Below are 55,278 nucleotides of genomic sequence, written 5' to 3' on the forward strand. Positions count from 1 at the left end.
GAGATTATGCAATTGTCAACCGCTTTTGCCTACTGTTGCGTTGAAGGTAGTAAGTTGCGTCACATCTGCTGCCCATGCCTCCCCGTTTCTACTTCTCACTGCTTCTACTGGCCTTCTCGACGGGCTGTGTACGCGAGAATTTCTTCCAACCGGACGCTCGTCTTGCTACCACTTCCGCTCCCGCCGCCACCGATAGCGTGCTTGTAACCGCTGGCCGGCATTATCAGCGCGGCCCTGTGCACAACCTGCTGCTGGGCAAGCACTACCGCCCGGTGTGGGCTACGCCGGTGTGGGTGCCGGTATTTAACCCCGCCACCGCCGTGCCGGGGGGCCTGACGCCCGGCAAGCTGGGGGGCGGTTTTCAAAGCACCAGCATGACGGTGCTTGGCACCGATGGCCGCGAATACGCCCTGCGCGGCATTGATAAAGATCCGTACAAAACGCTGCCCAAGATATTTCGCAAAACCTTTGCCCTGAACTTAGTGCGTGATGCCACCTCGGCCGCTATGCCATACGGCTCCTTTGTGGTAGCGCCCTTGGCTGAAGCAGCCGGCTTATTGCATACCACGCCCCGCCCTTTTTACGTGCGCGCCGATGAAAACGGCCTGGGCGAAGAATCGGAGCTTTTTCGGGGAAGGCTGGTGCTGCTGGAAGAGAAATTTGAGGACAAAGCCAGCCTGACGCCCGCGTTTGGCAAAGCCACCGACTTGCTGGAGAGCGACAATGTATTGCGCGACCGTTTTGCCGACCCCGCTCACCGCGTCGATCAGATTGCTTTCGCCCGCGCCCGCCTGTTCGACTTATGGATTGGCGACTGGGACCGCCACGAGGGCCAGTGGAGCTGGGCTTCGTATCCTCCTAATGCCAAAGGGGTTATCACGTATCAGCCCGTTCCCCAAGACCGCGACCAGGCGTTTTTTCGCTTCAAGGATGGTATCATTCCCTGGATCGTGAGCCGGCCTTTCCTTGTGGGGAAGTTTCGCACCTTTCGGCCCAAATATGAGAGCATTGAAGGCATGACGCAGAACTCCCGCTTTATTGATGAGCGCTTCCTGAACGAAGTAACTGCCGCCGACTTCCAGCGCCTGGCCACCGACCTGCAAAAGCGCCTCGATGACGACGTTATTGCTGATGCCCTCAAGCGTTTACCGGCTCCGGTGTTCGCGCAGGAAGGCGAGTATATCGGCCAGGCGTTAGAAACCCGCCGCGCTAAGCTGCCGTGGGCGGCCAATGAGTTTTACCGTTTGCTGGCCCGCCACGTCACGGTAGTCGGCACCGACCAGGATGAGCGATTTGTCGTGCGCCGCCTCACCGACTCCACTACGGCCGTCACGGTGTACACGCTGGGGGGCAAATCGGACCGGGATTCCGTGTTTTACCAACGCGTGTTTCGCACCAGTGAAACCCAGGAAATCACCCTGCACGGCCTCGAAGGCAAGGACGTATTTGAGCTAAGCGGCGAGGTGCGCCGCGGCCCGCGCATCAACATTTACGGCGGCCCCAACTCCGATAAGGTCACCGACTCGACCCAGGTGCAGGGCCTCAGCAAGAAAACCCGCTACTACGACACCCACTCCGATAATGAGTTAATTAAGAGCAAGGAAACCCGCGACAAAACGGAGAAAGGCGTAAAAATGCACGCCTACGACCGGGAAGGAACGTGAGACGCTGTTGATATTGGTAGTGTAGAATTTGTAATAATACTTTTAGAACGTCATGCAGCGCGAAGGCGAAGCATCTCGCGTGTTTAGTTGGATTACCACTGCAACATCAGCACGCGAGATGCTTCGCCTTCGCGCTGCATGACGTTCTAAAAAAACAAAAAAGCCCCCGTACCATGTCCGGGGGGCTTTTTTATTCACTAGCAAGCTTCTGAAAATTATCGATTTACAACGTCGGTTCCGGGGCCGTTTGGTCTTTTTCCTTTTCCACTTCAATGGCCGGAATAGCTTCTGTGTACAACAAACCGATTTTGGCGGCGTGCTCAGCGGCCTGCACCGTGTCTTTTACCAGCAGCATTTCTACCTTATCCTGACGTATTTCTTCGGCCACGCGCTCCACAAGGGCTGCCCGGCCGGGGTGCTGCACATCGCGGATATAGATGGCCAGAATGCGGCCGGGGTAGCGGCGGACCACTTCGCGGTAGATGTTGGCGTCTTCCTGCCCACTGTCGCCGATGAGCACGAAGGGCAGCTCAGGATACGTAAGCAGCAGGTTATCAATCTCGCGCAGCTTATGGCCGTGATGAGCCGAGGCTTCGGGCTTCGTTGCTTTGCGGGCCAATGACATATCGCGCAGCAGCAGTGGGCCGGGCGGCACCTCGTTCAGCTCCAGAAAATCGTCCAGCAAATCGTAGAGATTCCAGGGGCTGCTGCTCACGTAGAAAAACGGGTTGTTGCGCTTGCCATTGCGCCCCAGCTGCAAGGCCCGATAAAACTCGGCCACGCCCTCAAAAGGCAGGCGCGAGTGCGCGTTGCGCACCAGCACCGTGCGCGCCATGCGCAACAGGTTGGTGGCGGAGGTTTGAATGACGGTATCGTCCAGGTCGCTGATAATGCCGTATTCAGCGTCGGGGGGCGGAATGAGGACGTGGGCTGCCTCCTTCACGTCGGCGGGCATCTGGAGGCGCTGGGGGGCTTTTTTCAGCTCCACTTCCACCGGATACCACATAAAGTCGATGGGCGCCGGCAAGCTTTTGGGCTCGATATTCAAGGTAAAGTAACCTTCCTCGTCGGTGGTCACGGTATGCTCGCTGCCGTCGCCTGGCCGGATAACCAGCTCGGCGCCCGGAATCTCGTTGCTCTCGAAGCGCCGATACATATTCAGAAGGTTTTGCCAGCGCGAGTCGCTCTCGCCGGGCTCGCCAATGCCTTTATCGGTCAGCAAACGGCCTTTTACGTACAGGCGGCCGGCAGTACCATAGCTGCGATACGTAACCAGCTGGAGCGGGTGCAACAAACCCAGGCGGGCGCGGGTGCTCGTGACCAGATCATCGGCCCGCTCGGCCAGGTTACTGAGTTTGTTTAGGAATGATGCCATAGGGAAAATAAAAGAGTAGGAAGCAAGGTACGAGCGAAACCCGCTGGTGAGTTGTGTCAGCGTATCGGGGCTTACAGGCAGAAGAGGTGGTACTACGACTTTTTTCGTCGTAGTACCACTATCGTTGCTGATGATTGTATGCGCTTAGGTCGTTCAACGATAGTGGTACTACGACGAAAAAAGTCGTAGTACCACCCCATCATACGGTTTTCGGCCGGGCCGCCGCAAAACATAAAAACCAGCCTTGTATAGGCTGGTTTCCTGTAAATAAGCACGAATTCGAAGTTTACAAAAGCCTTTGCAGCTCCACGAAACCAGCGTTGCTGGTAGTGCGGCCCGCGCAATTAAGCTCCTTGGCTTTGGCCTGAATGGCGTCCACGCGGGAGCCGGGGTTGGGGTGAGTATTCAGAAACTCGGGGGTGCTGGCGGTAGACTGCGCGGCGGCGGCGGCCGCTTTAATAAAGAAGCCGGCCGCGCCGTCGCAGGCGTAGGAAGTGCCATTCAGGTAGCGCACCGAATAGTCATCGGCCTCCATCTCATACTCGCGGCTAAAGCGCAGCTGGCCCAGGCTGGTCGCGATTTGCGCCAGCTGATTGGGGTTTTCACCTAGCAACAGGCTCAGCAGGAAGGAGATACCAAACTCTTTTTGCAAAGAGCGGGACGTGTGGCGGCGGTCGGCGTGGGCAATCTCGTGGCCCAGCACCCCGGCGAGCTGGTCTTCGGTTTCCAAGAACTTAATCAGGCCCGAGAACACATAAATATGCCCCCCAGGCGTGGCGAAGGCATTTTGAATCTCATCGTTCTTGATAATTTTAACGTCCCAGGGAAACTCGTTGCGGTACTGAAGCTCACTGGAGCTAAGCACCTTATTCACTACCGCATCCAGCAGGACGTAGGCCCGTTGGTTGGCTGCTACGTTGCGCTCCAGCAGCTGGCGGCTGGCCCGGTACGTGGAGTCGGTTTGGGCGGCTACTTTTTGGCCGAGCGCTTTATCATCTTCCACAGAAAACAGCACTACGCCATCACCATCGCCAGTGCAGGCCGTAGTGCCCAATGACGTCAGGAGGGCAAGAAAAATCCAGGATTTAAGCCTAGTATAACGCATACTGCAAAATAGGAGTGTAGGAAGAACAGAGGAGCAGAACTGACCGTCTAAAAACGGTGCCAAATCCGGCGGCTACCCATACGGCAGCCGGCCGGAAGGCGTTGCTCATACGCAGATACTAATGCTATAGATCAGACGCTCAACCTGTAATTTTATTTTCCTGAGCAGAGCATTATTCTTCACTCCTCCACTCCACTGCTTCGTCCTTGATTTGGAAGCGCTAATTTCTTTGCTCCTGACGAGCGGCACATCACTACTTTTTCTTGGCTTCTGCGTACAGAAATGCCCCCTAGCTGCTTATAGCCGGGAGCATTCTTAGCTCTTTATGCCCACCACCTCCACCCTCCGACCCAAAACCAAAAAGAAACATCTGCCACCCTTGGAAGAGGCGCATGAGTTGTATAAAGACCCGGCCCGTCAGGCGGAGCTGGCTGGCCTGCGCTACCAGGCGGATACCAAGCCCGGCATCAGCCGCCAGCCGGGGCCCGATGGCACCTTCACTTTCCTCACGGCCAAAGGCGAAAAAATCACCGACGAAAAGACGCTGGCCCGGCTTCAGGGCTTCGTCATCCCACCGGCCTGGACCGATGTCTGGATTGCGCCTTCGGCCTCCGCTCATCTTCAGGTGACGGGCCGCGATGCTAAGGGGCGCAAGCAATACATCTACCACCCCGCCTGGGACCAGGCCCGCAGCCTGACCAAGTTCAGCCGCCTGCTGGCTTTTGGCGAAGCCTTACCTGCGTTGCGCCAGCGTCTGCAACAAGATTTGAAGCGCGCCGGGCTAGACAAGCAGAAAGTTATTGCCTTGGTATTGACCCTGATGGACCAGTCATTTATACGTATTGGCAACAAGGAATACGCCAAGAAGAACAAAAGCTACGGCCTTACCACCCTGCGCGACCGGCACGTGCAGATATCAGGTGACGAGGTGCGCTTTTCGTTTGTGGGCAAAAAAGGTGTGGCCCACGATGTAGCCCTCCAAGACCGTCGGTTGGCGCGCATGGTACGCAAGTGCAAGGAAATACCTGGTCAGCACCTGTTTCAGTACTACGCCGCCGATGGCCACCGTCAGGAGCTGGAGTCGGGCGACGTAAACCAGTACTTGCAGGATGTAACGGGCATAAGCCTGTCGGCCAAGGATTTCCGGACCTGGGGCGGCACCGTCAAAATGGTGGAGTGCCTCGAAAGCGTGCTCCACGAAGAGCCGGATTTGCCGAAAGACAAAGTACTGAAACGAGCCGTGAAAGACGTAGCCTCGGGCTTGGGCAACACGCCCACCGTGTGCAGCAAATACTACATTCACCCGCAGGTAGTCGACCTTTTTCACTCCGACAAGCTCATTAACTACCTCCGCCAACACGACATCGACCCAACCGAAAACGACATCCTCTCTCCTACCGAGCACATGGTGCTGCATATGCTCCGCACCGCTGCTTAAGGGTAATTTAAAAGGCAGTCCGGCAGAGTGGTAGCGTAGCATCGCGCGTGCAATCGTCGCACTAAAAAAGGCGGTCATGCTGAGGTCACGAAGCATCTCGCGTGCTAACGGTTGGATACTAATCCAGCTAAACACGCGAGATGCTTCGTGACCTCAGCATGACCGCCTTTTTGCTTGCTAGGATTACTTTCTTCTCTTAGCTGGAATGATCGGCAACGATAACCCAGCGGCCGGCAATGCGGCGAAAAACCAACAGAAAATGCCCCCCAAGATCACCGGCAGCGGGGCGGGCGAGCTGCCAGCGGCCTACTACATGGGCCGCGTCGGGGCTGATGGGCGTTATGCGCAAATTGGAAAACGTAAGCTGCCCCATCGCGGCGGCATTGGGGTAGCTGCGGCGGTAGTTGTCGAGGGTAGGCTGCCAGCCGTAGGTCAGGCCGCTTTTACCAATAAACACGAGCGAGTCGGACTGCCAATAGCCTTGCATAAAGCCGGTTACATCGCCCCGGTTCCAGGCGGCAGTCTGGGTTGTCAGTACCTGGCTGATATCCTGCCGCTGACTGCCGGGGCGCATGGCCGCGCAGCTACACAACAGGGCCGCGCTCAGCACTAAGCCGATGATTTGCTTCATGTTAATTTTTTAAGAAAAGTAAAAACAGCTTTACGACGGCCTGAATATAGGCGTCGGCGGCTCTACTGCATTTCTGCTTACTCTTCCAGCAGCTCCCGCACGTAGGCCGTGCCGCCCAAGCGGCGCATATTACGCTGCACCCGCCGCTGCTTAGCCCGCGCCACCGGCCCCGGATTGCTAGCCCGAAACCGCAGCGGATTCGGCAGCACGCCCGCCAGCAGCGCCGCTTCCGAAGCAGTAAGCTTAGCCGCCGATTTGTGAAAATAGCGCTGGGAGGCAGCTTCTACCCCGAAGGTGCAGTCGCCCATTTCGGCCACGCTCAGGTACATTTCCATGATGCGACGCTTGCTCCAGAGCGTTTCAATCAGGATGGTAAAATATGCCTCCGCTGCCTTGCGCAAATAGCTCCTCCCCGACCATAAAAACACGTTTTTGGCTACCTGCTGACTGATCGTGCTGCCGCCAACCAACTGTTTGCCGCCCTCAAAATTGCGCTTGGCGGCCTGCTGAATTGCTTTCACATCGAAGCCCCGATGCTGCAAAAAGCGCTGATCTTCGGCCGCCACCAGCGCCAGCGGCACCTGGGGCGATACTTCGTCCAGGGTTTTAAAATCGTAGTTGATGCGGCGGTCGTCCTCGCGGATGCCGTAGTAGCCACGGCCAATGGGCGCGTGGGCGCGGCGGTCAAGCATGAGCCAGGTAGCGGGCGGGGCCAGCCACCGATAAATAAGCACCCAGGCCACCGTAGTAAGAAACAGAGCGGCCACTATTTGCAGCAATACCCGCCACACCCGCCGCCCAAGTTGCCGGAATTTTGTTTTCATGAAATAAAGCGCTTTTACTCTTCCAGCCCCATCGGCTGAGGCTTGGGGGGCAAAAGTAACGCATTTGGGTGCGCGCTTCCTCTCACTAAATCGCTTACTGCTGCCCGGAATGAGTAATTAGCTTTCCATTCTTCGTATAGTTGATAGTAGTTGAGTTATTTGAATAGTAAGGATTGCTGATGCTTTTGCCTTTGTCCAGTATTCGGGAGGTGGATGTAACAAGATCAGCCTCAACCAACTGAAACCTTCGCGGTTTTAGATATCCGTCGATACTGTGCACGAATAAGAGCGTATTGTTTTCGGATAAAGCCATATGCTCTTTATAATCGAGTTGCACCGAACAGTGCTTAAAATTAAAGACTGTCTTCACAGGTGTTTGCTGGAGCAAAGGCGCAGCATATACCTGCCCACAGGAGCCAATGCCAATTATATAACTGTCAGTTAGGGCGATTAATAAGGGAAAGCTGTGGGTGGCTTTTACAAAGACAGTATCCAGGCTTGCTCCATTCTCTCCTACCGTCAAAAACCCATCTTTGTAGCGTAGCTTTTTCTCCATGCTTTGTGAAAAGACGCTCTTGCTCAATAATAAAAACAAGAAAAGGGCATAAAAAACAGGTCTAGATGATCTCATGGCGCTAAATATAATGCGCAGAAGCAGGTAGGCTTAGTTTTGTCAAGTATTGACAATCGGCTACGAGCTTAAAAACAAGCCTTGAAGAGTAGAGGTTGATAGCTATAAGTATCTTCATGCCGCTGTAGATTCTAAGGTTGCAATAGCTATCGGTTATCACAGCTAAGGCATATGCCTTTATTAATAGCGTGTGTCCATTTTGAGTAGCCTTAACCAAGCTCAATTCATTGATACATGCCACCTTTTGCTCTTGCTCCAACACCCCAAAATGCCCAATTCCAGAATTCTACCCCTCTTTCCATTGAACCTCGTCGTATTTCCCGGCGAGAAGCTCAACCTGCACATCTTCGAGCCGCGCTACCGCCAGCTCGTGCGCGACTGCATCGAGTCGGACCTGACTTTCGGCATACCGCCCTACCTTAACGATGGCGTGAGTGAGCTGGGCACCGAAGTGCGCTTGCTAAGTGTAGAAAAGGCCTACGACAGCGGTGAGCTGGACATAAAGACTAAGGGCGTCGGGGTATTTCGCATCCGCGAGTTCTACCGCGAGGCCCCCGGCAAGCTCTACGCCGCCGGTCAGGTAGATACCATCGAGGACGACCCCGAAGAGGACCCCAATCTGAAGGTGCGCATCAACGAGTACGTGCGCCAGCTCTACGATACGCTGGGCCTGCGCAAGATCTTTCTGGATTTGCCCCCCAACTACCGCATCTACGATATTGCCCACAACCTGGGCTTCAGCACCGAGCAGGAGTACCAGCTATTGCAGGCCACCAGCGAGCTGGAACGCCAATCCATGGTACTGGAGCACCTCGAAAACGTGCTGCCCATTATTCTGGAAACCGAGCGCCTGAAGGAGCGTGCCCGCCTCAACGGGCATTTCAAGAACTTGACGCCCCCAAATTTTTAGAGCTACAATAGCCCACTGCTTTTTTCCCTATGCTGCCTGCCCTCCTGGATGTCCTTGCCCAAACGGTTACCCTGAGTCAGGCGGATATTGAGCTATGCGCGCAGTTTTTTCAACCCATTGTCTTTAAGAAAAATGCCGTCGTGGAAGTGGCCAGTGCCGTCCCGCAGCACCTTTATTTTATTGCCTCTGGCTACATGCGGCTGTATTACACGGACGAGCGCGGCGCGGAAGCAACAACGTATCTGGGCGCTCCCAACGACTTTCTGACGCCCTTTCTGAGCTTCATTCACCAGCACAAAGCTCCGGAAAACCTGGCCTGTATTACTGCCTGTGAAGTGCTGCGGATCTCCAGGCCTAACCTAGTAGCGCTCATCGAGGCGAGCGAAGCTTTCAAAGCATTCAGCGTCCTGATTTTTGAGCAGGCCATTGCCGCCACCGCGCGGCGGGCAGATGGCCTTGCCACCCTCAGCGCGGAGCAGCGCTACCGGCAGCTGCTGGCCACCCGCCCCGATATCCCTCTCCACGTGCCGGTACAGCACATTGCCTCCTTTCTGGGAATCAAGCCCGAAAGCCTGAGTCGTATCCGACGCCAAGCAATTCTCTAACAATTGTCAAGTAGTACCCGGCGTCCGGCCCGGCCCTTTGCATTCATCCTTAACCCTTGAATGTACCTGTGCCATGCTTCCTGAATCCGCCGTCCAATTATTGGGTATCTTTTCGCAAAGCTTTTTACCGGCTTGTTCCTCAATGGCCTTTTGCTCACCGCCGCCTACCTGCTTTTCTGGAAGCTGCTAAAGACGCGGCTACAAAACTGGAAGATTCAACTCAAAACCCGGGTCGACACGCGTCAAATTAAGCGAGAACTGAAAAACTCGCTTTATACATTGGCAGTAGGTGCTTCTATGGCTTGTCTGGTGCTTTGTTTGAGCACAAAAGGCTACACAAAAATCTACCAGAACTCATCGGAGCACAGCCTCTTGTTTAGCCTAAGCGGATTCTTTGTACTTCTGCTCATCGATGATACTTGGTTTTATTGGTGCCACCGGCTGCTGCACCACCCCGCCATTTTTCGCTATGTACATGCCGAGCACCACAAAAGTGTGGATGTGAACCCCTACTCCTCCTTATCGTTTCACTTCCTGGAGCCGTTTCTACTTTCTTTCTGGATATTCCCGGTGGCCTTTGTTTTTCCCGTGTACGCGCCCGTGCTAGGCTTCGTGCAGCTCTGGGGCTTGCTGGACAACCTCAAATCTCATTTGGGCTACGAGTTATATCCCAGAGGCTTTAACCGTAGCTGGTTGCGGTTTCTGACGTCCAGCACCCACCACAACCTGCATCACAGCCGTTTTCACGGTAATTATGGAGTACATTTTCGACTCTGGGACCGGCTCTTAGGCACTGAGTTTCCCGACTATGAGAAGGAGTTTGATAAAATTCAAGTCCGAAAAAAGCAGCCCCGCCCCGATTCGAATGCCGCTTTGCTAGCGTAGAGCGTTGCTATAACTTGCGCGCAGCCTTGCTCTACAACCTCAGGCTACACTACTTACCAGTTAGTGCGCCGTAGCTTTTCCGGCTGCTGCACCTGAATATATTTGTTGGTCAGCTCGATAATTCCGTCATACCGAAACTCGCTCAGCGTGCGGCTCAGCGACTCGGGTGCCGTGCCAATCAACGCCGCCATATCATCGCGCGACAGATGAATCCGGGGGTTGGTGGGGTTGAGCGTGCGCTGCTCATGCAGGCGCAGCAGCTTATCGGCCACACGCTTACGCGGCGAGTTGTAGGCCATATCAAAGTAACAGCTCTTCCTGCTCGCGCACCCGGCCCGCCAGCAGGCGCACAAACTGCTGACTTACTTCCGGGTTGCGCATTATTAGCTGAGTGAAGTCGTCGGCCGGAATGTAGCCCTCTTCGATACGGCCCACCGACAGAAACTCCTCCAGAATATCGTTGAGGTGATTGACGGATTGCCGGATGCGCTCAAGGTGGGGCAGACGCTTATCCTACTGCTCCGTGGCCGGGTATTTTTCTACCAGGGAAGCGGAGGTGAGTACCGCCGTGAGCGGCGTCCGAAACTCGTGCGAGGCCATGGATACGAAGCGTGACTTCGGCTCTCCCAGCTCCTGCGGCAAGGAAGAGTCGGACTCGATTACGCCTTTGATCGGCGGTACTGGGGCACCGTTGGGAAAGAAACCGATACCCACACCAGCTTCTGGGCAGCCAGGAAAGTGCATTGCTTCTGAAACCGCTCTAAAACACTTATTCAGGTTAGATGCTTCTATACTACGCTTCCAATAGTGCGTATAAGCTTTTGTACGTCTGATTATTCGCTTTGCCGACTCCTACCCTTCTTTTATACATTCTACTGGCTATCAATGTGGTGGTAATCACTTGGCTGCTGTGGCGCTATGTGCAGGAGCGCCGCTACCGGCGCTTGCCCTATGTGGCCCCAGCCGTGCGCGATTGGGAGCAGCACCAGCCCGACCCAGCCTCTCCGTTGCGCCACCGCATAGCCCTGGTTGGCGACTTGGGCGCCGTAGCCACCGACGGCCGCGACCCGGTATTGAACCTGCTGCATGGCTGGCTGGAAGAAGCCGGCGCGAACAGCACCGTGGTCATTCTCGGTGATAATGTGTACCCGACTGGTCTGCCCGCCGAAACAGCTATCGGCCGGGCGGCGGCCGAGCGCCGCCTGGATATTCAGCTCGATGCCTTGCGCTACCCCGGCCGGGTGGTGTTTTTGAGTGGTAACCACGATTGGAACAAGGGCCGTAGCGACGGTTTTCAGTACCTGCTGCGCCAGGAAGCCTATGTGCGCGAACATTTGCCCGCTGCCCACTATTTGCCCCCCGGCGGCTGTCCCGATCCCGTAACCGTGCAGCTGGCCGACAAGCTGCTGCTCATAGTGCTGAATACGCAGTGGTGGGTGCAGCACGGCACACGCCCGCTGGGGGCGGCCTACGGCTGCAAGGCCACGGACAGCCGCATGCCTTTTCAACACTTGCAGCTGCTGCTGGAAGCCAACCGCCATCAGCAGATTGTAGTGGCCGGGCACCACCCGCTGTACTCCAACGCGCTGCATGGGGGGCAATTCACAACCAAGCAGCACGTATTTCCCCTCACGGCCGTGCATAAGCGGGCGTATGTGCCGCTGCCGGGCATTGGTTCACTGTTCCCGATATATCGGCGCATCGTGGGCGCGGAAGAGGACATGGCCCACCCACGCTACCGCAAAATGCGCCGCCGCCTGTTGCGCGTGCTGCATCAGTTCCCGAACATCATCTACGCGGCCGGCCACGACCACAACCTGCAATACTTTGCTTACAAGAATGGTCACTACCTGGTCAGTGGCTCGGGCAGCAAAACGGCGTACGTAGGCAAAGGCGGCAAAGCGACCTTCACCCATGAGCACAAAGGCTTCTTTACGCTGGACTTCTATGAGAATGGTGAAGCCTGGCTACGCACGCTGGAGCCCGGCAACGCCGACGGCACCGAGCGCGCCCCCGAACCATTTCGGCGCCGCTTGCTGGCCGGGCTGGGGGGCATTTTGGGCGCGGCGGCTACTCCGGCGCGGGCGTCAGCACCTGCAAGCTCCGCGGATTAATGCTTACCTCAACCGGCGTATCCAGCTCCAGCGGCTCCCCATCGACCTGCACGAGTACGCGCGGCTGCCCCAGTACCTGAATACTGGCACGACGGCAGCGCAGGCGCCGCGTATATATCGAGGTATCGAAGGCATCGGTATACAGATGATACAGAATACCGAGGGCGGCGGTGGCGGGGAATGGCTCAATCAGGCACAGCTCAAACTCGCCGTCGTCGAGGTGACTATCGGGATTGATAACGACGTTGCTGCCGAACGTGCTGGCGTTGGCGATGGTGAGCATAAAAGCCGGCCCTTCAAACTGCTCACGGTCGGTTTCGATGCGGTAAGTAACGGGCTCGTAGCTCAGGTATTCCTGCAAGGCAATGCGGATATAAGCGCCCGGCCCGCGCGTGTCGCCGCTGCAAAAACGCTCCACTACCAGCGCATTAAACCCCAGATCGGCGAGGTGAGCCGAAAAATTCCCTCCTACGTGCAGCGTATCGAGGGCGCGCAGCTGGTGCTGCCAAATCACAGCCAAAGCGCCGTCCATATCCTGCGGAATGCTCAGGTCTTTGGATAAGCCATTTCCGGAACCTAAAGGCAGTATTCCTAACGGAATTTTGCCCCCCAGCAGCGCCTCGCCCACTAAGTTCACGGTGCCATCGCCCCCGGCGGCAAACACGGCATCGTAGGCGTTGGCTGCTAAGTGAGCCCGAAGTTTGTCGAGGTCGTTTTCGCCGGAGGTATGAAAAAATCAGCCCGACGTCCGCGCTGCGTGCAGAAGTCAGTGATGGTAGCCTCCACATTCTGCTTATCGATGTCGCCGGAAATCGGATTGAGCACAAACAGCAGCGAATGCAAGTTGGGAGTTGATTCAGCAGCCATTGCTTATAGGGTTTAAGAACAAAAAGGAGGAGACGCAAGGCAGCAAATGAGTTTTCTGAGTTCCGCCTTACGTCTCCTCCCTTCCTGTTCAGGATGAGGTAATTATTGCTTTAGTCCGCTGGGCACGCCACCGGGAAAGCGCTCTGTGATTTCCTGTTCCAGCACGCCAACTCGGTTGCCCGGATTGGGGTGGGTGCTCATAAACTCAGGGCCCCGGCTCTGGCCACCGGCCTGCTCCAGAATCTGCATTACCTGAATCATGGCGCGCGGGTCGTAGCCGGCATCGGTGGTGTATTGCACGGCCAGGCGGTCCGATTCCAGCTCGTCTTCGCGCCCAAAGCGCAACGACACCACTTTCGCAATAGCCGCCGCCACGGCTGCTTTCCCGATGGAACTGCCGGGGCTGTTAGGGTCGTAGGCGGCGATGGTGGCGGCACCGGCCAAGCCTTGCGTCAGCTGCGATTTGGCTAACTGCTCGGCGGAGTGACGGCCAATGACGTGGCCAATCTCGTGGGCCAGCACACCGGCCACCTGTCCCTCCGACTTCATGTTTTTCAGCAAGCCCGCCGTAATAAATACTTGCCCACCGGGCAAGGCAAAGGCATTGATGGTCTGCTCATCGGCCAGCAAATGGAAATCGAATTGGTAGGGCGACTGGTCGGCTTTGGAAGATTGCACCAGCGCGGCGCCAATGCGCTTTACCGCGGCGCTGGCCTGCTGATCGGGGTGCAGACCACCGTATTGCTGGGCCATTTGGGGTGCGGCCTGCAATCCGAGCGCGATTTCCTGCTCGGTGGTCATGTTTACGTGCTGCACCTCGCCGGTCACGGGGTTCGTCTGGCGGTTGCAATAGTAAGTCACAAAGGAAAAGGCAGCGACGGCCAGAGCAATGATAAATCGAAGGCTTCCTCTCATAGCGGTAAGGAGAATTAGGGGAGGGAAAATGCGGCTTTAATGAAGGCCGCCGGGCTTCTAACGCGCACTCCGCGGCAGGGTTGCTTGCAAAGAGGCACCCTATTTGATCTGATTAGCGTATCAGGCGCAAAACTGGTCCGCAGCCGGTTCCAGTTGTTCTCCTGCACTCCCTAATCTCCCTCTCTCATGAATCAAAAACGTACCTTCGGCGCCATACTCACCATCCTGGGTATCATCGGTATTATTTACGCCGCCCTGGGCTTCCTGGGAATAGCTGGCATAAACCTCAGCAAGATGAATAGCCTGGTGCCCTTCATCGTGGGCCTCATTTTCTTCTTCGCGGGCATCAACCTGGTCAAAACTACCAGCGACCGGGCCTAACCGACAGGCTACCCGCTAAACTGTAAAGCCAATAAAAAGCCCCCCAGACGTAGGTTTGGGGGGCTTTTTTAATGACTTGACCAACCAGCTAGTTCAACCCTTTCACCTGGGCAAAAGCCTGTAGCGCCGGATCTAGCTCGAGCCAGTCGGAATCGTAGCGGACACCGGAGGGCGGATGCGCGAAGAGCACGGTGCCATCCTTTATGGTGCGAATAATAGCGCTGCTTTCTTTCACTGGCAGCGCGGGGCAGCCCTGGCTGCGTCCGAGCCGGCCGTGCCGCTGCACAAACTCCTCACACACATATTCCGCCCCGTGTACCACCACGGCCCGGCTGGCCGCATTCGTATTATAGCTTGGATCGACACCGCGCAACCGCAAGGATAAGCCGTGCTTGCCAGTGTAGGTGTGGCTTGTTACGTAAAAGCCCAGGCTGCTCATCTCCGAGCCAACCCGATTAGAAAAAGCCTGCGCGAATTCCTCGCCCGTATTAATCCCATGCGCTACCAACGTATGATGCACAACCCGCGACTTCTGCAAATCGATAACCCACAGCCGCTTCAGACGACTGGAGCGGTTAAAATCGATGATAGTGAGGGTATTTTTGGCAGGATTAGCCAGGCCGCGTTTCTGGAGCTGATAATATCCCATTAAAGCCTGCCGATACACGTCGATGGGCAAGCCGGAAGTAGTCAGGCCGGCCAGGGCGTAGGTATGCAGGGTATACTGCTCGAAAGCCGCCAGGTAAACAGCCCGCCGACTCTCACTTAAAACCGACTCCGGAGCATTATCGGCGGCTGCACTGGCTTTAGCAGCTGGAATAGCTTCTGGGGGGCAAAAAAGAGATAAAAGACTTAAGGAGAGGCAAGCGAAGGCAGTCGGTTGGCGCATTATCGGCTGGAACTGTTGTTGCGGAAATAGGGTAAAACAAGGCCTACGCAAAAGTCAGGCCTTTCAAAAATAACCGAATAATGTGCTAATTATTGTTCAGCGCAATTAAAAATCATATAGTTTGTCCTGATCAGCAACGACTTAGATTGTAAAAAAGTATGTTTTTAACTCATTGATTGCTTTGAATAGTTCCCTGACACCATAAACCCATATCGATAGTAGTGCTAATTACTACCACAAAATTCATTGAAATGCAACGTAACTTTCTACTATTTTCTCTGTATTATACAATATATTTAGTTCTCCGTTATAGAATTCTCTTACCCGCCCCTTCTACTACCTATTGCATCGGATTCGCTTGAGGAAGCGGATTCATCGTTCACTCTTGTCATACAACCTTTCTATGACAACGTTTAGCGCCTTATCCAAACAGCTGTACTACGAGTTGCGGCCGTTGATGCATACTGCCGACATCCCGCCCCATATTCAGCAGCAGTTACTCGCTCGCCTGACCCTGTTTTTGCTGTTTACCTCAAGGCAGCCGCCGGCTACCTTAAGCGTGCGTGTACCCCAACCTCTGGAAGGAGCGGAACTGACGCTTTACTATACTGATGGGAAGCAGATAACTTTACTTACACGTCATATTCGCGCTTTTGCTCCAGCAACCGACAAATTATATGATACGATGATCACATTAGAGCAGTGTGGTCGGAAATTAATGCAAAAAGCTTGTTACAGCTGGGAAATAGGCCGAGTGTTTCATTCCCATCGGGATCATAGTGCCTAGCCGAATGTATTCAAGCTCAATGACACTGTCAATAACTGCATTTGCCCACTTTTGTGCATTTATCCTTCCAATTGCTTTTCTAGATTCATCCTTCTTTTTCAGAGCATCTATTGAACAGCCTCAAACGCTAGCTGTAAAATAATTATATTTTACAGCTACAAAGGTTATAAAATGGCCTGCTTGTTGTTTATGTGGAAATTATCCTTATTTTTGTTCTTTAAATTGACTTTTATAAAGTATACTTAACATAGGGGATTATTGATATATTCGCCTATATTTACGCATACAGCTGTCTTTTTGGCTTGTACAGGCAGCTTTTTGCAGAATTAAGGTGTACTTTCAGCAGGTTGTAGTTCTGTCAGCTTATTCTTAAATTTTCAGCTTCCCTATATTATAGGTTTAGATGTTTTGAAATTGCGCTTACGCTTAGCTTATTCCGTACGCTTACCAGTACCCCGCCCCGCTCCCTGCTTCCGCCTTTGCATTTCTCTTATCCATGTCTTCCTTGCCGCACTTAATCGCGCGTGCTACGGCTGCCTATTACCGACAGGCCCGTGAGCTTTATCCTACTGAAACCGATTTCAGCCACTGGCTCGACACCCTGGACGCTGATAGCCGTTACCGGTATCGTCAGCAGGGCCTCGATATGACGTGTTTGTTGCCGCAGTTTCAGCTTTTTTGCCTGGAGCGTCGGGGCATCTATTTGCGGGAGTTTATGGCCGCCCGCCTCACCCCCGATCAGTTTGAGTACTGGGAGCAGGAGAAAGCTATTTCCGATTTTAAGCCATCGGTACCGCCCACTGATTTGTACTAGCCAACTTATCGCCCCTGGTTCGGTTCCAAACAAGTAGCTTAGCAGTGTAGCATCGAGTCGTCACGGCTGACTTACTGCCTTATCTTTGTGCTTGTCAACCTATGTATTTATTTCGATTTTTTGCGGCCGGAGCGGCCACTCTACTTTTAACTGCTTGTGGGCATTCATTGCCTGAAATAAAGGGTTTTGATGATAAGGCATGGCGTAGTGATCCTTACGCCTGTCAGGACAAGCGAGCCGCGCAGCTACCCGCTTTAAACCGTTACCGAGAACAGCTTTACGGTGCCCGCATTGCCAGCATTGATGACCTATTAGGCCGCCCCGATGAGGAAGAGCTTAGCGCGCAGACCGAGAAGACCTATTATTATTATGTGGAGCCCGGCACGCAGTGTAAGCCCAGCCATCAGCGCTCTAGAGCCAATAAGCTGACCCTGCGCTTTGGTCCCTTAGGGGTGGTAACTGAGGTTTTATATGAGCGCCCCTTAGCAGCGCCTTCATCCTAAGAATCGCTAGTACTTGTTCGCAGAATCAATAAGAAAAAGCCCTCAGAGATGCTCTGGGGGCTTTTTGTGTCAGCGAATATACATTCAAATGAAACCGGAGCTGGTTAGCCCAGTCCACCTTCGTTTGCATCACTCTTATTTGGCTGGTCGGCTGGTTGGTTTTGCTCGGCGCGGAACACACTTAATTGCGTGGGAGTCAGGATGCGGCTGCACTCGGCTTCATACTGGGCTTGTAGCTCAGCGGCTTTCTGGCGGCGCTGCTCAACGTCCATATATTCGTACTCAATCTCATCCAGGCGGGCGAGTTTGATCTGATTAACGGAGCGCAACCGAATGTACTGAGCCTCATTCAAATGAAGCTGGCTGCTCATGTATCGGGTGAGGCCATCCACACGAGCCAGCGACGGAGCCAAAGTACCGGGGCGCTCAGCATAACAGTCACGCTTTTGAGCAGAAGCAGAACCGCAAAAACAACCGATGAACAGTACGAGTAGAAATAGTGATTTCATAGAAAAGCAGAGGAAAGTCTAGCCGTGAAATTTAGCGCTGTAACGAGTGGACAATAAGAAGGTTTTGTTTGTTCCATATTAAATATAGTGCAAATATATATGACATTAGTATAACAAACAAGGGATGTAATATATTTTCCATTTTATATCCAATATGAAGAAGCCTAAGTGGCTATTCAGTTAATGCCAGCTTATCTTACCCACCTAAAAAAGCCCCCCAGAGTGCGTCCGGGGGGCTTTTTTAGATGGGTAATGAAACAGCAAACTTCTACTCGATTCCTTGCATGGGCTTATGATCCGGGCTCTTGAAATACTGCATTGCAATCAACGAGACGATCATACCACCCATTGCACCTTGCAGCACGATAGCCAGGAAGGCGATGGTTACGGAAAGGTCGAAGCCAAACAGATCCTGTGCTTGCGTCTGCTCCATAAAGTCTCGTTTGATGGAAGAGTAGACGATGAAGAACAAGCCAAACGCAACTGAAGCCACGAGCGCCGTTACGATGCCCGTGCCGAAGCCTTGCAGATACGCGAGCTTATCGCCTTTCTGACGCTTAAGGCGCGCAATAGCCAAGCAAGAACCAATAGCCAGAATGCCGGCATTCAGAAAGCTGTATTCGATGCGAATAAAGCCCAGCAGATTAGCAATCAGAAAATAAGCCATCATCGCAACGCCTGTGATCAGGCCTACGCGAACTCCATTGTTTTCAGCAGTTAAACGAAGGGCACCCATACGGATAAGGGGAAAATGTGAAAAAGTGAATCAGTGAGGTAGCGGAACTGCCAGGGCGGCCACAACTGTTAGTTAGTCGCCAAAGGCTAGCATTTCTACTTGCTTTTTATACTCTTTTATCCAATGGGATGTTGTGCAAGCCATCTATTTTTTTGGGTTCCGACACTTTAGGGGGCTTTTTTACAAGTCAAATTGCTGAGTATGAGCATTCCGCTGTCCTTACCTGATTATCTAATTTGACGCTCAAGCTAATCAGGACAGCGTGTGCGCGGGGCATTTTGCGTACTTTTGCGCGCCGAATTGTCCTTATTCCAAGGTTGGCACCAACGGTTTTTCGTTTTCAGCATCTACACCTCTATGATTAGTACCTCCAATGTAAGTCTGCGCTACGGTAAGCGTATATTGTTTGAAGATGTTACCATTAAGTTCATGCCCGGCAACGTGTATGGCCTCATTGGAGCTAATGGCGCTGGTAAATCCACGTTTCTAAAAATATTATCCGGCGAGATTGAGCCCAACACCGGCTCAGTGAACATGCCCGCTGGCGCCCGCCTATCGGTGCTGCGCCAGGATCAGTTTGCTTACGATCAGCATGCCGTGCTCCAAACCGTGATTATGGGCCACACGCGCCTGTGGAAGGTAATGGAGGAGAAAGACACACTCTATGCCAAGGCTGACTTCTCGGACGCCGACGGCGAACGGGCCGCGCAGCTGGAAGGTGAGTTTGCTGACCTCGAAGGCTGGAATGCCGAATACGAAGCGGCTGAGCTGCTATCGGGTCTGGGTATTGGCGAAGACAAGCACTACACGATGATGGCTGACCTTGGCGGCTCCGACAAAGTGCGGGTGCTGTTGGCGCAAGCCTTATTCGGCAACCCCGACGTGTTGCTGCTCGACGAGCCAACTAACGGCTTGGACGCCGAAACGGTGCTGTGGCTGGAAAACTTCCTCGACTCGTTTCAGAACACGGTGATTGTGGTCAGCCACGACCGCCACTTCCTCGATGCCGTGTGTAACTACATGGCCGACCTGGACTTCTCGAAACTCACGATGTTTCCCGGCAATTACTCCTTTTGGTACGAAAGCTCCCAGCTGGTGATGAAGCAGAAGCAGGACGCCAACAAGAAGACCGACGACAAGCGCAAGGAACTGGAAGAGTTCGTGCGCCGCTTCTCGGCCAATGCCAGCAAGAGTAAGCAGGCTACGTCGCGCCAGAAGCTGCTGCAAAAGCTGACGCTGGAAGATATCAAGCCCAGCTCGCGTCGCTATCCGTATATCGCTTTCAAAGCCGACCGTGAGGCTGGCAACCAGCTGCTGACGGTAGAAAACCTGAGCAAGAAGGTGGACGGCCAAACGGTATTCCGCAACGTTACCTTCTCGCTGGATAAAAAGGATAAAGTAGCCATCATCAGCCGCGACGACCGGGCTCCTTCCCTCCTGTTTGATATCCTGTTCGAGCAGATTCGGCCGGACACGGGCAACTTCAAGTGGGGCACTACCATCACCCCGTCCTACTTCCCGCGCGAAAACCACGAGTTCTTCGATACTGACCTGAACCTGGTAGATTGGCTGCGTCAGTACTCAACGGAGAAGGATGAAAGCTTTATTCGGGGCTTCCTGGGCCGTATGCTGTTCTCGGGTGAAGAGTCGCTGAAGAAGTCGAACGTGCTGAGCGGGGGCGAAAAGGTGCGCTGCATGCTCTCCAAAATGATGCTAGAAAGTGGCAATGTGCTGGTGATGGACGACCCGACGAACCACCTCGATCTGGAAAGCATCACGGCGCTCAACAATAGCCTGCGTGATTACGCCGGCTCGCTGCTGTTCGTATCTCACGATTTACAGTTTATTGAAACGATTGCCAATCGCATCATCGAGCTTACGCCCGACGGCATCATTGACCGGCGCATGAGCTACGAAGAATACCTGGCCGATGGGACCATTAAGGCTCAGCGCCAACGCATGTACCAACTTGTGTCTTAAGCTCGTTGTAGCTACCTATGAAACGCACCTTGCTCCCATGGGCCCTGGTTGGGGCCGCCCTTTTTCTGGCTCCGGCCGCTGCTTTAGCCCAAACTGACACTACGGCGCGGCCCGCCACGGCCAAGCCACAGTTGAATACCGCTCCTCCAGCCGCACCAGTACCCGCCACGCCGCCTCCCGCCCAGCAGCGGGAGTACGAGGCGCGGCCAGCCGTGCCGGTACCCCCGCCGCCACCCGTCGATGAGCCCCTGCCTACCCAGACTAGTCCTAATAGAGATAGCCCATCGGGGCTAGAGTTTCCGATGGGCAGCCGCGCCTCAGAGCAGCCAAAGCCGTTGCGCAAGTATTTCCTGTACGCCAACTTTGGCTTGGGCTATAACGGCAACTCTTACTACGGCAGTCAGTTTAGCGCCAGCATTGCGCCCGCTATTGGCTATCGCATCAACGAGCGGCTAGCAGTAGGTCCGGGCTTGTCCTATGCTTTTAATAATTACTCGCTGCCCGATCAGCTGCGGGCACCGGGCACTCCTTCGAGCTATCAGACCAGTAATATTGGGATAAAGGGTTTCGCTCAGTTCATCTTTTACAAAGACTTTTTTGTGCACGGTGAATATGAGGTAACTCGGGCGGAGGTGCTTTTTCAGGATCAGAACACGGGTGCTATTTCCACCGGCAAAATTACGGTAAACACACCCCTCGCTGGTGTGGGCTACCGCAGCCGCTTCAGCGACCGGGCCGCCGCCGATATTGTGGTGCTGTACAACTTCAACGATGGCCTCAATGATATTTATGGGCAACCGGTAATTCGCTTCAGCTTTCTGTTTGATTTGAAGTAGAAACACAGCTTGCTCTTAGGCTTTACATACAAAAGAGCCGCTGCTCCCATGTGGAACAGCGGCTCTTTCGTGTTTTTTAGATTCTTATGGTAGCTTGAGCAGCAACCTAACAGCGGCTCAGGCGGGGCATTTAGACCGTGCCGCCCCGAACAAGGCGCAGTACTACAGCAATGATAGCAATGACGAGCAAAATGTGAATCAAGTTGCCTAAGCCAAAGCTATTGAAGCCCAGGAAGCCGAGCAGCCAAATAATAACGAGGATGACGGCAATGATGTACAGGAGATTTCCCATGGTATTAGGGTTGAGGTGTAGGGTGAGGGAAAAACAAATTCGTCGGGAGCTAGTTGATTGTGGTTAGGGAACCAATTAGCAAGCGATTTGCGGATTTGTACGCGGCGCTTTTCAAAAAAGATATATCTCAATAGCGCAATTAATTTATCTGAGCTCCTAAATATTACCAAAAAGCCCCCGACAAGCTTAAACGAGCCTTTTTCGGTTGAGCTTATTTTTTTCAGATTGTACTTAATTGATCATTTTAGCTAGCTAATTGTATCATCCGGACAGGCTGTGGGAGGGTGCAGTTGGGGCTGGCTGCATTTCAGATTAGTTTTGCGCGCCGGTCCGCTGGCCCTCAACCTCATCTTCCCACCCATTTTTCTTTCCTATGCTCCACGTTGCCGTTATTGGCTCGGGTACTATGGGCAATGGCATTGCCCACGTTTTTGCCCAGCACGGATTTCCTGTCACACTTATCGATATTTCGCAGCCAGCCCTTGATAAAGCCTTGAGTACCATTGGCAAAAACCTGGACCGCCAGGTGGCCAAAGGTGGCCTCAGCGAAGAAGATAAAGCTGCTACTCTGGGCCGCATCACGACGCGCACCAGCATTGCTGAAGGCGTCGCCAATGCCCAGCTCGTAGTAGAAGCCGCCACTGAAAACGTGGATCTGAAGCTGCAAATCTTCCGCGACTTAGACCTGTACGCGCCTGAGGGAGCAATTTTGGCTTCCAATACATCTTCTATCTCCATCACTCGCATTGCCGCCGTCACTAAGCGCGCTGAGCAAGTGATTGGGATGCACTTTATGAATCCAGTGCCGGTGATGAAGCTCGTGGAAGTTATTCGCGGCTACGCCACTTCCGATGCCGTGACCCAGCAGGTAATGGACATTTCGCGCCAGTTGTGCAAAACCCCTACCGAGGTCAACGACTACCCCGGTTTCGTGGCCAACCGCATTCTGATGCCTATGATCAATGAGGCTATTTATAGCCTGTTTGAGGGCGTGGCCGGCGTGGAGGAAATCGACACCGTGATGAGACTAGGCATGGCCCACCCGATGGGCCCCTTGCAGCTGGCCGATTTCATTGGTTTGGATGTATGCCTGGCCATTTTGCGGGTGCTGCACGAAGGCCTCGGCAACCCCAAATACGCGCCGTGCCCGCTGCTGGTGAACATGGTGACGGCCGGCCGCCTGGGCGTAAAGTCGGGCGAAGGCTTCTATACGCACACGCCGGGCAGCAAAGACCTGGTGGTAGCCGCCCGGTTTCAGAAGTAATTTCTTTTCAAGAAAAAGCCCCCCAGAACATTCCTCGGGGGCTTTTTTATGCCTGAACACTGCGAACCTCTGCGTTACCCTCCGCGGTCCTCTGCGGGAACCTCTCATTGACAGCTCCCGCAGAGGACCGCGGAGGGTAACGCAGAGGTTCGCGGAGGTTGTTTGGCGCGAAAGTCGGGTTTTAAACTTTTCGGCTCCGAATTCCCTTTTTAGCGTAGAACAAATCTGCTAGCGGCTACTGGGCTTTCACTCGCCCTATAACCGTCGGTACCTAACCTAGACTAACCTTTGACAATGGAACAAGCAACATTTGGCGCCGGCTGCTTCTGGTGCGTAGAGGCCGTTTTTCAGAACCTGGAAGGCGTGGAGAAAGTCGTGTCGGGCTACACCGGCGGGCGCATCGCCAACCCCACCTACAAGGAAGTGTGCAGTGGCCTCACCGGCCACAATGAGGTAACGCAAATCACCTTCGATCCGCAGAAAATAACCTTCGAGGAGTTGCTGGAAGTGTTCTGGAAAACCCATGACCCGACAACCCTCAACCGCCAAGGCAACGACGTAGGTGACCAGTACCGCTCCGGCATCTATTACCACAATGAGGAGCAGAAGCGCCTGGCCGAGGAGTACAAGCAAAAGCTCAATGACGCCAATGCGTTTCCCAAGCCCATCGTAACCGAAATTCTGCCCCTGGGCACGTTTTATCGGGCCGAAGATTATCACCAGAATTACTTTAACCTGAATGGCAGCCAACCTTACTGCCAGTTTGTGGTGAAGCCGAAAGTAGATAAGGTGAAAGCTGTATTCGGCGAGAAGCTGAAGAAAGCGACTGCTTAAGACAAGCGCTGTTTCGTTGCTAATACAACCCAAAAAAGCCCCCCAGATACGTTTGGGGGGGCTTTTTTGGGTCTATGTATATGGCGGAATTAGCTTTATTTCAACTAGCTATACAGCTACGTTGTGCTCGCGCAAGGCCTCATTCAGCGAGGTTTTCAAATCCGTGCTGGGCTTGCGCTGACCAATAATCAGGGCGCAGGGCACATGAAACTCGCCGGCCGGAAACTGCTTGGCGTAAGAGCCGGGAATAACCACCGAGCGGGCCGGCACGTGCCCGCGGTACTCTTTCGGCTCAGAGCCAGTTACGTCGATGATCTTGGTGCTGCCCGTGATGGTAACGCCCGCCCCTATCACGGCTTCTTTCCCAATGTGGCAGCCTTCCACCAGAATGCTGCGCGAGCCGATGAAAGCGCCGTCTTCAATAATAACCGGCGCGGCCTGCACGGGCTCCAAAACGCCCCCCAGCCCCACACCGCCGCTCAAATGCACATGCGCCCCCACCTGTGCGCAGGAGCCTACCGTAGCCCACGTATCCACCATCGTGCCCTCACCTACCCAAGCCCCAATATTTACGTAGCTGGGCATCAGGATAACGCCGGGGGCCAAAAAGCTGCCGTAGCGGGCCGTAGCGGGTGGCACTACGCGCACGCCCTGGGCTTCGTAGCCGGTTTTGAGGCGCATTTTGTCGCGGTACTCGAAGGGCTTCAGCTCCAGGGTTTCCATCTGCTGAATGGGGAAATACAGGATGACGGCTTTTTTCACCCAGTCGTTTACCTGCCACTCGCCGCTGGCGGTGGGCTGGGCCACGCGCAGGCGACCTTTATCCAGGTCTTCGATTACGGCGTGAATGGCTTCGATGGTGGTGGTGTCGCGCAGCAGGTCGCGGTTGTCCCAGGCAGCTTCAATGGTGGTTTGCAGGTCGGTCATGAAGGGAGAAGAAGTAAGTTTCTAGCCGGCAAAACTACGTAATTGGGGTGTGTTGCCGGACATTGTAAAACAAGCCCGCGGCTGACTATGTCCGGCGGCTTCAACGGGCATGGCCAGGTTGGAGTGGTTTTGGAGCCGGCAGACAGCATGTAGCGCGAAGCTTCCGCTTCGCGTATCGTTGTTTAGTTGTTAAAAAAGCCCCCCAACGTCATCGTTCAACGATACGCGAAGCGGAAGCTTCGCGCTACCTCCACCAGCCAGGCTGTACAGCGACTCCGAAACGGCTCTAAGTAAAACCAATAGCACCTTTTGGGCTAGAAACCGCCAAACGCCGCGGCGCGGGCAGTGGCCGGGCACAACCTAGTGCGGTAAAGAAATGGTGAACTCGGAGCCGTGGCCTTCCTGGCTCTCCACGACCAGCCCACCGCCGTGACCCTGGGCGATGATGTCGTAACTCAAGGACAAGCCCAGGCCGGTGCCTTCGCCGGGCGGCTTTGTTGTAAAGAAGGGCTGGAAGATCTTCTCGCGCACCGCTGGGCTCATGCCCGTGCCGTTGTCCTGTACCCGAAGGTGCACCTGCCCGTTCACCTGCTGGGTCGAGACCCGCACCGTGGGCTGGTAGCCGGCCTCGCCTTGTTGCTGGCGCTGGCGCACGGCGTAGAAGGCGTTGGTGAACAGGTTGAGCAGCACCCGGCCCACGTCCGGGCCTACCATGGTTACGGGCGTTAAGCCGGCTGCGAAATCCGTAGTCAGCTCCACGTTGAAGGCTTTGTCTTTGGCCCGCAGGCCCTGGTAGGCCAGGCGCAGGTACTCCTCGGTTAAGGCGTTCAGGTTGGTGGGGCGACGCTCCCCGGCGCTGGTTTGGCTGTGCTCGAGCATGCCCTTGACGATGCCCGCGGCCCGCCGCCCGTGGTGACCGATTTTATCCAGGTTCTGGGTCAAGTCCTCGAATAGCTCCTCCTGTAAGGCCGCATCCGCGGCTCCTCCTTGGCCTGTTCCTCGCGCAGCTCCGCTACCAGCTCGCTGCTCAGGTCCGAGAAATTGGTGACGAAGTTCAAGGGGTTCTGAATCTCATGGGCAATACCGGCCGTCAGCTCGCCCAGGCTGGCCATCTTCTCCTTCTGAATGAGCTGAGCCTGCGTGGCGCGCAAGTCCGTCAGGGAGCGTTGCAGCTCGCTGGTGCGCTGTGTCACCTGCTGCTCCAGGGTCTCGTTCTGCTGGGCTAGCAGGACTTGTTTTTCCTGCTCCTGCGCCAGGGTCTGGGCCGAGAGACGTTCCACCTCGCTAAGCTTTACTTGCAAAAGCTGGCTATCCAGGGCAAACTCCCGGGCCAAGAACAGCGAGATGCCTAGGGCTGGTAGCGCGAACACCAATATCTCCAGGACACTTATAATTGTCGAGAATTCCGGCGCGGACCTCGCTAGCACGAAACCTGAGCTCAAATAGGCCAGTGCCGCCACCAGCCCGCCGATAAAACCTGCCGCAACAATTAAGGCCCCGCGCTGGCGCTGGCGCACGGCTCGCACGGTCAGGCGCAGCTGCTCGGCGATGGGTAGCAGCAGCAGCAGCACAAACGGAATAAGTCTCATCGGATGCGTGAACGACACGGCCAAGAGCAGCAGCAGCACCCCATAGGCCACCCACAGGGCTGCATAGACCCGGCCGGGGCGCACGCGAAACAACTCATATAAGGCCCGCACCGTCCATAGCCCAATCATGCCCGCCAGGGCCGCGGCCATGATATTCGCTCCTGCATACAAGGTAAAGGTGGCGAAGGGGTGCGTTTTCATATAGTACGATGCCACGCAAGCCAGGGCGGCCGTCAGGGCGTACCGAGCGAAGTAGCGGTTGGCGCGCTGGGCCGGGTTGTAGTGAAAGAAGGCCAGGTGCAGCAGCGTCAGCAGGGCACAAAAGCCTAGCATCACCAAGTAGACCCGGGCTTGGTCTCTTTGTCCAGCAACTCCTTCCCAAAACTGCTGCGGCGTGAACATGAATATGCCAAATAGCTCCGCCTGTTCGTTGCGGAGTGACAACGGGGGCTGCCAAGGCGCTAAGCGCACGGCCAGCACCTGCTCCGCTGGCCCACCGGCGGGCATTACGCCGGGCTGCGGATAGCGGCCTCGGGGTTGCACCTGCTCGGGGTCGGCATGGAGCCGGCCTTGGCGCTGCACCAACCGGCCGTTGAGGTATACCTCGCAGGCCCCCAGTTGCGCCGCATTGAGCAGCAACTCGCGCTGCCGGAGGCTGTCGCTGAAACGGAAGCGCAGGCGCAGCCAGCTGATACCGGTGCTTAGGGCCGCCGGCAACTCCCGCCGGGGTCTTCGCGGGGTGAGCGTGTCCCAGGCCGAGGCGTCGAAGTCGGGCCGCGCCCAGGCTGAGTTGTCGCCCACGTGGTAGCGCCAGCCCTTGGTGAGTAGCAGGCCATTGCCTGGTAAGCGCGTGACCTGAACAACGGCCGTGTCGGCGGGCAGCGAGGCGGCTGCGGCAGAGAGAAACAGCAGCCCGCAGGCCACCAGCAATAGAAGAAAGCGCATAGCAGGAGGAAAACCACGCAGCAAGTGATGTCTCGTGGTTGGAATTAATCCAAGTTATAGTTGGGCCTTAAGCGAGCAAGCTAGCTATTTACCCGCTGCTTATCAGCAGGATAAACAACTATTTGTAGCCTTAAGATGCGGTCGAAGGAAGATCGTATAAGTGAGCCCAAAGCGGGCAAAGCGGCTCACAATCTCCATATTTGGGCGAGCGTTTGGTAGCTTGGCCTTTTCCCGTTTGCCGCTTATAGAAATGCCCCCCATATTGATCATGAAAAAAATCAGCCTGTTCCTTTTCGGTATTAGTGCTCTACTAGCTGGTTGTCAGCCCAAAGCGGACACCTTTGCCGGCCGCATGTCGGTAGCCGAGACGCCGCAGGCGTTCCGGTACCGGCCGGGCCTGCCGCCGCGCGTGAGTGCTCACCGGGGCGGCGGCAACTACCCTGGCTACCCCGAAAATGCCGTGGAGTCGTTTGCTTACCTCGTTGGCCAGACGCCCACCATCATTGAGTGCGACATCGACCTGACCCGCGACAGTGTGCTGGTACTCATGCACGACAAAACCCTGGACCGCACCACCACCGGCACCGGCCCGCTCATTGCCAAAACCTGGGCTGAATGCCAACAGTATTTCCTGGAAGACAACTTCGGCACCGCCACCACCTACCGCATCCCGACCCTGGAGCAGGCCCTGCGCTGGGGCAACGGCAAATGCCTCTTTACCCTGGATGTGAAGCGCGGGGTGCCCTTTGCGAAAGTGGTAGACATGATTCACCGCACGGATGCGGCCGACTACGCCGCCGTTATTACCTACAATGCCCCCGATGCGGCTACCGTATATCGGCTTGATCCCCAATTAATGATTTCCGTGTCCATTGGAGGTCAGGAAGACTACGAGCGACTACGCGCCACCGGTGTTCCCGACCAGAATATGTTAGCCTTCGTGGGCACTACCGAGCCTGATCCGGCTCTGTACCAGTTTTTGCATACCAAAGGCATTGCCTGCATCCTAGGCACGCTCGGCAACCTCGACAAGCAAGCAGAAGCCCGCGGCGACGAGCAGTACCGCACCTTCCTGCAGAACGGCGCCGATATCCTGGCTACTGACCGCCCGCTGGAAGCGGCCCAAACCATTCGTTGATGCCCAACTCGTCGTCGGCTGGCCGCGTGGTGCTGCTGGCTTCCGTGCTCAAGCCCCTGAACGACACCCGTATGTGGGGCAAATTTGCCCGCACCCTCGCCGCCCGTCCCGGCCTGAGCGTGCACGTAGCCGGCCGCCGCGCCCCAGCTCCTAAAAAAGCCCCCCACAACCTGCACACGCATGAGCTGCTGGCCGGCTCACGCCTGAGCGGGCGGCGCCTGCTGGCCCAGTGGCGCTACTGGCATCTCCTGCGCCGGCTGCGGCCTAGTATCGTTATTGTGCACGCCCCGGAGCTGTTGCCGCTGACGGTACTATGGCAAAAACTGACTTCTGGGGGGCATTTTATCTATGATGTGCGGGAGAATTATGCGCTCAACATTCAAACCCAGGCCGTGTACCCGGCTTGGGTGCGGCGCACCTTGGCTAGCTTGGTGCGAGGGGTAGAAACCTGGGCAGCGCAGCAGGCGGCCACTATTGTGCTGGCTGAGCGCAGCTACGCCGATGAACTGCCTTTTGGCCAATCGAAACGCACGGTTGTTCTGGAAAACAAATATCAGCCTGTCCACAGCGAAACGCCCCAATTTGCCCCCCAGCCGCTCCCCCAGCCCGGCCAGGAGCTACGCCTTCTGTACTCGGGTACTATCTCCGAGCTGAATGGTGTGTTTGAAGCCCTGGAGCTGACGCGCCAGCTGCGAGTCATCTGGCCCCAAACCCGACTTACTGTTATTGGGTTTTGTCAGCAGCCGGAGCTGCTTCGGCGCCTGCAGGAAGCCATTGCTTCCTACAGCGATGGGGTAAAACTAATTGGTGGAGATACCCTGGTGCCCCACGAGCAGATTGTGGATGCCATCCGCCAAAGCCACATTGGGCTGCTCCCTTATCGGCCTCATGCCAGCACCTGGCGCTGCCGCCCAACCAAGCTATTTGAGTACCTGGCGCACGGTCTACCGGTGCTGATTCCGCCCAATCCGCTCTGGGAAGAGCTTGTTAATAAGCATGGGGCGGGTGTAGTCCTGAATTTTAATCACCTTACCGCTGCTACAGTAGCGGAAGCAGCCAGTACATTAGCGGGCCGTCAGTTTTATGCGAATGGTATTCCGTCGGAAGTATTTTGGGATACCGAAGGCCAAAAACTAACTCAGGTAGTAGATTCTATTTGGTAACTGCTAACCTTTGTGCCCCGTTTATGAAACCGGGATCTATTTTTTTAACTTCGGCCCCTTTTTCTCCGTTCCTCGCCCAAAATCCCCCTTCCTATGAGCACCCTCCGCCAAACCGAAATTGCCGGCGTCGGCCACTACGTACCCGATCGTGTGGTGAAGAACGCTGACCTCGAACAACTCATGGAAACCACCGACGCCTGGATTCAGGAGCGCACGGGGATAAAGGAGCGGCGCTGGTTCGAGGAAGGCAAAGATACGACCGCCAACATGGGTGCCCAGGCCGCCCGCCGCGCCCTGGAGCAGGCCGGTCTCCAGCCCGACGACGTGCAGCTCATCGTTTTCGCCACGCTCTCGCCCGATTATATCTTCCCTGGCTCAGGCGTGCTGTTGCAGCGCGAACTCGGTATCAAGGAAAATATTCCGGCTCTGGACGTGCGCAATCAGTGCTCCGGCTTCATCTATGCGCTGTCCGTGGGCGACCAATTCATTCGCACCGGCATGTATGACACCGTGCTGGTGGTAGGCTCCGAAATTCATTCTTCGGGTTTAGATAAAAGTACCCGTGGTCGGGCCGTATCCGTCATTTTCGGCGATGGTGCCGGTGCCGTTGTATTGCGACCCTGCATGCGCGAAGGCCAGGGCATTCTGAGCACCCACCTGCACGCCCAGGGCGAATTTGCGGAGGAGCTGATCGTGAAAGAGCCCGGCTCAAACCGTGAGGACCGCGTGCGGGTAGCGATGGAAAACCAGGAGGAAATGTATCCTTACATGAACGGCACCAACGTGTTTAAGCATGCTGTGGTACGCTTCCCCCAGGTTATTAGCGAAGCATTGGCCCAGAATGGCTACCAGCCCCAGGATATCGACATGCTGATTCCGCATCAGGCCAACCTGCGCATCACGCAGTTTGTGCAGCAGAAAATGCAGCTGCCCGACGACAAAGTGTACAGCAATATTCAGCGCTACGGCAACACTACCGCCGCTTCAGTGCCTATTGCCCTGAGCGAAGCTGTGGGCGAAGGCAAAATCAAGCGCGGCGACCTGGTGTGCCTGGCCGCTTTCGGGAGTGGCTTCACCTGGGCCTCAGCGCTCATCCGTTGGTAAGGAACGCTGCGCTTAATGAAGAATGAAGAATGAAGAATTATTTAACGACGCTCAACTCCTCATTCTTCATTCCTCATTCTTCATTCAATCAAAATGCCTAGTTACACCGAGGAAAATTATTTAAAGGCTATTTACAAGCTGGCGGAAGCACAGCCCGGCGTGGAGGTAAGCACCAACCGCATTGCCGAAGTACTTCAGACGCGCCCCGCCTCGGTAACGGATATGCTGCGCCGCCTCGGCGACAAAGGACTGTTGCACTACGAGCGCTACCGCGGCGTATCACTCACCCATGATGGGCGGCGCGTGGCGCTGCTCACCATTCGGAAGCACCGGCTCTGGGAGGTATTCCTGGTGAATAAGCTCGGCTTCAATTGGGACGAGGTGCACGACGTGGCCGAGGAAATGGAACACTTGCAGTCACCGCTACTGATGCGCCGCCTCGACGAGTTTCTGGGCTTCCCTCAACTCGATCCGCACGGTGACCCTATTCCCGCCGAAGACGGCGCAATAGTTCGGCCCCAGCATCGGCTTGTGTCGGATATGCAGCCCGGCGAGGAAGGCACCGTTATGGCCGTCAAGAATACCTCCGTACCCTTTCTTCAGTACCTCGACAAAGCCGGATTGAGCTTAGGCGTCAGAATTGAGGTATTAGATAAAGTACCCTTCGATAACTCGCTGGAAATCAGAATAAACAATAACAGAGTTACGCTTATTTCGAAAGAGGTGAGCTGCAATTTATTTGTAGCTGATTAAGCGCACGCTTGCTCAAACCTGGCACTTCGTGCAGCCTGTAGTAGGTTAGAAAACATACCCTAGTCAACGGTGATGCCCCCTGCACTATCTGGCACCAGGCTGCTGAAAGCAGCGCTATAATTTGCCCCCCAGTACTCCCATTTATGTTGCTGCCCCCTGCCCTTTCCGATACTATCATCGCCCTGTCTACTTCTCCGGGTGCTGGTGCTATAGCAGTGATTCGCCTCTCGGGTCCTGCGGCATTTTCCCTTACCGACGGCTTATTTCGCGGCAAAAATCTCGCTGATCAGCCTAGTCATACTTTGCATTACGGCACCCTGCGCGAGACCGATGGCCACATTCTCGATGAGGTAGTCGTGTGCTTATTTCGGGGGCCAAATTCGTACACTCGTGAGGATGTGGTTGAAATAAGCTGCCACGGCTCCGACTACATTGTGCAGCAGGTGCTGGCCGCCTTCACACGGCGCGGCGCCCGCTTAGCCGAGGCTGGTGAGTTCACCAAGCGCGCCTTCCTGCACGGCGCCTTCGACTTAGCTCAGGCAGAGGCCGTTGCTGATTTGATTGCGGCCGACTCGGCTTTGTCGCATCAGGTGGCCATGCAGCAAATGCGGGGGGGCTTTTCCAGGGAGCTGCGCGACTTACGCGCCCGGCTGGTTCAGTTTGCGGCCCTCCTGGAGCTGGAGCTGGACTTCGGCGAGGAAGACGTAGAATTTGCCGACCGCACTGGTTTGGTAGCTCTATTGGAAGAAGTGCAGGCATTGGTGCACCGCCTGCTTCGCTCATTTGAGCTCGGCAACGTTATTAAGAATGGGGTTATTACCGTTATTGCCGGCCGCCCTAATGCGGGCAAATCTACCTTGCTCAATGCCTTGCTGAATGAGGAGCGGGCCATCGTGTCGGCGGTAGCCGGCACTACCCGCGACTTGATTGAAGATGAAGTCAGCATCGAAGGAATTCGTTTCCGATTCGTGGATACGGCCGGCCTGCGCGAAACCACTGACGAGGTAGAATCCATCGGAGTAGAGCGCACTCGCCAGCGCGTACGTCAGGCGGCGCTACTGCTTTACTTGTTTGATTTAACGACCAGTACGCCCGCTGAAGTTCAAGCAGAGGTTGAAGAATTAAACCCTGGGGGCAAATTCCGATGCTGGCCGTTGGCAATAAGCGCGACGTAGCTTCCAGGGCTCAACTGCATGCCTTCAGCACTCAGCCCAATACCGTTCTGATTGCGGCTAACCCTGGAGAAGGCCTTGACGAGCTACGTGCTGAGTTGCTGGCCCGAGCCCGTGGCACCGGCCTCGACCAAACGGGGGCCGCAACCATTGTCACTAATCTGCGCCATGCCCGCAGCCTCGAAAAAACCAACGCGGCGCTGGACGCCGTTTTGGTAGGGCTGGCTACCGGCGCGGGCACCGAATTAGTGGCCGCTGATCTGCGCCAGGCCCTGGCGGCGCTGGGTGAGATTACGGGCGAAATATCCTCGGATGATTTATTGACCAGTATTTTCACGCAATTCTGCATTGGGAAATAGCCTAACTGTTTCTGCGCTTTTTGATTCCCGGATCATGAATCAAATAAAACTGCATCTGGAGCTCAAATTCCCCATTTTGACCTGAACAACATAAGTCGCCAAGTTGTAGTATAGTGTTCAAACATCGATTATCCTTTCCGGCCTGCTAGTTATTCTTTAGTTTCGCCCCGCAACCACCCTCTAACCCACGCTTATGGCAGAGTCTGCTGAACTTATCCTCGACGGTAAATCCATTTCATTACCCGTCATTGAAGGCACCGAGAACGAAAAAGCATTTGATATTGGCAAGCTGCGTGATCAGACGGGTTACGTAACCCTCGATTCGGGCTACAAGAACACCGGTGCCACAAAGAGCGCCATCACCTTCCTCGATGGCGAAGAAGGTATCCTGCGCTACCGCGGCTATCCTATCGAGCAGCTCGCCGAACGGTCAAACTTCCTGGAAGTGGCGTATTTGCTGATTTACGGCTCCTTGCCTACTCAAACGGAGCTGGACAAGTTTGCCCACCAAATCACGACGCATACGCTGGTGCACGAAGATGTGCGCAAGATATTCGACGGTTTTCCCTCGACTGCCCACCCCATGGGCATCCTGTCCAGCCTGATTTGCTCATTGACCGCTTTTTACCCAAAAAGCCTTGATCCGAATCAGAGCCCTGAGGAAACCAACCTGAATATCATTCGTCTCATCGCTAAAATCTCGACGATTGCGGCCTGGTCGTATAAGAATTCGGTAGGCCATCCGCTTAACTACCCCCGCAACGACCTCGACTATTGCTCGAACTTCCTGTACATGATGTTCGCCTTCCCCACGGAGAAGTACGAAATCAACCCGGTGGTCGTAAGTGCCCTGAACAAGCTGCTCATCCTGCACGCCGACCACGAGCAAAACTGCTCTACCTCTACCGTGCGTCTGGTGGGCTCGGCCAACGCTAGCTTGTATGGCTCTGTTTCGGCTGGGGTAAACGCTCTGTGGGGCCCTCTGCACGGCGGAGCTAACCAGGAGGTGATGGAGATGCTGGAAGCCATTCAGCAGGACGGCGGCAACACCCAGAAGTGGGTGGATAAAGCCAAGGACAAGAACGATTCTTTCCGCCTGATGGGCTTTGGTCACCGCGTGTACAAGAACTTCGACCCACGCGCCAAAATTATCAAGAAAGCCGCCGATGAAGTGCTCAAGGCTTTAGGTATTGATGATCCGCTGCTCAAAATTGCCCAAGAGCTGGAGCAGGCCGCCCTCACCGATCCATATTTCGTAGAGCGCAAGCTGTATCCGAACGTTGACTTCTATTCCGGTATCATCTACCGCGCCATCGGCATCCCGACGGAAATGTTCACGGTCCTCTTCGCTATGGGCCGCCTGCCCGGCTGGATTGCCCAGTGGAAAGAAATGCGTGAGAACAAAGAGCCCATTGGTCGCCCCCGTCAGATTTACACTGGCGAGCTAGAGCGCGATTATATGAGTATCGAGCAGCGCTAGCAACCTCCGGCTCCAAGAACAGCCACAAAAAAGCCCCCCAGAAATTTCTGGGGGCTTTTTTGTGGCTGTTTACTTTCATCAAGCTACCAGACACCAGATAAGCCTTACTTAGCAGCGGTCATGGTGGCCTTTGCCTGGTTGTAAGCTACCATCTGGCGGGGCCAGAGAATAGCGGCCAGATCCCACTCATAATGCGACTGCACTTCGGCCAGATACTGGTCAAGGGCCGCTGGATCAGACGACAGGCGTGTCTTGGCTTCCTCCGTTTCGGCGAGCATCTGTAGGTTTAAGCGCTTTACCTTCACATACTGACCTTCGTCCAGGCGTACTTTCTGAGCCATCTGGCGGGTAAGCTGCGTAGCGCGTGCGTTCAGTGATGTTCCGTTGTCAGCTACTGCGCTAAACGACAGCGCCGAGCCTAAGGTGAGCATGACACAGATGAGAGTATAAATTCTTTTCATAAAAGGAGAAATTTAAGGAGGTGAAAAGAGAACGGTTTACTACTACTATTCCAACCTTGGCCTGAACGCGAAGTGAAAGCTATCAGCCCAACGTTTATTAGAACACTTAAATATAATCAAGTATAAATCAAAACCAATAGATTTTATTGATTAATTACCATTTATTTTAAATTAATAGGCATTAAGCAATAAAATCTAGTGTTTCGCTGAGTACCTACTATACCTGCTCTACTTGATTATTTTGCTTTAATGCAGATGAAAGCTTAAAAACGCACTCGCCTATTGTGAGCTACGTTAAGCCTGAAGGAGTAACCTAAAAACAAGACTAATTGGAAGCATTCATTAGTGCGGTCATGCTGCTGCGCGACTGCTGATACATAGCAAATTGATTGGAGCGCATTACTCGGGCAAGCGCTACTTCATAGTCAATCTGAACTTCAGCCATCTTCTGATCGAGGCTCAACGGATCGGCTGCATAACGCACTTTCAAAGCGTCCATATCAGAGAGCATCTTCACATTGAGCTGCTTTACTTTCAGATATTGCCCCTCATCCAGTCGTGCTTTGTTAGCAATAGCCCGTGTAAGTGTGGTAGCCCGTGCCTGAATAGCGGTTGATGCGTCGGCAGCTGAGACATTTAAAGCAGCACCCTGAAGGCACAGGACTAAACAAGCAAAAAAATATACTTTTTTCATAATAGTAAGGAAAGGGAAGGAAAGTGGAAAAGGAATATTACAGACGATAAAAGCAGCGACAGCCAAATGAGAAACTCCAAGATCAAGCTGTCGTTGCGGCTCAAATGTATATGGAAATATTTAAACAAAAGTATATTTTTTATAACTATTCTATTGCTTTACTTGCACCACAACATGCTAATGTGTTCATTAGTAAACTATTGATTGTCCTAAGGAGAAGAAATACTACAACACAAAAAACCCTAACTTTTATAAAAGTTAGGGCTTATTTTAGATTATTCCTGATAGAATTAGCTAGAGAATTCGAAACTCTATCCTCCTATTCTGCTGTCGGTGCATATCCGAATCGTTCGGCTGAAGTGGCCTTGTTTCACCGTACCCTTTAAACCGTAGGCGAGTAGCCTTTACCTCATTCGCCACTAAATAATCATACACAGCCTTCGCACGATTTTGAGACAGAACCATGTTATCACTGTCTGCGCCCACGTCATCAGTGTGGCCCGAAATCTCTACTTGAATATCCTTGTACTGACGCATAAATTGAATCAATCGGTTCAGCTCAGTACGTGATTTGGGTTTGAGGTCGTACTGGTTCGTATCGAAAAACAAGTTGTTTAGCACGATGCTACGGCCCGCTCTCACGGGCTCCAGATAAATGTCAAGCGTAAGCGGATCGAAGCGTCGCTTGTCGGTATAGTCGAAGCTTAAGCTCTTCATCAGGTACTTATCGGCGACGGCATACATTGCGTATTGCCGCCCTTCATTGAGCACCACGGTGTAGTCGCCCGACTCACTGTCAGATGTTACATATTGCACCAGCTCGTCGGTTTGCAGGTCATAGAGCTGCACATCGGCCCGCAACGGCTTTTTGGTTGTCGCGTCGAATACGCGGCCTTGGGTGTACGTACTGGTTTCGCGGGCCCGCACTTCTGCCGGCACCTCAAACCCAAACAACTCAACCGGCCGGTCGCGCTCCTGCTTTACGCCCGGCTCGGTGGCGCGGGAGCGGGAGCAGAAGCCGCGACGGTTGTCGGACGTGATGAAAAGGGAAGCTTCATTTTCGAAGGTGTTTAGGGGGTAGCCCAGGTTGCGGGGCTCGCTCCAACGCCCCGGCGCTTGCATCTCACACCGGTACACATCTAAGCCGCCCATACCAATAAGGCCATCGGTAACATAGTACAGCGTGGTGCCGCTAGCATGAATGAAGGGTGCCATATCCTTGCCAGGGGTATTCACAGGCACACCTACATTCCGGGCCATGCTCCAGGTATCGTCGGGCTGTAGGGTGGTAATATATATATCTTCCTGGCCTTCACCGCCTCGGCGGGTGGAAGTGAAGTACAGCGTGCGCCCATCAGCGGAAAGCGTGGGCTGTGAGTCCCACTCAGGTGAGTTCACGTTGCGGCCCAGGTTCTGTGGCTTGCTCCAGTTGTTGCCGGTGCGGCGCGAGATATACAAGTCGCAGCTGCCTACCGAGCCTGGCCGGTCGCAGGAGGTGAAAACCAAGGTCTTGCCATCACCAGATATAGTGCTGGCGCCTTCTTTATACGGGGTATTGATGAGCGGAGAAATAGAAACCGGCTGCCCGAAGGACCCATCGTCATTGCGCCTAGCAACAAACAGGTTTTCGTCACCTCCTTCCTGAATCGTATAGAGCAAAAAACGATTATCGGCCGTTAAAGCAGGAAAATATTGAAACCGAAATGTATTTAGAGGCTCGCCTAATCGCTCCGGCGTCACGCCTACGGGGTTGGCGATGGCCTTGAGGGCAAACTCGCAATTCTTGAGCTGGCGCTGAGCCCGACTAATATTGCGTTGGCTCTTGGGGGCCATTTTTATATACGTCTTGTAGCTGGTGGCGGCCGTTTGGTAATCACCAAAGGTCATGGCCAGCTCGCCAAGCGTGTAATAGTCAGATGCGCGGGCTGGGCTGGGGGGCAATTTTGCTAATCCAGTACGGTAAGCCTCGAAGGCTGCCCGATTCTCCCCCATGGCCTTGAGCAAAGAGCCTTTCAAGACGAACGGCTCACCCTGGGATGGAAACTTATCATTGAGAGTCGACAGCGTTTCGAGGGCTTTCGTAAAATCGCGCTCTTTAGCCTGCTCCTGTGCTTTCTCGAATAAATTACGCGCCTTGGTATTAGGAGTGGAAAGCTTTGCTTGCGCTGCCACATGCGTCGTAGGCACCAAGGGACCTACTAACAGCATCAACAGCACGAAAACAGGTAGCAAACGGCGCATAAGCAGAAGCTGAAAGCTACGGGATATCGAGGTACTTATGCGTCTGTAAAGACACCTGCCACTGTGGATTTTGCTTTACATAGTCCACGATAAGCGGGGTCATTTGCGCGGCGCGGCTCCATTCGGGTTGCAAGTAAAGGCGAGTGTGCGCGCCTACTTGTGCGGCATGCTCTTCAGCCCAGGCAAAGTCACTCTTGTTGAACACAACTACCTTCAATTCATGAGCCAATTGTAGTACTGAAGGCAGTGGGGCCTTGAATTTTTTGGGCGAAACACAAATCCAGTCCCAATCACCGGTAAGCGGGTACGCCCCCGAAGTTTCGAGCCAGGTCTGACAATCGGCAGCTTTCAGCGTAGTGGTAAGCTGAGTTAAATCATGCATAAGCGGCTCACCGCCTGTTACTACCACGTTGCGGCCGGGATAAGCCGTAACCGCCGTGACCATGTCCGCCAGGGCTACGCGCGGGTGCTGGCTGGCATCCCATGATTCTTTTACGTCGCACCAGTGGCAGCCTACGTCACAGCCGCCCAGTCGGATAAAGTAAGCAGCCCGGCCCGTATTAAAGCCTTCCCCCTGAATGGTGTAAAACTGCTCCATCAGTGGTAATGCAGTAGCAGCAGATGCCATCGGCGCGGAGCCAGTCATAACTGGAATCGTGTGCAGCAAAACAGTAGAATATGGTAAAATAAAAATGCGCTGAGCGCGGCTCGACCCGGAATTGCCAACGCTATTGCGCAGCATTTCTGTTCCGGTGCCACATTTTTAAATGTAATGCAACCACCCGAACTTTAAAAGTTTTATTTACGCCCAATAGGATTCTACCGGGCGTATATATCTCCTTTGGCGGCCCGCAACGTGTTGAGTAAGAGCATAGCAATAGTCATTGGCCCTACGCCGCCCGGTACAGGCGTGATGAAAGATGACTTGGGAGCTACGCTGGCAAAGTCTACGTCGCCTTTCAGGGCAAAGCCTGACTTCTTGGTCGCGTCGGCTACTCGGGTTGTGCCTACGTCAATTACAATGGCACCCGGCCGCACCATGTCGCCCGTCACGAATTCTGGCCGGCCAATAGCGGCTACCACGATGTCAGCAGTGCGGGTGATTTCGGCCAGGTTACGCGTACGGGAGTGACATAAAGTAACAGTGCAGTTACCCGTATCTAAGTTCTTAGCAAGCAGAATACTAACGGGTGTGCCCACGATGTTACTACGCCCAATAACGACGCAATGCTGCCCACTGGTTTCGATGCCGTAGCGACTAAGAAGCTCCACAATACCCGACGGTGTAGCGGGCAACAGAGAAGGCAGGCCAGCTACCATGCGCCCGATGTTCATAGGATGAAAGCCGTCCACGTCCTTTTCGGGCTTGATGGTTTCGATAACCTTATCGGCGGAGATGTGAGCGGGTAGCGGCAGCTGCACGATGAAGCCGTCGATGCGGTCGTCGTGGTTCAGCTCCTCCACCTTCGCCAGCAACTCAGCTTCGGTAATATCATTCTCGTAGCGCAGCAGCGTCGACTCGAAGCCTACCCGCTCGCAGGCCAGCACCTTGTTGCGCACGTAGGTTTCGGAGCCGCCGTCGTGGCCCACGAGGATGGCGGCCAGGTGGGGGATTTTGCCCCCGCGGCCTTTATCTTTTCAACCTCAGCGGCAATTTCTACTTTGATATCTTCGGCGGTTTTCTTGCCGTCGATGAGTTGGTAGCTCGTGGCTTCGGGAGCAGTGGTCATGCGGGTAGCAGCGATATTATTCAGAAGGAGCGGTCGTGGTCTTACGAGCCTCGTTATGCGCAGCAATAGCAGCGGCGCCGGACTCCTGCAGTTCTTTCTCCATCGTGGGCCAATCGTCGCGCCACCGGAACTTGCGCTCTTGTCCTTTGATAATCTTGTCTAGCTGTACTTCGGTCGTACAGTTCTCCGTGATTTTGTTAGCCATTGGTTTGAAGTAATCATACAACAGCTTGTCAGGAAGTGTATGGGGTGAAAAATGCGTTAGGCAAGCAAAAAAACGCGCCTCAAGAGGCGCGTCTCAATCTTTAATCTATTTTCAAAACTGCTAAGAAAGCTTCCTGCGGAATCTCTACCGAGCCTACGGAGCGCATCCGCTTCTTACCCTCTTTCTGCTTTTCCAGCAGTTTGCGCTTGCGGGAGATGTCGCCGCCGTAGCACTTGGCAATTACGTTTTTGCGCAGGGCTTTCACCGATTCGCGGGCAATAATCTTTTGGCCGATACTAGCCTGAATGGCGATATCGAACATCTGGCGGGGCAGCAGCTCGCGGAGCTTTTCGCAGAGGCGGCGGCCCCAGTCGTAGCTCTTGGAGCGGTGCACGATGGCTGAGAGCGCATCTACCCGCTCACCGTTCAGCATAATGTCCAGCTTCACCATATCCGCCTCACGGAAGCCAATCAGCTCGTAGTCGAGGGAGGCGTAGCCGCGCGAGATGGTTTTGAGCTTGTCGAAAAAGTCGAACACGATTTCCGACAGCGGCAGCTCAAAGGTCATTTCCACCCGCTCTGAAGTCAGATACGACTGGCCCTTGATAATACCACGCTTCTCCATGCAAAGCGTGATAATCGGTCCCACGTAGTCGGCGGCCGTGATGATCTGCGCCTTGATATAGGGCTCCTCAATGAGCTTAATCAGGTTGGGCTCCGGCATTTCGGAGGGCGCGTTGATGGTCAGCAGCTGGTCTTTGGTGCCGATGGCGTGAAACTGCACCGAGGGCACGGTGGTAATCACGGTCATGTTAAACTCGCGCTCCAGGCGCTCCTGCACGATTTCCATATGCAGCATCCCGAGGAAGCCGCAGCGGAAGCCAAAGCCCAGGGCTACCGACGTTTCGGGCTCCCACACCAGCGAGGCATCGTTGAGCTGGAGCTTTTCCATGCACGAGCGCAACTCTTCATACTCCGTGGTGTCCACGGGGTAGATGCCCGCGAATACCATCGGCTTTACGTCGGCGAAGCCTTGGATGGCTTCCTTGGTGGGCCTGGCAACGTGGGTAATGGTGTCACCTACTTTTACTTCGCGGGCTTCCTTGATGCCCGAAATCAGGTAGCCAACGTTGCCGGCTCCCATTTCGAGGCGCGGCTCCTGATTAAGGCCCAGAATCCCGATTTCGTCGGCGCCATATTCCTTGCCGGTGGCCATGAAGCGCAGTTTGTCACCCTTACGCATGGTGCCGTTCTTGATGCGAAACAGCACCTCGATACCCCGGTAGGAATTGAAAACCGAATCAAAGATCAGAGCTTGCAGCGGCGCGTCGGGGTCACCTTTGGGGGGCGAAATCCGGTCGCAGATAGCGTTCAGAATGGCTTCAATGCCGATACCGGATTTGCCGGAAGCCGGGATAATATCTGCCCGGTCGCAGCCGATGAGGTCCACAATTTCGTCGCTTACCTCCTCGGGCATGGCGTGCGGCAAGTCAATTTTATTGAGAACTGGAATGATTTCCAGGTCAGCCCCGATAGCCAGGTACAGGTTGGAAATCGTTTGGGCCTCAATACCTTGTGAAGAGTCGACAATAAGCAAGGCACCTTCGCAGGCGGCGATGGAACGGCTTACCTCGTAGCTAAAATCGACGTGGCCGGGAGTATCAATCAGGTTGAGCGTGTACACTTCCCCTTTGTAGGGGTACTGCATCTGGATGGCGTGGCTCTTGATAGTGATACCCCGCTCCCGCTCCAGGTCCATGTTGTCGAGTAGCTGCGCCTGCATGTCGCGCTTCGAGACGGTGCTGGTAAATTCCAGCAGGCGGTCAGCCAGGGTGCTTTTACCGTGGTCGATGTGGGCGATGATGCAGAAATTGCGGATATGCTTCACTGGCGAGGGTTTTACAACTACAAAGGTAGGCAACAAGGGGCGGAAAAGCTATCTGAGCGCCATGAGTGACAATCAGGCCTTTATTTACCAAGGCGGTCATGCAGAGCGGCGCGAAGCATCTCGCGTGTTTAGCTAGATTAGTAATCAGGCATCAGCACGCGAGATGCTTCGCGCCGCTCTGCATGACCGCCTTTCTACATATCAACACCCTCCTGCTTCAGCTACTGCTAATTCTACTGGCACGTAACCAAAATTCTACCCTACTATCCTCTCATTTCATACCCGCATCATCTCATTCTGGTTCAGCGGGGTTGACAAATGCCCGGAAATACTGTTGTTGAGGTAGTCAAACCACTCTAACCACAACACCCCTCCCATGAGCATTACCCTCAAGCAAGCCCAGCAAGCCCTCACCGCTGCCCACGAGGCAGCCGTGCAGCACAACGTGAAAATGAACATTGCCATCGTGGACAGCGGCGCTAACCTCGTGACCTTCCTACGCATGGACGACGCCTGGCTCGGCTCCTTGGACATCTCGATTAAGAAGGCCAAAACCGCCCGCTTCTTCGATATGAACACCGGCGAAATCGGCAAGCTTTCCCAGCCCGGCGGCTCGCTCTACAACATTGAGCACTCCAACGGCGGCCTTATCACCTTCCCCGGCGGCATCCCGATTAAGAATAACCAAGGAGCTGTTATTGGTGCCATTGGCGTGTCGGGCGATAGTGTAGAGAATGACCATACCGTAGCCCAGGCCGGTGCCGACGCCGTGCAGGCGGTGAAGGAGTAGCACCTGGTGCTAGCTTGGTGAATCGTTGTTTACCGGGCTTGTAGCGCGAAGCTTCTGCTTCGCGTATCGCTGCACGACTCGCGGGGGGGCTTTTTTCAACGATTTGTATATCCTCAGCAACAAGCAACGATACGCGAAGCAGAAGCTTCGCGCCACGGCGCGTTACTAACAAAGACCGCACCCATCAGACGAAGCGCCGCTTCGTGTTACACCCCAACCTTTCACCAAGCTCCAACTTGGTATTACCTCCAAAACTAAACTTTACTTACTATGGCAGATAATCGCGGCGTCGTGTACCTGGGGCCGGGCAAAGTCGAAGTGCAGAGCATTGACTTTCCCGAGCTGAAGAACCCCAAGGGACGCAACATCACTCACGGAGTGATTCTGAAAGTAGTATCCACCAATATCTGCGGCTCCGACCAGCACATGGTGCGCGGACGGACCACGGCACCGGCCGGCCTGGTGCTGGGGCACGAAATTACGGGCGAAGTCATTGAAACCGGGGCCGATGTGGAGTTTCTGAAGAAGGGTGATCTGGTGTCGGTGCCGTTCAACGTGGCCTGCGGGCGGTGCCGTACTTGTAAGGAGATGAAAACCGGCATCTGCCTGACGGTGAACGAAGGACGCGCCGGTGGTGCCTATGGCTACGTGGACATGGGCGGCTGGATCGGTGGGCAGGCCGAGTACGTGATGGTGCCCTACGCCGATTTCAACCTGCTCAAATTCCCTAATAAGGATCAGGCTATGGAGAAAATCCGCGACCTGACCATGCTAAGCGACATTTTCCCGACGGGTTTCCACGGCGCCGTGAAGGCTGGGGTTGGTCCGGGCGCCACGGTATACATTGCCGGTGCCGGGCCGGTGGGCTTAGCCGCGGCGGCTTCGGCCCAGCTGCTGGGCGCGGCCGTAGTCATCGTGGGCGACATGAACAAAGCGCGCCTGGCCCATGCCCGCTCCTTCGGCTGTGAAACCGTGGACCTTTCCCTCGACGCGACCCTCACCGAGCAAATCACCCAGATTCTGGGCGTACCCGAAATTGACTGCGCCGTGGACTGCGTGGGCTTCGAGGCCAGCGGCCACGGCACCGACTCCAAAAAGGAAGTGCCGGCCGCCGTGCTCAACTCACTGATGGAAATCACCCGCGCCGGTGGCTCCATCGGCATTCCGGGCCTCTACGTGACCGAAGACCCTGGTGCCGAAGACAAGGCCGCCCAGAAGGGCAACCTATCTATCCGCTTCGGCCTGGGTTGGGCCAAAAGCCACTCCTTCCACACCGGCCAGACGCCCGTCATGAGCTACAACCGTCAGCTCATGCAGGCTATTCTCTACGATAAAGTACAGATAGCCAAAGCGGTGAACGTAGAGATTATCACGCTCGACCAAGCCCCGGAAGGCTACGCCGAGTTTGATAGTGGCGTGGCCAAGAAGTTTGTCATCAACCCTCACGACATGATTCCAGTGTAGGGTTCAGTCGTCACTTGATTTGGCAACACCTTTTCAGGACAAAAAAGCCCCCCAGACCATTTCTGGGGGGCTTTTTCTCGTCCTCATTTTATACGCGTGCAACTGTTGCTACCTAATGCCTTATCTGATATGTGTATCGACTTTAACTACAGCTAACAAACCAATTCTATGACACTCCGCTCCCGCTCTGCATTCGTCGCTGGGTTCCTACTCACTTTACTTTCCTTATCAGCCCACGCGCAAGGTTCGGTACCTCATCGCGTTACTACGGCTATGGGCGCGCCCGTGCCCTACGCTTCGGTGGGCGTGTTAGGCAAGCCTATCGGGACGGTGGCCGATGGCAGCGGCTCGTTTTCCCTGGCACCCTTTGCCCCCGCAGCGGCTTCCGATACGGTTGTCATATCCTGTGTTGGGTATCAGCCCCAGCAATTGACCGTGGCTCAGCTGGGCAGCTTGACGGAAATAAAACTAGAGCCCCGGGCCCACACGTTGGGTGAGGTGAAGGTGCGTGCCACCGACTGGAAGCGTCACCGCATCGGCAATGAGGGCAGCGCCAGCCTGACGGCGTACAACTTTCATCTTCATCAGGATAAAGACCCGGTGCATAAGCTTGGGCGCGAAGTGGGTACGGTGCTGCGCGTGAAAGCCCATAGCCAACTGGAGGACGCTCATTTTTATATTCGGCAAAACCACTTCCGCGACCTGCGCTTTCGGCTCAATGTGCGCACGCTGGATGCCGATGGCCTGCCTACTACCTCCCTGCTTACCCGCGACGTACAGTTCGGCCTAGCCGACGGCGCCACCGGCTGGCAACACATCGATCTGAAACCCTATGACGTGCAGGTCGGCAACAACGAGCGGGTAATTGTAACCCTGGAGTGGCTACAGGGAAGGCCTGCCAGTGAGCACGATTGGTACCTACTCACCATTCCGGGTCCCGTGTCCCCCTTGCACCGCACCATGTTCCGGGATAAGTCGGAGGACCGCTGGACCTCCATGCCCATCAACCTAAGCTTGTATGTTACGGCCCTGAGTCCGCGAAGCTGAGCGCTAACCTCGCAGGGTGGCGTGCGTAGGTGCTGGGGGGCTTTTTCGGCCGCGTCTTATTCACCTAACTCTCTCCCTAGCTATGAGCCTGACCCTAAATCCGACCGCCGTTACCTTTGCCAAACATCTCATTGAGGAAGGTAAATTCAAAAATGACCAGGTCCATTGGGGCGAGCACAACCCTGATACGTCTGCGCAGAACAACTACCTCAGCAAGCATGAGATGAAGGAATATGGGCAGTGGCACCTGGGCCTCGATATGAGCAAGGCCGAAGACACCAAAGGCCGCTACCACTTTCCCTACGGCGACTTTAAAACGGTGCACCGCGACGGCCTCATTGCCGCCAAAGAGCGCGCCGCCCAGCAAGGCGACACCGACATCGAAGAGGCCGCTGCTAAGCTGCTACAGATACTGGAGGAAAAGGCAGCCAAGTAAGCGGGGACTTTCTCAGCGCATATTTTGCGTACTTTTAGACTATGCAGTATTTATTAGAATCCGGCGGCATACTCCTGGGCGGCTCTTATTTAGAGCGCATGACAGATGACGAGTTTTTCGACTTCTGTCAGCAGCACCCTCAGTTGCGCATTGAGCGCACAGCCAACCATGAAATTGTTATTATGTCGCCTACTGGCAGCCGTTCCGGCAAACGCAATGCCCGCCTTACTTTTCTGCTGGGCAAATGGTGTGAACAGCATCCTCAACTCGGAGAATATTTCGACTCTAACACCGGCTTCACCCTTCCTGATGGCTCCGTGCTGTCGCCAGATGCCTCCTGGGTTTCAGCGGCCAAGTGGAATGCGCTGACCACGGTGCAGCAGGACAAGTTTGCGCCCGTCTGCCCTGAGTTTGTAGTCGAGTTGAAGTCCACTATTGATTCCACCAGAACGCTGCAAGCCAAAATGCAGGACTGGCTCCGCAACGGCGCGCAGCTAGCGTGGCTCATCATCCCGGAAACGGAAACCGCCTATATCTACCGGCCCAACCAGCCAGAACCGGAAGTAGTCCAGGGCTTTGAGAAAGAGCTGTTCGGCGAAGCAGTGCTGCCGGGGTTTCGGCTGCGGCTGGCGGAGCTGCAATAACTTCATCTACTACATTTCACCATGCATATCACCCTCCTTCCCAACGAAGCACCGCTGGTACTAAGCGGACCAAGCTTGGCGCAGATGACAGACGACGAGTTTTTCGACTTCTGCCAGCAGCACTCCGATTTGCGCGTCGAGCGCACAGCTAACCACGAAATCCTGATTATGTCGCCCACCGGCAGCCTTTCCAGTCAGCGAAATGCTGAGATTAACTTTCAATTGAGTCTGTGGAATCGAGAGGGGCGGCTGGGGCGCGTCTTCGACTCCAACGGTGGCTTTCGCCTCCCCGATGGTTCCATGCGAGCCCCCGATGCCGCCTGGCTGGCTAATGCCCGCTGGGAAACTCTGACGCTGGAGCAGCAAAAGAAATTTGCCCCGCTGTGCCCGGAATTCGTCCTGGAACTAGCTTCCGAAACTGATAGCGTCATTGATCTGCAAGCCAAAATGCTGGATTGGCTCCGCAACGGTGCGCAACTGGCGTGGCTCATCGTACCGGAAACCGAAACAGCCACTATCTACCGCCCCGGCCAGCCGGAACCAGAGTTGGTACAGGGCTTTGACAACGAGTTGTCAGGTGAAGCAGTGCTGCCTGGGTTTCAGCTGCGGCTGGCGGAGCTGCGGTAACTGAAACTCACTACAAATATACTTTATGCTTTTTACTGTAGAGAATCGAAGATTTGAGTTCCTGGTAGCTAGTTGTGTTGGAACCCGAGTGGCCAAAAACGATAGTCTAGGTTGGGAGATACGTGATGGTATGGGCTGGGAACTGTGGGAGCAAATTGATGGAAAATGGAATTTAATTGTTGAGATATTCAGGAATGACAGTCTAGAGAAGATTGATTTCGCAACTTTTGAAATCATTGACATTCCGTTTGCCGCATTAGAGGTTATACTCAATGACTTTTATATTAATGGAGGAAAGAAATTTCACACGTATTCTAATGAAGAGTAATTAGTTCAAGACTACACATTCAGAAAAAGCCCCCGCTGCCGCGCTGGGGCTTTTTTCGTACCTTAGCCCCTCTTACCCCACCCCATTCCACCCGCTATGCAAGTTGCTCCCGTAGCTCCCTATAAACCACAGAATCATATCCGCATTGTGACGGCGGCGGCCCTGTTCGATGGTCACGACGCGGCTATCAACGTCATGCGCCGCATTATTCAGAGTAGCGGCGCCGAAGTTATTCACTTGGGCCACAACCGCTCCGTGCAGGAAATCGTGGACTGCGCTATTCAGGAAGATGCCCAGGCCATTGCCATTACCTCCTACCAGGGCGGCCACAACGAGTACTTCAAATACATGTACGACCTGCTGACGGAGCGCGGCGCGGGCCATGTGCGCATCTTCGGCGGCGGCGGCGGCGTGATTCTGCCCAGCGAAATTGCGGAGCTGCAAGCCTACGGCATCGAGCGACTGTACTCGCCGGATGACGGCCGCGCGATGGGTTTGCAAGGCATGATCAATGACCTGTTGCAGCGCTGCGACTTCCCTACCGGCCAGAACCTGAACGGCGAGGTAAGCCACGTAAAAGAGAAAGATGCCCGCAGCATCGGTCGCCTGATTTCAGCCGCCGAAAACTTCCCCGAAGAGTTTGAGCGCGTGAAGGGCCAGCTAGTTGCGGAGTTTCAGCAGCAGGAAAAAGCCCCCCAGAGCGGTAATGGCGCCACGCAGCAAGCAACCACCGGCGACACGGAAGTAACAACGCGGACCGCTCCTATTCTTGGCATTACGGGCACGGGCGGCGCGGGCAAATCCAGCCTGGTAGATGAGCTGGTGCGGCGCTTTCTGATGGACTTCCCCGACAAGACCATTGCCATCATTTCCGTAGACCCCAGCAAGCGCAAAACCGGCGGGGCCCTGCTCGGCGACCGGATTCGGATGAATTCCATCAACTCGCCACGGGTGTACATGCGCAGCCTGGCCACGCGCCAGAGCAACCTGGCCCTGAGTAAGTACGTGCAGGACGCCGTGGACGTGGTAGTGGCCGCCAACTACGACCTCATCATCCTCGAAACCAGCGGCATCGGCCAGTCCGACACCGAAATCATTGAGCACTCCGACGCCAGTCTCTATGTGATGACGCCGGAGTACGGCGCGGCCACCCAGCTTGAGAAGATCGACATGCTGGACTTCGCCGATGTCATTGCCCTCAATAAATTCGATAAGCGCGGGGCCCTCGACGCCCTGCGCGACGTGCGTAAGCAGTACCAGCGCAACCACGGCCTCTGGGACCGGCAGCTGGATTCGCTGCCCGTATTTGGCACCATCGCCTCGCAATTCAATGACCCCGGCATGAATCGCCTGTACCGGGCCGTGCTGCATATGCTGGAGCAGAAAACGGGGGCCACTTTTGCCTCCCAGCTCGAAACCACCACGGAGGATTCGGAGAAGATTTACATCATTCCGCCCCACCGCACGCGTTACTTATCTGAAATCGCTGAAACCAACCGCAACTATGATATTTGGGTACAGAAGCAAGCCGAAGTGGCCCAACAGCTTTACGGCCTCGACCAAAGTCTCCACGCCGTCAGAAGCCTCCAGTCCGGCGGATCTGGTGCAGGCAGCGGGAGCAGCAGCCACGGAACCGACCCAGGATCACTCGTGGCCGGCTTGGAGAGCACATTCCAGGAAATCAAGCTCCGGCTCGATGGTCAGAACTGGAAACTCCTGGAGACCTGGCCGCAGAAAGTAGCCACCTACAAAGCCCCCGAGTTCGTCTTTAAAGTGCGCGACAAGGAAATCCGCATCCAGACCCACACCGAAAGTTTGTCGGGTAAGCAGATTCCGAAAGTGAGCCTGCCGCGCTTCACGGCATGGGGCGACTTGCTGCGCTGGCAGCTGCAGGAAAACGTGCCCGGCGAGTTTCCTTACACGGCCGGCGTGTTTCCGTTCAAGCGCGAGGGCGAAGACCCCACCCGCATGTTTGCCGGCGAAGGTGGCCCCGAGCGCACCAACCGCCGCTTCCACTACGTGAGCATGGGCCTGCCCGCCAAGCGCCTGAGCACGGCCTTCGACTCGGTGACCCTCTACGGCGAAGACCCCGACCACCGGCCCGACATCTACGGCAAAATCGGTAACGCCGGCGTGAGCATCTGCTGCCTCGACGACGCCAAGAAGCTGTACTCCGGCTTCAATCTGGCCAACCCCAGCACGTCGGTGTCCATGACCATCAATGGTCCGGCTGCCCACCTGGCCGCGTTTTTCATGAACGCGGCCATCGACCAGCAGTGCGAGTTCTATATAAAGGAACACGGACTGGAGCAGGAAGTCGAGGACAACATCAACCAGATTTATCAGGACAAAGGTGTGGTGCGCCCCAGCTACCAGGGCGAGCTGCCCGCCGGCAACGACGGCCTCGGCTTGCTATTGCTCGGCGTGACCGGCGACCAGGTTTTGCCCCCCGACGTGTACTCGTCTATCAAGGCGCGCACCCTGAGCCAGGTGCGCGGCACCGTGCAGGCTGACATTCTCAAGGAAGACCAGGCCCAGAACACCTGCATCTTCAGCACCGAGTTTGCCCTGCGCCTCATGGGCGACGTGCAGGAGTACTTTATTAAGGAGAAGGTGCGGAATTTCTATTCGGTTTCCATATCCGGCTACCACATTGCCGAGGCTGGCGCCAACCCCATCACCCAGCTGGCGCTTACCCTCAGCAACGGCTTCACCTTCGTGGAGTACTACGTGAGCCGCGGCATGGACGTGAACGACTTCGCGCCCAACCTCTCCTTCTTCTTCTCCAACGGCATCGACCCCGAGTACGCGGTGGTTGGCCGGGTGGCGCGTCGCATCTGGGCCAAGGCGATGAAGCTGAAGTACAACGCCAACGCCCGGAGCCAGATGTTGAAGTACCACATCCAGACCTCGGGCCGCAGCCTGCACGCTCAGGAAATCGACTTCAACGACATCCGCACCACGTTGCAGGCCCTCTACGCCATCTACGACAACTGCAACTCCCTGCACACCAACGCCTACGATGAGGCCATCACCACGCCCACCGAGGAATCGGTGCGCCGGGCCATGGCTATTCAGCTCATCATCAACCGGGAGCTGGGCTTGGCCAAAAACGAGAACCCGCTGCAAGGCTCCTTCATCATCGAGGAACTCACCGACTTGGTGGAAGAAGCGGTGCTATTGGAGTTTGACCGCATCACGGAGCGCGGCGGCGTGCTGGGCGCCATGGAAACCATGTACCAGCGCGGCAAGATTCAGGAGGAAAGCCTGCACTACGAGATGCTCAAGCACACGGGCGAGTACCCCATCATCGGCGTGAACACCTTCCTCTCCTCCAAAGGCTCACCCACGGTGCTCCCCGCCGAGGTTATCCGCGCCACGGAAGAGGAAAAGCAGTACCAAATCACCATGCTCAACCACCTCCACGCCCGCAACGAAAGCACCACGGAGCAGCGCCTGAAGCAGCTACAGCAAGTAGCCGTGCAGAATGGCAACCTGTTCGAGGAGCTGATGGAAACGGTGAAGTTCTGCTCACTCGGGCAGATTACGAATGCCCTGTTTGAGGTTGGGGGGCAATATCGGCGGAATATGTAAGCACAGATTTTGCAGATTAAATTGATTTCGCTGATTTTATGAAGCCGCGCATCTACATTGATACGTCCGTGGTTGGCGGTTATTTCGACGAGGAGTTTAAGGAAACAACCGAACTGTTCTTCCAGCAATTTCAGCGCGGTAACTTCATTTTCGTTGTTTCCGATCTTCTTGACCTTGAATTACTGAACGCGCCAGCCAGAGTTCGGAACTTGCTTGACCAATACCCGTCCACTCTTTTTGAACGGGTGTCGCTCACTCAGGAATCTGTTGACTTAGCCAATCGGTATATTACTGAAAACGTCGTTGGCAAAACCAGTCTGGCCGACTGCCGCCATATTGCCCTTGCTACCCTTTCACGGGTAGATGTGCTGGCAAGCTGGAATTTTAAGCATATCGTCAACCTTCAACGTATTAAAGGCTACAATTCAGTAAATCTGCGCCTGGGTTACCAGCTGCTAGAAATCAGAAGTCCCAAAGACCTTATCACCTATGAAAGCGAATAAATCTCCCAAATCCTTCGATGCTGTGGAAATGATGCGCGCTATCCGCAGCAAAATCACGGAAGAAACCCAGAACATGAGCTTCCAGGAGTTGCAGCAGTATATCAAGCAGCGCCTTAAATCAGCTAGTGCGAAGCCCGACACACTTCCCCGCTAAACCTCCACGCCCGCAGCGAAAGCACCACGGAGCAGCGTCTGAAGCAGCTACAGCAAGTAGCCGTGCAGAATGGCAACCTGTTCGAGGAGCTAATGGAAACGGCGAAGCTCTGCTCGCTTGGGCAGATTACGAATGCCCTGTTTGAGGTGGGGGGCAATACCGGCGGAATATGTAGCTCGCCTTCGCTAATTATTCTTCAGTGCAAATTTTTGCGATTTTTCAACCTTAATGAAAGAAGTAATTCTTAGTGAAATAAAACGCACCGCTCAGATCAATGGTGGTAAGCCTCTTGGCTCTCGAAAGTTTGAGAGCGAAACGGGTATTAAATCCACACTTTGGCTTGGGAAAATTTGGGCGCGTTGGGGAGATGCTTTGCAAGAAGCCGGCTTTGCTCCAAATGTGCTTATTAAGGCTCATGACAAAGAATTTCTATTCGATGTTTATGCGAAATTCTCCAGCGAAAATGGAAGGCTTGTGACTAAAAGCGACATGAGGTTAATTAGTCGCAAGGGCATTGAAATCCCCGATTGGAATACATTTCAAAATCGTTTTGGAAGCAAGGCTAAGTTTATTAAAGAACTAGAAGACTATTTGTTACGCTCCAATAAACACCCTGATGTTCTTCAAATGTGTTCTGAATACAGCACTGGGAGCTTAATTGAAATCTCTACCAGCAACGCGAACGAACCAATCTCCACACTTGCTTTAGAGTTTGTTTATCTTATGAAATCAGGCAAATTTTACAAAATAGGCAGAACAAATTCAGTTGGTCGAAGGCAGTATGAAATTGCAACTCAGATGCCCGAAGAAGTTACTGAAGTGCATAGGATTTCAACTGACGACTCGGTAGGAATTGAGCGATACTGGCACCAGCGTTTTGCAAGCAAAAGATTAAAAAGGTGAATGGTTTAATCTGAGCAAAGAAGATGTATCTGCTTTCAAACTCAGGAAATTTATGTGATTTCTAACTAAAACTAGCCCCCAACTGGCGCGAGCTTGTAGCTCGTGACTAGCTTTGAGGCGGAGGTTGTACCTCCACTGCCGCATTAGCGGCAAAATGTGACCGCGCCGCCTGGAAAAATCCGGGCGGCGGTGTTGTTCTGACGGGGGAGACGCAGCCTCCCGGCATGGCTGGTCACGAGTTACGCTGCGCTAAACTCGCGCCAGTGAAGAGCAAGTGCTATGCGTAGTTTGGATAATCCTGCATCTTGCTGGTATGAGTGAGAAATACAAGATTCAGGATTCGCAGCAGCTCTATTTTGTCTCCTTTGCTACCGTCAACTGGATTGACGTGTTCACGCGGCGGCTCTATAACGACATCTTTGTGGACAGTCTGCGTTATTGCCAGCAGCACAAAGGGCTGGAACTCTACGCTTGGTGCCTGATGACCAACCACGCTCATCTAATCATCAGCAGCGCCGCCGATAATTTATCGTCTATTCTTCGTGATTTGAAGCGTCATACTTCCAAGGCTATCCTGAAAGCCATTTAGGAAAACGAACAGGAGAGTCGCCGCGAGTGGATGCTATGGATGTTTGGGCGGGCTGGGCAACGCAACGCGCACAACGAGCACTATCAGTTCTGGCAGCAAGAAAACCATCCCATCGAGCTGCACTCCAATCAACTGCAACTGCAACGTCTGGGCTACTTGCACCGCAACCCAGTTGTAGCTGGTTTTGTGGACGTGCCGGAGGATTTCCTCTACAGCAGCGCGCGCAACTACGCCGATCGGCCCGGTCTGTTGGATGTACTGTTGATTGACTAAAAAAGCCCCCCAGCTTACTCCTACCCTTATATGCCCCGAATTTTACCCGTCATTGTGCTGGCCCAGTTCTTTTGCACCTCCCTCTGGTTTGCGGGCAATGCCATAGCGGCGGACTTAGCGGCCATGTTGCAACAGCCGCCCACCTTTGTAGCCGATCTGACCAGCGCGGTCCAACTCGGGTTTATTTCCGGCACGCTGGTGTTTGCCTTGCTCGCCATTGCTGACCGCTTCTCTCCGTCGCGGGTGTTTTGTTTCAGCGCCCTGGCGGCCGCGCTGTACAACCTGGGCATTAATCTGGCCGGAGTGGAAGCGGGCGGCTTGCTCGCTTTCCGGTTTCTGACCGGCTTTTTCCTGGCGGGCATTTATCCGGTGGGGATGAAAATAGCCGCGGATTACGTGCAGGCGGGCCTGGGCAAATGGCTGGGGTTTCTGGTGGGGGCGCTGGTGCTGGGCACGGCGTTCCCGCATCTGCTGAAGAGCGTCACGGCGCAGCTGCCGTGGCAGTACGTGACGCTGGCTACCTCGGGCCTGGCGGTGCTGGGCGGCCTGGCCATGCTCCTGCTGGTACCCGACGGCCCCTACCGAAAAACAGGGCAACGCCTGCAAGCCACGGCCTTTTTGAGTGGGTTTCGGTTGCCGCGCTTCCGCGCCGCGGCCTTCGGGTATTTCGGCCATATGTGGGAGCTGTATACCTTCTGGGCCTTTCTACCCCTGATGCTGACGACCTACAACAGCGCGCACCCCGATGCGAATTTGCCGGTGTCGTTGTTGTCGTTTCTGCTGATTGGGGCGGGCGGCCTGGCTTGCATGGGCAGCGGCCTGCTCTCCCGTAAAATTGCCCCCCACAGGGTAGCTACCACGGCGCTGGCCTTGTCGGGGGTGTGCTGCCTGGTTTCGCCCTTGGTGCTGCGCAGCCAGTCGGGGGCTTTTTCTGAGCTTTCTGTTCAGTTGGGGACTGGTGGTCGTGGCTGATTCGCCTATGTTCTCCAGCCTGGTGGCCCAAAGCGCGCCCGAAGACTCGCGCGGCACCGCCCTGACCATCGTGAACTGTATAGGATTCGCCCTCACCGTGGTCAGCATACAGGTCACGAGCTGGCTTAGTGGCTACGTGCAGGCACAGGACCTTTACCTACTTCTGGCCGTGGGGCCGGCGCTGGGTTTGCTGGCCCAGCTAGGCAGTTGGCGGGAAGTAGCGACGGCAGCCTAGTTGCAGACGGCCAAGATGCTTCAGATGCAGTGAATCTTTGGTATGTCAGACGTGAAACGCCGCCTGGACGTCATGCAGAGCGAAGCGAAGCATCTCGCTCGCTGATGTTGCTATAGGGGTAGCACTAGAGTAGGAACAGAAATTATCGCTAGGCCAATTCGCTGAGCGACGTTTCCCAATTTGTTAGGGTACGTAGCGGGCGTAATCGACCTGCCGCAATGGCTTCGGGCAGCGTGAAATCGTAGCGGCCCAGCATGTTGACGTGTTCATGCAGCAAGGGCGAGAGGCGGGCCACGTCGTCCGGGTTCAGGCCTCCTTCGGTTTCCTGCCACTGCTCCAAGGCTTGTTGCAAATAGCGGGTATTCCACAGCACCAAGGCGTTGACGACCAACCCCAAGGCTCCTAACTGGTCCTCCATGCCCTCGCGATAGCGCTGGCGCAACTCGCCTTTTTTGCCGTGAAAGACGGCGCGGGCCGGCGCGTGGCGGCCCCCGCCGCGGTTAAGTTGCACCAGAATGCGCCGACGGTAGGCCTCGTCCTGCACGTAGGCCAGCAGGTAGCGCGTCTTTTCCACCCGGCCCAGTTCGGCCACCGCCCGGCCCAGGCCCGAGAGCGAGCCCGCCCGCTGCAAGGTGCGCATCACGGCCGTGGCTTTAACCTTGCCCAGCTTAAGCGAGCCGGCCAGCCGCAGCATGTCGTCCCAATGGTCACTAATGAGACGGGAATTGACGACGTGCCGGCTCAACTCGGTGAGCGGGCCGTAGTCGTCTTCCTTGCTCATGCGCCAGAAGCGTTGGTCCGCCAGGTAGGCCAGCCGGGGGCTGAAACGGTAGCCCAGCAGGGCGAAGAGGCCAAAGACTACCTCGCTGTAGCTGTGGGTATCGGCCATGATTTCGCGCGGGTCCAGGCTGGTTTGCTGTTCCAACAGCCCGGCCAGGATGAACAAGGAATCGCGCAGCGTGCCGGGGATGACGATGCCGTGAAAGCCGGTGAACTGGTCGCCGGTAAAGTTGTAGTAGGTCACCCCGCAGCAGCTCCGCCCGAGGGTCACCATATCGCTCACTCGTGGCTACGAATACTT

The 55,278-nt window shown here is 55.1% G+C and carries 59 protein-coding genes and 4 pseudogenes (1 of these 63 running past the window's edge); 36 read left to right on the top strand and 27 right to left on the bottom strand.

Features of this window, described 5'->3' with window-relative positions:
- Positions 1–74: 74 nt before the first annotated feature.
- Entirely contained in the window at positions 75–1,664 is a 1,590-nt protein-coding gene (locus tag MKZ35_RS19905; protein ID WP_482514980.1) for a hypothetical protein, read from the top strand.
- 223 nt (positions 1,665–1,887) lie between these two features.
- On the opposite strand, the gene MKZ35_RS19910 is transcribed toward MKZ35_RS19905, so the two are convergent.
- Both MKZ35_RS19910 and MKZ35_RS19915 read right to left on the bottom strand, forming a co-directional pair.
- Positions 1,888–3,039: an App1 family protein gene (locus MKZ35_RS19910; RefSeq protein ID WP_482514981.1), complete on the bottom strand. Its 1,152-nt coding sequence runs from the start codon at positions 3,037–3,039 to the stop codon at positions 1,888–1,890.
- Between the two features lie 286 nt (positions 3,040–3,325).
- A complete protein-coding gene (locus MKZ35_RS19915) occupies positions 3,326–4,144 on the bottom strand; it encodes a M48 family metalloprotease (RefSeq protein WP_482514982.1) in 819 nt (272 codons plus the stop codon).
- Positions 4,145–4,469: 325 nt separating this feature from the next.
- Here MKZ35_RS19915 and MKZ35_RS19920 point away from each other — a divergent pair, with 325 nt between their 5' ends.
- Positions 4,470–5,582, top strand: coding sequence for a DNA topoisomerase IB (locus MKZ35_RS19920; RefSeq protein WP_482514983.1), 1,113 nt, complete (start codon positions 4,470–4,472; stop codon positions 5,580–5,582).
- Positions 5,583–5,778: 196 nt separating this feature from the next.
- Here the strand turns inward: MKZ35_RS19920 and MKZ35_RS19925 are convergent, their stop codons facing one another.
- From MKZ35_RS19925 to MKZ35_RS19935, 3 genes are all read right to left on the bottom strand, one after another.
- Positions 5,779–6,213, bottom strand: coding sequence for a YybH family protein (locus tag MKZ35_RS19925; RefSeq protein WP_482514984.1), 435 nt, complete (start codon positions 6,211–6,213; stop codon positions 5,779–5,781).
- 77 nt (positions 6,214–6,290) lie between these two features.
- Positions 6,291–7,037, bottom strand: a complete 747-nt coding sequence (gene mtgA, locus MKZ35_RS19930; protein WP_482514985.1) for a monofunctional biosynthetic peptidoglycan transglycosylase — start codon at positions 7,035–7,037, stop codon at positions 6,291–6,293.
- Positions 7,038–7,131: 94 nt separating this feature from the next.
- Positions 7,132–7,593 carry a hypothetical protein gene (locus MKZ35_RS19935; protein WP_482514986.1) on the bottom strand — a complete coding sequence of 154 codons (462 nt, stop codon included), beginning with the start codon at positions 7,591–7,593 and terminating at the stop codon, positions 7,132–7,134.
- A gap of 343 nt (positions 7,594–7,936) precedes the next feature.
- On the opposite strand from MKZ35_RS19935, the gene MKZ35_RS19940 reads away from it, so the two are divergent.
- From MKZ35_RS19940 to MKZ35_RS19950, 3 genes are all read left to right on the top strand, one after another.
- Complete coding sequence (locus tag MKZ35_RS19940; RefSeq protein ID WP_482514987.1) at positions 7,937–8,578, top strand: LON peptidase substrate-binding domain-containing protein; 642 nt, start codon at positions 7,937–7,939, stop codon at positions 8,576–8,578.
- Positions 8,579–8,607: 29 nt separating this feature from the next.
- The gene (locus tag MKZ35_RS19945; protein WP_482514988.1) at positions 8,608–9,183 is read left to right on the top strand and encodes a Crp/Fnr family transcriptional regulator; all 576 of its coding nucleotides are present in this window, start codon (positions 8,608–8,610) and stop codon (positions 9,181–9,183) included.
- A 132-nt stretch (positions 9,184–9,315) separates the two neighbouring features.
- On the top strand, positions 9,316–10,068 hold the full coding sequence (locus tag MKZ35_RS19950; RefSeq protein WP_482514989.1) for a sterol desaturase family protein: 753 nt from the start codon (positions 9,316–9,318) through the stop codon (positions 10,066–10,068).
- A 53-nt stretch (positions 10,069–10,121) separates the two neighbouring features.
- On the opposite strand, the gene MKZ35_RS19955 is transcribed toward MKZ35_RS19950, so the two are convergent.
- Positions 10,122–10,367, bottom strand: coding sequence for a Crp/Fnr family transcriptional regulator (locus MKZ35_RS19955; protein ID WP_482514990.1), 246 nt, complete (start codon positions 10,365–10,367; stop codon positions 10,122–10,124).
- A 103-nt stretch (positions 10,368–10,470) separates the two neighbouring features.
- A pseudogene (locus tag MKZ35_RS19960) lies at positions 10,471–10,704 on the bottom strand (sensor histidine kinase); the annotation flags it as partial.
- A gap of 206 nt (positions 10,705–10,910) precedes the next feature.
- Here MKZ35_RS19960 and MKZ35_RS19965 point away from each other — a divergent pair.
- Entirely contained in the window at positions 10,911–12,182 is a 1,272-nt protein-coding gene (locus MKZ35_RS19965; RefSeq protein ID WP_482514991.1) for a metallophosphoesterase, read from the top strand.
- Here MKZ35_RS19965 and MKZ35_RS19970 read toward each other — a convergent pair.
- From MKZ35_RS19970 to MKZ35_RS19985, 4 genes and pseudogenes are all read right to left on the bottom strand, one after another.
- Positions 12,139–12,714 (bottom strand): diacylglycerol/lipid kinase family protein, encoded by a 576-nt coding sequence (locus MKZ35_RS19970; protein ID WP_482515223.1) that lies wholly within the window; start codon positions 12,712–12,714, stop codon positions 12,139–12,141. The genes MKZ35_RS19965 and MKZ35_RS19970 overlap by 44 nt on opposite strands.
- Positions 12,715–12,852 (bottom strand): annotated as a pseudogene (locus MKZ35_RS19975) (diacylglycerol/lipid kinase family protein); the annotation flags it as partial.
- A 14-nt stretch (positions 12,853–12,866) separates the two neighbouring features.
- The gene (locus MKZ35_RS19980) at positions 12,867–13,049 is read right to left on the bottom strand and encodes a hypothetical protein (RefSeq protein WP_482514992.1); all 183 of its coding nucleotides are present in this window, start codon (positions 13,047–13,049) and stop codon (positions 12,867–12,869) included.
- Positions 13,050–13,151: 102 nt separating this feature from the next.
- Positions 13,152–13,964: a M48 family metalloprotease gene (locus MKZ35_RS19985; RefSeq protein ID WP_482514993.1), complete on the bottom strand. Its 813-nt coding sequence runs from the start codon at positions 13,962–13,964 to the stop codon at positions 13,152–13,154.
- A gap of 186 nt (positions 13,965–14,150) precedes the next feature.
- Here MKZ35_RS19985 and MKZ35_RS19990 point away from each other — a divergent pair, with 186 nt between their 5' ends.
- Positions 14,151–14,345: a hypothetical protein gene (locus MKZ35_RS19990; RefSeq protein WP_482514994.1), complete on the top strand. Its 195-nt coding sequence runs from the start codon at positions 14,151–14,153 to the stop codon at positions 14,343–14,345.
- A gap of 88 nt (positions 14,346–14,433) precedes the next feature.
- Here MKZ35_RS19990 and MKZ35_RS19995 read toward each other — a convergent pair whose 3' ends face one another.
- Positions 14,434–15,234: a murein L,D-transpeptidase catalytic domain family protein gene (locus MKZ35_RS19995; RefSeq protein ID WP_482514995.1), complete on the bottom strand. Its 801-nt coding sequence runs from the start codon at positions 15,232–15,234 to the stop codon at positions 14,434–14,436.
- Positions 15,235–16,517: 1,283 nt separating this feature from the next.
- Here MKZ35_RS19995 and MKZ35_RS20000 point away from each other — a divergent pair.
- On the top strand, positions 16,518–16,835 hold the full coding sequence (locus tag MKZ35_RS20000) for a hypothetical protein (protein WP_482514996.1): 318 nt from the start codon (positions 16,518–16,520) through the stop codon (positions 16,833–16,835).
- A 167-nt stretch (positions 16,836–17,002) separates the two neighbouring features.
- Positions 17,003–17,338: a hypothetical protein gene (locus MKZ35_RS20005; protein WP_482514997.1), complete on the top strand. Its 336-nt coding sequence runs from the start codon at positions 17,003–17,005 to the stop codon at positions 17,336–17,338.
- Between the two features lie 104 nt (positions 17,339–17,442).
- Here MKZ35_RS20005 and MKZ35_RS20010 read toward each other — a convergent pair whose 3' ends face one another.
- Complete coding sequence (locus MKZ35_RS20010; protein WP_482514998.1) at positions 17,443–17,847, bottom strand: hypothetical protein; 405 nt, start codon at positions 17,845–17,847, stop codon at positions 17,443–17,445.
- A gap of 268 nt (positions 17,848–18,115) precedes the next feature.
- Positions 18,116–18,583: a DUF4199 domain-containing protein gene (locus MKZ35_RS20015; RefSeq protein ID WP_482514999.1), complete on the bottom strand. Its 468-nt coding sequence runs from the start codon at positions 18,581–18,583 to the stop codon at positions 18,116–18,118.
- Positions 18,584–18,940: 357 nt separating this feature from the next.
- On the opposite strand from MKZ35_RS20015, the gene MKZ35_RS20020 reads away from it, so the two are divergent.
- Positions 18,941–20,563, top strand: coding sequence for an ABC-F family ATP-binding cassette domain-containing protein (locus MKZ35_RS20020; protein WP_482515000.1), 1,623 nt, complete (start codon positions 18,941–18,943; stop codon positions 20,561–20,563).
- Positions 20,564–20,580: 17 nt separating this feature from the next.
- A complete protein-coding gene (locus MKZ35_RS20025; RefSeq protein ID WP_482515001.1) occupies positions 20,581–21,399 on the top strand; it encodes a hypothetical protein in 819 nt (272 codons plus the stop codon).
- Positions 21,400–21,529: 130 nt separating this feature from the next.
- Here the strand turns inward: MKZ35_RS20025 and MKZ35_RS20030 are convergent, their stop codons facing one another.
- Positions 21,530–21,691 (bottom strand): lmo0937 family membrane protein, encoded by a 162-nt coding sequence (locus MKZ35_RS20030; protein WP_133272977.1) that lies wholly within the window; start codon positions 21,689–21,691, stop codon positions 21,530–21,532.
- A 373-nt stretch (positions 21,692–22,064) separates the two neighbouring features.
- On the opposite strand from MKZ35_RS20030, the gene MKZ35_RS20035 reads away from it, so the two are divergent.
- A complete protein-coding gene (locus MKZ35_RS20035) occupies positions 22,065–22,955 on the top strand; it encodes a 3-hydroxyacyl-CoA dehydrogenase family protein (protein ID WP_482515002.1) in 891 nt (296 codons plus the stop codon).
- A gap of 294 nt (positions 22,956–23,249) precedes the next feature.
- Positions 23,250–23,789 (top strand): peptide-methionine (S)-S-oxide reductase MsrA, encoded by a 540-nt coding sequence (gene msrA / locus MKZ35_RS20040; protein ID WP_482515003.1) that lies wholly within the window; start codon positions 23,250–23,252, stop codon positions 23,787–23,789.
- A 108-nt stretch (positions 23,790–23,897) separates the two neighbouring features.
- Here the strand turns inward: msrA and MKZ35_RS20045 are convergent, their stop codons facing one another.
- The 3 genes from MKZ35_RS20045 to MKZ35_RS20055 form a co-directional block, all read right to left on the bottom strand.
- Positions 23,898–24,716: a 2,3,4,5-tetrahydropyridine-2,6-dicarboxylate N-succinyltransferase gene (locus MKZ35_RS20045; RefSeq protein WP_482515004.1), complete on the bottom strand. Its 819-nt coding sequence runs from the start codon at positions 24,714–24,716 to the stop codon at positions 23,898–23,900.
- A 360-nt stretch (positions 24,717–25,076) separates the two neighbouring features.
- Entirely contained in the window at positions 25,077–25,658 is a 582-nt protein-coding gene (locus tag MKZ35_RS20050; RefSeq protein ID WP_482515005.1) for a sensor histidine kinase, read from the bottom strand.
- Complete coding sequence (locus MKZ35_RS20055; RefSeq protein ID WP_482515006.1) at positions 25,655–27,250, bottom strand: hypothetical protein; 1,596 nt, start codon at positions 27,248–27,250, stop codon at positions 25,655–25,657. The genes MKZ35_RS20050 and MKZ35_RS20055 overlap by 4 nt, the downstream gene beginning before the upstream one ends.
- Before the next feature lie 250 nt (positions 27,251–27,500).
- On the opposite strand from MKZ35_RS20055, the gene MKZ35_RS20060 reads away from it, so the two are divergent.
- From MKZ35_RS20060 to MKZ35_RS20090, 7 genes are all read left to right on the top strand, one after another.
- The gene (locus tag MKZ35_RS20060; protein ID WP_482515007.1) at positions 27,501–28,388 is read left to right on the top strand and encodes a glycerophosphodiester phosphodiesterase family protein; all 888 of its coding nucleotides are present in this window, start codon (positions 27,501–27,503) and stop codon (positions 28,386–28,388) included.
- A complete protein-coding gene (locus MKZ35_RS20065; protein WP_482515008.1) occupies positions 28,388–29,551 on the top strand; it encodes a glycosyltransferase in 1,164 nt (387 codons plus the stop codon). The genes MKZ35_RS20060 and MKZ35_RS20065 overlap by 1 nt, the downstream gene beginning before the upstream one ends.
- A 93-nt stretch (positions 29,552–29,644) precedes the next feature.
- Positions 29,645–30,655 carry a 3-oxoacyl-ACP synthase III family protein gene (locus MKZ35_RS20070; protein WP_482515009.1) on the top strand — a complete coding sequence of 337 codons (1,011 nt, stop codon included), beginning with the start codon at positions 29,645–29,647 and terminating at the stop codon, positions 30,653–30,655.
- 93 nt (positions 30,656–30,748) lie between these two features.
- Positions 30,749–31,408: a metal-dependent transcriptional regulator gene (locus MKZ35_RS20075; protein WP_482515010.1), complete on the top strand. Its 660-nt coding sequence runs from the start codon at positions 30,749–30,751 to the stop codon at positions 31,406–31,408.
- A gap of 143 nt (positions 31,409–31,551) precedes the next feature.
- A complete protein-coding gene (gene mnmE / locus MKZ35_RS20080) occupies positions 31,552–32,583 on the top strand; it encodes a tRNA uridine-5-carboxymethylaminomethyl(34) synthesis GTPase MnmE (protein ID WP_482515011.1) in 1,032 nt (343 codons plus the stop codon).
- Positions 32,553–32,939, top strand: coding sequence for a hypothetical protein (locus tag MKZ35_RS20085; RefSeq protein ID WP_482515012.1), 387 nt, complete (start codon positions 32,553–32,555; stop codon positions 32,937–32,939). Before mnmE ends, MKZ35_RS20085 begins: the two co-directional genes overlap by 31 nt.
- Before the next feature lie 193 nt (positions 32,940–33,132).
- A complete protein-coding gene (locus MKZ35_RS20090; protein WP_482515013.1) occupies positions 33,133–34,419 on the top strand; it encodes a citrate synthase in 1,287 nt (428 codons plus the stop codon).
- 104 nt (positions 34,420–34,523) lie between these two features.
- Here the strand turns inward: MKZ35_RS20090 and MKZ35_RS20095 are convergent, their stop codons facing one another.
- From MKZ35_RS20095 to lepA, 7 genes and pseudogenes are all read right to left on the bottom strand, one after another.
- Entirely contained in the window at positions 34,524–34,880 is a 357-nt protein-coding gene (locus MKZ35_RS20095) for a hypothetical protein (RefSeq protein WP_482515014.1), read from the bottom strand.
- A 325-nt stretch (positions 34,881–35,205) separates the two neighbouring features.
- On the bottom strand, positions 35,206–35,574 hold the full coding sequence (locus MKZ35_RS20100; protein ID WP_482515015.1) for a hypothetical protein: 369 nt from the start codon (positions 35,572–35,574) through the stop codon (positions 35,206–35,208).
- A gap of 294 nt (positions 35,575–35,868) precedes the next feature.
- On the bottom strand, positions 35,869–37,815 hold the full coding sequence (locus tag MKZ35_RS20105; RefSeq protein ID WP_482515016.1) for an OmpA family protein: 1,947 nt from the start codon (positions 37,813–37,815) through the stop codon (positions 35,869–35,871).
- Positions 37,816–37,831: 16 nt separating this feature from the next.
- Positions 37,832–38,461 carry a 7-carboxy-7-deazaguanine synthase QueE gene (locus tag MKZ35_RS20110; protein WP_482515017.1) on the bottom strand — a complete coding sequence of 210 codons (630 nt, stop codon included), beginning with the start codon at positions 38,459–38,461 and terminating at the stop codon, positions 37,832–37,834.
- A gap of 173 nt (positions 38,462–38,634) precedes the next feature.
- Positions 38,635–39,545 (bottom strand): annotated as a pseudogene (locus tag MKZ35_RS20115) (bifunctional 5,10-methylenetetrahydrofolate dehydrogenase/5,10-methenyltetrahydrofolate cyclohydrolase).
- A 16-nt stretch (positions 39,546–39,561) separates the two neighbouring features.
- Complete coding sequence (locus MKZ35_RS20120; RefSeq protein ID WP_482515018.1) at positions 39,562–39,750, bottom strand: hypothetical protein; 189 nt, start codon at positions 39,748–39,750, stop codon at positions 39,562–39,564.
- Between the two features lie 100 nt (positions 39,751–39,850).
- Positions 39,851–41,638 (bottom strand): translation elongation factor 4, encoded by a 1,788-nt coding sequence (lepA, locus tag MKZ35_RS20125; RefSeq protein ID WP_482515019.1) that lies wholly within the window; start codon positions 41,636–41,638, stop codon positions 39,851–39,853.
- A gap of 376 nt (positions 41,639–42,014) precedes the next feature.
- Between lepA and MKZ35_RS20130 the strand changes: the two genes are divergently transcribed.
- The 16 genes and pseudogenes from MKZ35_RS20130 (at position 42,015) to MKZ35_RS20205 (ending at position 54,197) form a co-directional block, all read left to right on the top strand.
- Entirely contained in the window at positions 42,015–42,428 is a 414-nt protein-coding gene (locus MKZ35_RS20130) for a GlcG/HbpS family heme-binding protein (RefSeq protein ID WP_482515020.1), read from the top strand.
- A 270-nt stretch (positions 42,429–42,698) separates the two neighbouring features.
- Positions 42,699–43,892 carry a formaldehyde dehydrogenase, glutathione-independent gene (fdhA, locus tag MKZ35_RS20135; RefSeq protein ID WP_482515021.1) on the top strand — a complete coding sequence of 398 codons (1,194 nt, stop codon included), beginning with the start codon at positions 42,699–42,701 and terminating at the stop codon, positions 43,890–43,892.
- Between the two features lie 168 nt (positions 43,893–44,060).
- Positions 44,061–44,939: a carboxypeptidase-like regulatory domain-containing protein gene (locus tag MKZ35_RS20140; RefSeq protein ID WP_482515022.1), complete on the top strand. Its 879-nt coding sequence runs from the start codon at positions 44,061–44,063 to the stop codon at positions 44,937–44,939.
- Positions 44,940–45,021: 82 nt separating this feature from the next.
- Positions 45,022–45,375, top strand: coding sequence for a hypothetical protein (locus MKZ35_RS20145; RefSeq protein ID WP_482515023.1), 354 nt, complete (start codon positions 45,022–45,024; stop codon positions 45,373–45,375).
- Between the two features lie 41 nt (positions 45,376–45,416).
- Positions 45,417–46,019, top strand: a complete 603-nt coding sequence (locus MKZ35_RS20150; protein WP_482515024.1) for a Uma2 family endonuclease — start codon at positions 45,417–45,419, stop codon at positions 46,017–46,019.
- Positions 46,020–46,040: 21 nt separating this feature from the next.
- Positions 46,041–46,646 (top strand): Uma2 family endonuclease, encoded by a 606-nt coding sequence (locus tag MKZ35_RS20155; protein ID WP_482515025.1) that lies wholly within the window; start codon positions 46,041–46,043, stop codon positions 46,644–46,646.
- 88 nt (positions 46,647–46,734) lie between these two features.
- Positions 46,735–46,974: a hypothetical protein gene (locus MKZ35_RS20160; protein WP_482515026.1), complete on the top strand. Its 240-nt coding sequence runs from the start codon at positions 46,735–46,737 to the stop codon at positions 46,972–46,974.
- 96 nt (positions 46,975–47,070) lie between these two features.
- Positions 47,071–50,568, top strand: a complete 3,498-nt coding sequence (locus MKZ35_RS20165) for a methylmalonyl-CoA mutase family protein (protein ID WP_482515027.1) — start codon at positions 47,071–47,073, stop codon at positions 50,566–50,568.
- Between the two features lie 38 nt (positions 50,569–50,606).
- Positions 50,607–51,071, top strand: a complete 465-nt coding sequence (locus tag MKZ35_RS20170; protein WP_482515028.1) for a PIN domain-containing protein — start codon at positions 50,607–50,609, stop codon at positions 51,069–51,071.
- Complete coding sequence (locus MKZ35_RS20175) at positions 51,058–51,225, top strand: hypothetical protein (protein WP_482515029.1); 168 nt, start codon at positions 51,058–51,060, stop codon at positions 51,223–51,225. Before MKZ35_RS20170 ends, MKZ35_RS20175 begins: the two co-directional genes overlap by 14 nt.
- 38 nt (positions 51,226–51,263) lie before the next feature.
- Positions 51,264–51,400, top strand: a pseudogene (locus MKZ35_RS20180) (methylmalonyl-CoA mutase family protein); the annotation flags it as partial.
- Between the two features lie 53 nt (positions 51,401–51,453).
- Positions 51,454–52,128, top strand: a complete 675-nt coding sequence (locus MKZ35_RS20185) for a GIY-YIG nuclease family protein (RefSeq protein WP_482515030.1) — start codon at positions 51,454–51,456, stop codon at positions 52,126–52,128.
- Positions 52,129–52,441: 313 nt separating this feature from the next.
- A complete protein-coding gene (locus MKZ35_RS20190) occupies positions 52,442–52,717 on the top strand; it encodes a transposase (protein WP_482515031.1) in 276 nt (91 codons plus the stop codon).
- A 39-nt stretch (positions 52,718–52,756) separates the two neighbouring features.
- Positions 52,757–52,990: a hypothetical protein gene (locus MKZ35_RS20195; protein ID WP_482515032.1), complete on the top strand. Its 234-nt coding sequence runs from the start codon at positions 52,757–52,759 to the stop codon at positions 52,988–52,990.
- A 30-nt stretch (positions 52,991–53,020) separates the two neighbouring features.
- Complete coding sequence (locus tag MKZ35_RS20200; RefSeq protein ID WP_482515033.1) at positions 53,021–53,962, top strand: MFS transporter; 942 nt, start codon at positions 53,021–53,023, stop codon at positions 53,960–53,962.
- The gene (locus MKZ35_RS20205) at positions 53,955–54,197 is read left to right on the top strand and encodes a hypothetical protein (RefSeq protein ID WP_482515034.1); all 243 of its coding nucleotides are present in this window, start codon (positions 53,955–53,957) and stop codon (positions 54,195–54,197) included. Before MKZ35_RS20200 ends, MKZ35_RS20205 begins: the two co-directional genes overlap by 8 nt.
- A 148-nt stretch (positions 54,198–54,345) precedes the next feature.
- Here the strand turns inward: MKZ35_RS20205 and MKZ35_RS20210 are convergent, their stop codons facing one another.
- Both MKZ35_RS20210 and MKZ35_RS20215 read right to left on the bottom strand, forming a co-directional pair.
- The gene (locus MKZ35_RS20210; RefSeq protein ID WP_482515035.1) at positions 54,346–55,251 is read right to left on the bottom strand and encodes a Tn3 family transposase; all 906 of its coding nucleotides are present in this window, start codon (positions 55,249–55,251) and stop codon (positions 54,346–54,348) included.
- Positions 55,252–55,256: 5 nt separating this feature from the next.
- Positions 55,257–55,278: the 3' portion of a DUF4158 domain-containing protein gene (locus tag MKZ35_RS20215; RefSeq protein ID WP_482515036.1), read on the bottom strand. It continues 1,109 nt past the right edge of the window; only the last 22 of its 1,131 coding nucleotides appear in the window; its start codon lies off the right edge, out of view — the gene reads right to left on this strand; it ends in the stop codon at positions 55,257–55,259.

Source organism: Hymenobacter sp. R533113, from assembly GCF_056835965.1.

Coding starts and splice junctions, on each gene's coding strand:
- MKZ35_RS20015 (WP_482514999.1), bottom strand. CDS start 18,583: ATGGGTGCCCTTCGTTTAACTGCTGAAAACAATGGAGTTCGCGTAGGC.
- MKZ35_RS19915 (WP_482514982.1), bottom strand. CDS start 4,144: ATGCGTTATACTAGGCTTAAATCCTGGATTTTTCTTGCCCTCCTGACG.
- MKZ35_RS20090 (WP_482515013.1), top strand. CDS start 33,133: ATGGCAGAGTCTGCTGAACTTATCCTCGACGGTAAATCCATTTCATTA.
- MKZ35_RS20195 (WP_482515032.1), top strand. CDS start 52,757: ATGTTTGGGCGGGCTGGGCAACGCAACGCGCACAACGAGCACTATCAG.
- MKZ35_RS19970 (WP_482515223.1), bottom strand. CDS start 12,714: ATGGACGGCGCTTTGGCTGTGATTTGGCAGCACCAGCTGCGCGCCCTC.
- MKZ35_RS19990 (WP_482514994.1), top strand. CDS start 14,151: ATGAATCAAAAACGTACCTTCGGCGCCATACTCACCATCCTGGGTATC.
- fdhA (WP_482515021.1), top strand. CDS start 42,699: ATGGCAGATAATCGCGGCGTCGTGTACCTGGGGCCGGGCAAAGTCGAA.
- MKZ35_RS20130 (WP_482515020.1), top strand. CDS start 42,015: ATGAGCATTACCCTCAAGCAAGCCCAGCAAGCCCTCACCGCTGCCCAC.
- MKZ35_RS20175 (WP_482515029.1), top strand. CDS start 51,058: ATGAAAGCGAATAAATCTCCCAAATCCTTCGATGCTGTGGAAATGATG.
- MKZ35_RS20075 (WP_482515010.1), top strand. CDS start 30,749: ATGCCTAGTTACACCGAGGAAAATTATTTAAAGGCTATTTACAAGCTG.
- MKZ35_RS20060 (WP_482515007.1), top strand. CDS start 27,501: ATGCCCCCCATATTGATCATGAAAAAAATCAGCCTGTTCCTTTTCGGT.
- MKZ35_RS20055 (WP_482515006.1), bottom strand. CDS start 27,250: ATGCGCTTTCTTCTATTGCTGGTGGCCTGCGGGCTGCTGTTTCTCTCT.
- MKZ35_RS19920 (WP_482514983.1), top strand. CDS start 4,470: ATGCCCACCACCTCCACCCTCCGACCCAAAACCAAAAAGAAACATCTG.
- MKZ35_RS20120 (WP_482515018.1), bottom strand. CDS start 39,750: ATGGCTAACAAAATCACGGAGAACTGTACGACCGAAGTACAGCTAGAC.
- MKZ35_RS19985 (WP_482514993.1), bottom strand. CDS start 13,964: ATGAGAGGAAGCCTTCGATTTATCATTGCTCTGGCCGTCGCTGCCTTT.
- MKZ35_RS20045 (WP_482515004.1), bottom strand. CDS start 24,716: ATGACCGACCTGCAAACCACCATTGAAGCTGCCTGGGACAACCGCGAC.
- MKZ35_RS19980 (WP_482514992.1), bottom strand. CDS start 13,049: ATGGCTGCTGAATCAACTCCCAACTTGCATTCGCTGCTGTTTGTGCTC.
- MKZ35_RS20185 (WP_482515030.1), top strand. CDS start 51,454: ATGAAAGAAGTAATTCTTAGTGAAATAAAACGCACCGCTCAGATCAAT.
- MKZ35_RS20065 (WP_482515008.1), top strand. CDS start 28,388: ATGCCCAACTCGTCGTCGGCTGGCCGCGTGGTGCTGCTGGCTTCCGTG.
- MKZ35_RS20020 (WP_482515000.1), top strand. CDS start 18,941: ATGATTAGTACCTCCAATGTAAGTCTGCGCTACGGTAAGCGTATATTG.
- MKZ35_RS20070 (WP_482515009.1), top strand. CDS start 29,645: ATGAGCACCCTCCGCCAAACCGAAATTGCCGGCGTCGGCCACTACGTA.
- mnmE (WP_482515011.1), top strand. CDS start 31,552: ATGTTGCTGCCCCCTGCCCTTTCCGATACTATCATCGCCCTGTCTACT.
- mtgA (WP_482514985.1), bottom strand. CDS start 7,037: ATGAAAACAAAATTCCGGCAACTTGGGCGGCGGGTGTGGCGGGTATTG.
- MKZ35_RS19910 (WP_482514981.1), bottom strand. CDS start 3,039: ATGGCATCATTCCTAAACAAACTCAGTAACCTGGCCGAGCGGGCCGAT.
- MKZ35_RS19925 (WP_482514984.1), bottom strand. CDS start 6,213: ATGAAGCAAATCATCGGCTTAGTGCTGAGCGCGGCCCTGTTGTGTAGC.
- msrA (WP_482515003.1), top strand. CDS start 23,250: ATGGAACAAGCAACATTTGGCGCCGGCTGCTTCTGGTGCGTAGAGGCC.
- MKZ35_RS19905 (WP_482514980.1), top strand. CDS start 75: ATGCCTCCCCGTTTCTACTTCTCACTGCTTCTACTGGCCTTCTCGACG.
- MKZ35_RS20025 (WP_482515001.1), top strand. CDS start 20,581: ATGAAACGCACCTTGCTCCCATGGGCCCTGGTTGGGGCCGCCCTTTTT.
- MKZ35_RS20170 (WP_482515028.1), top strand. CDS start 50,607: ATGAAGCCGCGCATCTACATTGATACGTCCGTGGTTGGCGGTTATTTC.
- MKZ35_RS20145 (WP_482515023.1), top strand. CDS start 45,022: ATGAGCCTGACCCTAAATCCGACCGCCGTTACCTTTGCCAAACATCTC.
- MKZ35_RS19955 (WP_482514990.1), bottom strand. CDS start 10,367: ATGGCCTACAACTCGCCGCGTAAGCGTGTGGCCGATAAGCTGCTGCGC.
- MKZ35_RS20105 (WP_482515016.1), bottom strand. CDS start 37,815: ATGCGCCGTTTGCTACCTGTTTTCGTGCTGTTGATGCTGTTAGTAGGT.
- MKZ35_RS20085 (WP_482515012.1), top strand. CDS start 32,553: ATGCTGGCCGTTGGCAATAAGCGCGACGTAGCTTCCAGGGCTCAACTG.
- MKZ35_RS19940 (WP_482514987.1), top strand. CDS start 7,937: ATGCCCAATTCCAGAATTCTACCCCTCTTTCCATTGAACCTCGTCGTA.
- MKZ35_RS20150 (WP_482515024.1), top strand. CDS start 45,417: ATGCAGTATTTATTAGAATCCGGCGGCATACTCCTGGGCGGCTCTTAT.
- MKZ35_RS20200 (WP_482515033.1), top strand. CDS start 53,021: ATGCCCCGAATTTTACCCGTCATTGTGCTGGCCCAGTTCTTTTGCACC.
- MKZ35_RS20095 (WP_482515014.1), bottom strand. CDS start 34,880: ATGAAAAGAATTTATACTCTCATCTGTGTCATGCTCACCTTAGGCTCG.
- MKZ35_RS20165 (WP_482515027.1), top strand. CDS start 47,071: ATGCAAGTTGCTCCCGTAGCTCCCTATAAACCACAGAATCATATCCGC.
- MKZ35_RS20030 (WP_133272977.1), bottom strand. CDS start 21,691: ATGGGAAATCTCCTGTACATCATTGCCGTCATCCTCGTTATTATTTGG.
- MKZ35_RS20155 (WP_482515025.1), top strand. CDS start 46,041: ATGCATATCACCCTCCTTCCCAACGAAGCACCGCTGGTACTAAGCGGA.
- MKZ35_RS20210 (WP_482515035.1), bottom strand. CDS start 55,251: ATGGTGACCCTCGGGCGGAGCTGCTGCGGGGTGACCTACTACAACTTT.
- MKZ35_RS19995 (WP_482514995.1), bottom strand. CDS start 15,234: ATGCGCCAACCGACTGCCTTCGCTTGCCTCTCCTTAAGTCTTTTATCT.
- MKZ35_RS20110 (WP_482515017.1), bottom strand. CDS start 38,461: ATGACTGGCTCCGCGCCGATGGCATCTGCTGCTACTGCATTACCACTG.
- MKZ35_RS20000 (WP_482514996.1), top strand. CDS start 16,518: ATGTCTTCCTTGCCGCACTTAATCGCGCGTGCTACGGCTGCCTATTAC.
- MKZ35_RS20035 (WP_482515002.1), top strand. CDS start 22,065: ATGCTCCACGTTGCCGTTATTGGCTCGGGTACTATGGGCAATGGCATT.
- MKZ35_RS19945 (WP_482514988.1), top strand. CDS start 8,608: ATGCTGCCTGCCCTCCTGGATGTCCTTGCCCAAACGGTTACCCTGAGT.
- MKZ35_RS19935 (WP_482514986.1), bottom strand. CDS start 7,593: ATGGAGAAAAAGCTACGCTACAAAGATGGGTTTTTGACGGTAGGAGAG.
- MKZ35_RS20100 (WP_482515015.1), bottom strand. CDS start 35,574: ATGAAAAAAGTATATTTTTTTGCTTGTTTAGTCCTGTGCCTTCAGGGT.
- MKZ35_RS20190 (WP_482515031.1), top strand. CDS start 52,442: ATGAGTGAGAAATACAAGATTCAGGATTCGCAGCAGCTCTATTTTGTC.
- MKZ35_RS20010 (WP_482514998.1), bottom strand. CDS start 17,847: ATGAAATCACTATTTCTACTCGTACTGTTCATCGGTTGTTTTTGCGGT.
- MKZ35_RS20140 (WP_482515022.1), top strand. CDS start 44,061: ATGACACTCCGCTCCCGCTCTGCATTCGTCGCTGGGTTCCTACTCACT.